This is a genomic window from Neobacillus bataviensis (assembly GCF_019969725.1).
In genome coordinates, this window is the sequence record NZ_JAHXYW010000015.1 from 1 (window position 1) to 57,671 (window position 57,671).

54 protein-coding genes and 2 pseudogenes (1 of these 56 running past the window's edge) are annotated in these 57,671 nt (G+C 37.0%); 31 read left to right on the plus strand and 25 right to left on the minus strand.

The annotated features are described in order from the left end of the window. The 3 genes from LC455_RS26125 to odhB all read left to right on the plus strand — a co-directional run. Window positions 1–347, plus strand: a 347-nt coding sequence (locus LC455_RS26125) for an IS3 family transposase (protein WP_223595419.1), incomplete at its 5' end; no start/stop codon positions are given. Window positions 348–522: 175 nt separating this feature from the next. After that, complete coding sequence (locus LC455_RS26130; RefSeq protein WP_440446430.1) at window positions 523–3,375, plus strand: 2-oxoglutarate dehydrogenase E1 component; 2,853 nt, start codon at window positions 523–525, stop codon at window positions 3,373–3,375. After that, a complete protein-coding gene (gene odhB, locus LC455_RS26135) occupies window positions 3,368–4,612 on the plus strand; it encodes a 2-oxoglutarate dehydrogenase complex dihydrolipoyllysine-residue succinyltransferase (protein ID WP_223595421.1) in 1,245 nt (414 codons plus the stop codon). Before LC455_RS26130 ends, odhB begins: the two co-directional genes overlap by 8 nt. A 57-nt stretch (window positions 4,613–4,669) precedes the next feature. Here the strand turns inward: odhB and sda are convergent, their stop codons facing one another. After that, a complete protein-coding gene (sda, locus tag LC455_RS26140; RefSeq protein ID WP_420491584.1) occupies window positions 4,670–4,795 on the minus strand; it encodes a sporulation histidine kinase inhibitor Sda in 126 nt (41 codons plus the stop codon). Window positions 4,796–5,036: 241 nt separating this feature from the next. On the opposite strand from sda, the gene LC455_RS26145 reads away from it, so the two are divergent. Continuing rightward, window positions 5,037–6,674 (plus strand): AMP-binding protein, encoded by a 1,638-nt coding sequence (locus tag LC455_RS26145; RefSeq protein ID WP_223595423.1) that lies wholly within the window; start codon window positions 5,037–5,039, stop codon window positions 6,672–6,674. Window positions 6,675–6,764: 90 nt separating this feature from the next. Further along, window positions 6,765–6,968, plus strand: coding sequence for a DUF6501 family protein (locus tag LC455_RS26150; protein WP_223595424.1), 204 nt, complete (start codon window positions 6,765–6,767; stop codon window positions 6,966–6,968). Window positions 6,969–7,010: 42 nt separating this feature from the next. On the opposite strand, the gene LC455_RS26155 is transcribed toward LC455_RS26150, so the two are convergent. The 3 genes from LC455_RS26155 to LC455_RS26165 all read right to left on the minus strand — a co-directional run bounded on the left by LC455_RS26155 (window position 7,011) and on the right by LC455_RS26165 (window position 8,835). After that, on the minus strand, window positions 7,011–7,598 hold the full coding sequence (locus LC455_RS26155) for a YhcN/YlaJ family sporulation lipoprotein (RefSeq protein ID WP_223595425.1): 588 nt from the start codon (window positions 7,596–7,598) through the stop codon (window positions 7,011–7,013). Window positions 7,599–7,723: 125 nt separating this feature from the next. Beyond that, window positions 7,724–8,515 carry a membrane protein insertase YidC gene (gene yidC, locus LC455_RS26160; RefSeq protein ID WP_223595427.1) on the minus strand — a complete coding sequence of 264 codons (792 nt, stop codon included), beginning with the start codon at window positions 8,513–8,515 and terminating at the stop codon, window positions 7,724–7,726. 29 nt (window positions 8,516–8,544) lie between these two features. Further along, complete coding sequence (locus LC455_RS26165; RefSeq protein WP_223595429.1) at window positions 8,545–8,835, minus strand: hypothetical protein; 291 nt, start codon at window positions 8,833–8,835, stop codon at window positions 8,545–8,547. Between the two features lie 159 nt (window positions 8,836–8,994). Between LC455_RS26165 and LC455_RS26170 the strand changes: the two genes are divergently transcribed. Next, window positions 8,995–10,230 carry a cation:proton antiporter gene (locus tag LC455_RS26170; protein ID WP_223595431.1) on the plus strand — a complete coding sequence of 412 codons (1,236 nt, stop codon included), beginning with the start codon at window positions 8,995–8,997 and terminating at the stop codon, window positions 10,228–10,230. Window positions 10,231–10,256: 26 nt separating this feature from the next. Here LC455_RS26170 and pflA read toward each other — a convergent pair whose 3' ends face one another. The 3 genes from pflA to LC455_RS26185 all read right to left on the minus strand — a co-directional run bounded on the left by pflA (window position 10,257) and on the right by LC455_RS26185 (window position 14,033). Then, entirely contained in the window at window positions 10,257–10,991 is a 735-nt protein-coding gene (pflA, locus tag LC455_RS26175) for a pyruvate formate-lyase-activating protein (RefSeq protein ID WP_223595433.1), read from the minus strand. A gap of 63 nt (window positions 10,992–11,054) precedes the next feature. Beyond that, complete coding sequence (pflB, locus tag LC455_RS26180; RefSeq protein WP_223595434.1) at window positions 11,055–13,280, minus strand: formate C-acetyltransferase; 2,226 nt, start codon at window positions 13,278–13,280, stop codon at window positions 11,055–11,057. Window positions 13,281–13,580: 300 nt separating this feature from the next. Further along, window positions 13,581–14,033: a cupredoxin domain-containing protein gene (locus LC455_RS26185; RefSeq protein ID WP_223595436.1), complete on the minus strand. Its 453-nt coding sequence runs from the start codon at window positions 14,031–14,033 to the stop codon at window positions 13,581–13,583. Window positions 14,034–14,245: 212 nt separating this feature from the next. On the opposite strand from LC455_RS26185, the gene mprF reads away from it, so the two are divergent. Beyond that, window positions 14,246–16,774 carry a bifunctional lysylphosphatidylglycerol flippase/synthetase MprF gene (gene mprF, locus LC455_RS26190; RefSeq protein WP_223595437.1) on the plus strand — a complete coding sequence of 843 codons (2,529 nt, stop codon included), beginning with the start codon at window positions 14,246–14,248 and terminating at the stop codon, window positions 16,772–16,774. Between the two features lie 125 nt (window positions 16,775–16,899). Further along, on the plus strand, window positions 16,900–18,081 hold the full coding sequence (locus tag LC455_RS26195; RefSeq protein WP_223595438.1) for a D-alanyl-D-alanine carboxypeptidase family protein: 1,182 nt from the start codon (window positions 16,900–16,902) through the stop codon (window positions 18,079–18,081). 29 nt (window positions 18,082–18,110) lie between these two features. On the opposite strand, the gene modB is transcribed toward LC455_RS26195, so the two are convergent. The 3 genes from modB to LC455_RS26210 form a co-directional block, all read right to left on the minus strand. After that, window positions 18,111–18,767 (minus strand): molybdate ABC transporter permease subunit, encoded by a 657-nt coding sequence (gene modB / locus LC455_RS26200; RefSeq protein ID WP_223595592.1) that lies wholly within the window; start codon window positions 18,765–18,767, stop codon window positions 18,111–18,113. Window positions 18,768–18,846: 79 nt separating this feature from the next. Next, window positions 18,847–19,080 carry a hypothetical protein gene (locus LC455_RS26205; RefSeq protein ID WP_223595439.1) on the minus strand — a complete coding sequence of 78 codons (234 nt, stop codon included), beginning with the start codon at window positions 19,078–19,080 and terminating at the stop codon, window positions 18,847–18,849. Between the two features lie 6 nt (window positions 19,081–19,086). Next, a complete protein-coding gene (locus LC455_RS26210) occupies window positions 19,087–19,344 on the minus strand; it encodes a hypothetical protein (protein WP_223595441.1) in 258 nt (85 codons plus the stop codon). Between the two features lie 132 nt (window positions 19,345–19,476). Between LC455_RS26210 and LC455_RS26215 the strand changes: the two genes are divergently transcribed. Then, on the plus strand, window positions 19,477–19,965 hold the full coding sequence (locus LC455_RS26215) for an Hsp20/alpha crystallin family protein (protein ID WP_223595442.1): 489 nt from the start codon (window positions 19,477–19,479) through the stop codon (window positions 19,963–19,965). Here LC455_RS26215 and LC455_RS26220 read toward each other — a convergent pair. After that, on the minus strand, window positions 19,962–20,186 hold the full coding sequence (locus tag LC455_RS26220; protein ID WP_223595443.1) for a hypothetical protein: 225 nt from the start codon (window positions 20,184–20,186) through the stop codon (window positions 19,962–19,964). The two genes, LC455_RS26215 and LC455_RS26220, sit on opposite strands and share 4 nt — an antisense overlap. A 91-nt stretch (window positions 20,187–20,277) precedes the next feature. Between LC455_RS26220 and LC455_RS26225 the strand changes: the two genes are divergently transcribed. Beyond that, window positions 20,278–20,685, plus strand: a complete 408-nt coding sequence (locus LC455_RS26225) for a hypothetical protein (RefSeq protein ID WP_223595444.1) — start codon at window positions 20,278–20,280, stop codon at window positions 20,683–20,685. Between the two features lie 41 nt (window positions 20,686–20,726). Here the strand turns inward: LC455_RS26225 and LC455_RS26230 are convergent, their stop codons facing one another. After that, window positions 20,727–20,969: a YkuS family protein gene (locus LC455_RS26230; protein ID WP_223595446.1), complete on the minus strand. Its 243-nt coding sequence runs from the start codon at window positions 20,967–20,969 to the stop codon at window positions 20,727–20,729. Between the two features lie 101 nt (window positions 20,970–21,070). Between LC455_RS26230 and LC455_RS26235 the strand changes: the two genes are divergently transcribed. Then, complete coding sequence (locus LC455_RS26235) at window positions 21,071–21,211, plus strand: YuzL family protein (RefSeq protein ID WP_223595448.1); 141 nt, start codon at window positions 21,071–21,073, stop codon at window positions 21,209–21,211. 38 nt (window positions 21,212–21,249) lie between these two features. Here LC455_RS26235 and LC455_RS26240 read toward each other — a convergent pair whose 3' ends face one another. Both LC455_RS26240 and LC455_RS26245 read right to left on the minus strand, forming a co-directional pair. Continuing rightward, window positions 21,250–22,869, minus strand: coding sequence for an ABC-F family ATP-binding cassette domain-containing protein (locus LC455_RS26240; RefSeq protein WP_223595450.1), 1,620 nt, complete (start codon window positions 22,867–22,869; stop codon window positions 21,250–21,252). 630 nt (window positions 22,870–23,499) lie between these two features. Beyond that, a complete protein-coding gene (locus LC455_RS26245; protein WP_223595452.1) occupies window positions 23,500–24,102 on the minus strand; it encodes an SCO family protein in 603 nt (200 codons plus the stop codon). A 457-nt stretch (window positions 24,103–24,559) separates the two neighbouring features. Between LC455_RS26245 and LC455_RS26250 the strand changes: the two genes are divergently transcribed. Together LC455_RS26250 and LC455_RS26255 are read left to right on the plus strand one after the other, a co-directional pair. Then, window positions 24,560–26,485 carry an endonuclease MutS2 gene (locus LC455_RS26250; protein WP_223595453.1) on the plus strand — a complete coding sequence of 642 codons (1,926 nt, stop codon included), beginning with the start codon at window positions 24,560–24,562 and terminating at the stop codon, window positions 26,483–26,485. A gap of 179 nt (window positions 26,486–26,664) precedes the next feature. Continuing rightward, on the plus strand, window positions 26,665–27,507 hold the full coding sequence (locus LC455_RS26255; protein ID WP_223595455.1) for a formate/nitrite transporter family protein: 843 nt from the start codon (window positions 26,665–26,667) through the stop codon (window positions 27,505–27,507). Window positions 27,508–27,534: 27 nt separating this feature from the next. On the opposite strand, the gene LC455_RS26260 is transcribed toward LC455_RS26255, so the two are convergent. Beyond that, window positions 27,535–27,687: a hypothetical protein gene (locus LC455_RS26260; RefSeq protein WP_223595457.1), complete on the minus strand. Its 153-nt coding sequence runs from the start codon at window positions 27,685–27,687 to the stop codon at window positions 27,535–27,537. Window positions 27,688–27,772: 85 nt separating this feature from the next. Here LC455_RS26260 and LC455_RS26265 point away from each other — a divergent pair, with 85 nt between their 5' ends. After that, the gene (locus LC455_RS26265; RefSeq protein ID WP_223595594.1) at window positions 27,773–27,958 is read left to right on the plus strand and encodes a cold-inducible protein YdjO-related protein; all 186 of its coding nucleotides are present in this window, start codon (window positions 27,773–27,775) and stop codon (window positions 27,956–27,958) included. 49 nt (window positions 27,959–28,007) lie between these two features. Here the strand turns inward: LC455_RS26265 and LC455_RS26270 are convergent, their stop codons facing one another. The 3 genes from LC455_RS26270 to yhfH (LC455_RS26280) all read right to left on the minus strand — a co-directional run bounded on the left by LC455_RS26270 (window position 28,008) and on the right by yhfH (LC455_RS26280) (window position 28,655). Then, window positions 28,008–28,193 (minus strand): hypothetical protein, encoded by a 186-nt coding sequence (locus LC455_RS26270; protein ID WP_223595458.1) that lies wholly within the window; start codon window positions 28,191–28,193, stop codon window positions 28,008–28,010. 121 nt (window positions 28,194–28,314) lie between these two features. After that, the gene (gene yhfH, locus LC455_RS26275; protein WP_223595460.1) at window positions 28,315–28,449 is read right to left on the minus strand and encodes a protein YhfH; all 135 of its coding nucleotides are present in this window, start codon (window positions 28,447–28,449) and stop codon (window positions 28,315–28,317) included. Window positions 28,450–28,520: 71 nt separating this feature from the next. Continuing rightward, window positions 28,521–28,655, minus strand: coding sequence for a protein YhfH (yhfH, locus tag LC455_RS26280; RefSeq protein ID WP_090757656.1), 135 nt, complete (start codon window positions 28,653–28,655; stop codon window positions 28,521–28,523). Between the two features lie 291 nt (window positions 28,656–28,946). Here yhfH (LC455_RS26280) and LC455_RS26285 point away from each other — a divergent pair, with 291 nt between their 5' ends. The 4 genes and pseudogenes from LC455_RS26285 (at window position 28,947) to LC455_RS26300 (ending at window position 34,732) form a co-directional block, all read left to right on the plus strand. Further along, window positions 28,947–31,490, plus strand: coding sequence for a PAS domain S-box protein (locus tag LC455_RS26285; protein WP_223595462.1), 2,544 nt, complete (start codon window positions 28,947–28,949; stop codon window positions 31,488–31,490). A gap of 148 nt (window positions 31,491–31,638) precedes the next feature. After that, a pseudogene (locus tag LC455_RS31980) lies at window positions 31,639–31,797 on the plus strand (hypothetical protein); the annotation flags it as partial. 6 nt (window positions 31,798–31,803) lie between these two features. Further along, on the plus strand, window positions 31,804–33,699 hold the full coding sequence (gene fdhF / locus LC455_RS31985) for a formate dehydrogenase subunit alpha (protein WP_369075772.1): 1,896 nt from the start codon (window positions 31,804–31,806) through the stop codon (window positions 33,697–33,699). A 202-nt stretch (window positions 33,700–33,901) separates the two neighbouring features. Next, complete coding sequence (locus LC455_RS26300) at window positions 33,902–34,732, plus strand: LysM peptidoglycan-binding and 3D domain-containing protein (protein ID WP_223595464.1); 831 nt, start codon at window positions 33,902–33,904, stop codon at window positions 34,730–34,732. Window positions 34,733–34,777: 45 nt separating this feature from the next. On the opposite strand, the gene LC455_RS26305 is transcribed toward LC455_RS26300, so the two are convergent. From LC455_RS26305 to LC455_RS26310, 3 genes and pseudogenes are all read right to left on the minus strand, one after another. Continuing rightward, a complete protein-coding gene (locus LC455_RS26305) occupies window positions 34,778–36,079 on the minus strand; it encodes a NarK family nitrate/nitrite MFS transporter (protein ID WP_223595466.1) in 1,302 nt (433 codons plus the stop codon). Window positions 36,080–36,308: 229 nt separating this feature from the next. Continuing rightward, entirely contained in the window at window positions 36,309–36,665 is a 357-nt protein-coding gene (locus LC455_RS31575; RefSeq protein ID WP_317851484.1) for a PAS domain-containing protein, read from the minus strand. Next, window positions 36,642–37,813: pseudogene (locus LC455_RS26310) on the minus strand (nitrate/nitrite transporter); the annotation flags it as partial. The gene LC455_RS31575 and the pseudogene LC455_RS26310, both read right to left, overlap by 24 nt. A 222-nt stretch (window positions 37,814–38,035) precedes the next feature. Here LC455_RS26310 and LC455_RS26315 point away from each other — a divergent pair. The 3 genes from LC455_RS26315 to LC455_RS26325 all read left to right on the plus strand — a co-directional run bounded on the left by LC455_RS26315 (window position 38,036) and on the right by LC455_RS26325 (window position 41,386). Then, a complete protein-coding gene (locus tag LC455_RS26315) occupies window positions 38,036–39,373 on the plus strand; it encodes a TrkH family potassium uptake protein (RefSeq protein WP_223595468.1) in 1,338 nt (445 codons plus the stop codon). A gap of 27 nt (window positions 39,374–39,400) precedes the next feature. Further along, window positions 39,401–40,054, plus strand: a complete 654-nt coding sequence (locus tag LC455_RS26320) for a potassium channel family protein (RefSeq protein WP_223595469.1) — start codon at window positions 39,401–39,403, stop codon at window positions 40,052–40,054. 180 nt (window positions 40,055–40,234) lie between these two features. Continuing rightward, a complete protein-coding gene (locus tag LC455_RS26325; protein WP_223595471.1) occupies window positions 40,235–41,386 on the plus strand; it encodes an acyl-CoA dehydrogenase family protein in 1,152 nt (383 codons plus the stop codon). Between the two features lie 27 nt (window positions 41,387–41,413). Here the strand turns inward: LC455_RS26325 and LC455_RS26330 are convergent, their stop codons facing one another. After that, entirely contained in the window at window positions 41,414–42,097 is a 684-nt protein-coding gene (locus tag LC455_RS26330) for a putative bifunctional diguanylate cyclase/phosphodiesterase (RefSeq protein WP_223595596.1), read from the minus strand. Continuing rightward, window positions 42,097–43,092 carry a diguanylate cyclase domain-containing protein gene (locus tag LC455_RS26335; RefSeq protein WP_223595473.1) on the minus strand — a complete coding sequence of 332 codons (996 nt, stop codon included), beginning with the start codon at window positions 43,090–43,092 and terminating at the stop codon, window positions 42,097–42,099. Before LC455_RS26335 ends, LC455_RS26330 begins: the two co-directional genes overlap by 1 nt. Window positions 43,093–43,272: 180 nt before the next feature. Here LC455_RS26335 and LC455_RS26340 point away from each other — a divergent pair, with 180 nt between their 5' ends. Beyond that, complete coding sequence (locus tag LC455_RS26340) at window positions 43,273–43,434, plus strand: hypothetical protein (protein ID WP_223595474.1); 162 nt, start codon at window positions 43,273–43,275, stop codon at window positions 43,432–43,434. A 44-nt stretch (window positions 43,435–43,478) separates the two neighbouring features. Here LC455_RS26340 and LC455_RS26345 read toward each other — a convergent pair whose 3' ends face one another. Both LC455_RS26345 and LC455_RS26350 read right to left on the minus strand, forming a co-directional pair. Beyond that, entirely contained in the window at window positions 43,479–43,658 is a 180-nt protein-coding gene (locus LC455_RS26345) for an H-type small acid-soluble spore protein (RefSeq protein WP_223595475.1), read from the minus strand. A gap of 79 nt (window positions 43,659–43,737) precedes the next feature. Next, window positions 43,738–43,923 (minus strand): hypothetical protein, encoded by a 186-nt coding sequence (locus LC455_RS26350; RefSeq protein ID WP_223595476.1) that lies wholly within the window; start codon window positions 43,921–43,923, stop codon window positions 43,738–43,740. 473 nt (window positions 43,924–44,396) lie between these two features. Here LC455_RS26350 and LC455_RS26355 point away from each other — a divergent pair, with 473 nt between their 5' ends. The 9 genes from LC455_RS26355 to LC455_RS26390 all read left to right on the plus strand — a co-directional run. Further along, on the plus strand, window positions 44,397–46,355 hold the full coding sequence (locus LC455_RS26355; RefSeq protein ID WP_223595477.1) for an LTA synthase family protein: 1,959 nt from the start codon (window positions 44,397–44,399) through the stop codon (window positions 46,353–46,355). A 65-nt stretch (window positions 46,356–46,420) separates the two neighbouring features. Then, complete coding sequence (locus LC455_RS26360) at window positions 46,421–47,287, plus strand: thermonuclease family protein (RefSeq protein WP_223595478.1); 867 nt, start codon at window positions 46,421–46,423, stop codon at window positions 47,285–47,287. A 141-nt stretch (window positions 47,288–47,428) separates the two neighbouring features. Then, the gene (locus LC455_RS26365) at window positions 47,429–47,947 is read left to right on the plus strand and encodes an HD domain-containing protein (protein ID WP_223595479.1); all 519 of its coding nucleotides are present in this window, start codon (window positions 47,429–47,431) and stop codon (window positions 47,945–47,947) included. Window positions 47,948–48,106: 159 nt separating this feature from the next. Further along, window positions 48,107–48,346: a hypothetical protein gene (locus tag LC455_RS26370; protein WP_223595481.1), complete on the plus strand. Its 240-nt coding sequence runs from the start codon at window positions 48,107–48,109 to the stop codon at window positions 48,344–48,346. A gap of 97 nt (window positions 48,347–48,443) precedes the next feature. Next, window positions 48,444–51,515, plus strand: coding sequence for a hypothetical protein (locus tag LC455_RS26375; RefSeq protein WP_223595483.1), 3,072 nt, complete (start codon window positions 48,444–48,446; stop codon window positions 51,513–51,515). A gap of 199 nt (window positions 51,516–51,714) precedes the next feature. Beyond that, window positions 51,715–54,879, plus strand: a complete 3,165-nt coding sequence (locus tag LC455_RS26380; RefSeq protein WP_223595484.1) for an efflux RND transporter permease subunit — start codon at window positions 51,715–51,717, stop codon at window positions 54,877–54,879. Window positions 54,880–55,063: 184 nt separating this feature from the next. After that, window positions 55,064–56,224: a cation:proton antiporter gene (locus tag LC455_RS26385; RefSeq protein WP_223595486.1), complete on the plus strand. Its 1,161-nt coding sequence runs from the start codon at window positions 55,064–55,066 to the stop codon at window positions 56,222–56,224. Between the two features lie 206 nt (window positions 56,225–56,430). Next, a complete protein-coding gene (locus LC455_RS31580; protein WP_263297924.1) occupies window positions 56,431–56,559 on the plus strand; it encodes a hypothetical protein in 129 nt (42 codons plus the stop codon). Window positions 56,560–56,788: 229 nt separating this feature from the next. Further along, a protein-coding gene (locus LC455_RS26390; RefSeq protein WP_223595488.1) for an ABC transporter substrate-binding protein crosses the window boundary here: on the plus strand, window positions 56,789–57,671 show its 5' portion. 116 nt of this gene lie beyond the right edge of the window; 883 of the gene's 999 nt are visible here — the first part of the coding sequence; the start codon lies at window positions 56,789–56,791; the stop codon falls past the right edge of the window.

Sequence of the window (57,671 nt, forward strand, 5' to 3'; positions counted from 1 at the left end):
TAGTTTTGGATACTGTGGAGGACCTAAATAAAAAAAGAAACGTGCACGGAACCATCCTCCATTCGGATCAGGGATTCCAGTACACGTCTAAAAAATACAACAAACGATTAAACAAATATGGCATAAATGGCAGCCACTCTCGCAAAGGAAACTGCCTGGATAATGCCTGTGTTGAATCATTCTTTTCCCACTTCAAAACAGAAATGTTGTATCAAACTGATTGTAAAACAGAGGAAGAGTTAATACAAGCCATAGATACATATATGTATCACTACAATTATAAAAGATTCCAAAAACGACTAAACCATCGTGCTCCAGTTGAATATCGGATCACGATGGCTGCATAGTCTTTTTAGAGCTGTCTACTTGACGGGGTTAAGTCCACGGTTTCGGTCTTTTTTTTGTTGTGCATATGAAATTATTTGTTCAAAATTACACACACTAAACAAGGTCCATAACGTAAAAATATATAGATTCAATAAAAGTCCATTAGGATACATACGTTTTAAGGGGGAATTGATGATGACCAGACCAAATGCCAATATAAAAGCCTTCCTAAATAATTTTCTTGGTCCTAATCTTGGCTATTTAATGGAACAATTTGAAAAATATAAAGAGGATCCTTTATCAGTTGAACAGGATATGAGAGTGATCTTTGAACAATTAAATGAAGAGGATTTTATCGAAACAGGAATTAAGGTTCCAGTTTCAAATCTGAAGGCACCTATAGTTGAGAGTGAAAAGATCCTTGCTGCTGTAAAGCTTGCTGAAAATATCCGTACTTATGGCCACCTAGCAGCAAATATTTATCCATTAGGAAATCAAAAACCAGATGTATCCCACTTAGAATTAAAAAGCCATGGAATAAGTGAGGAGGATTTAAAAAATTTACCATCAGAAATTCTGACGAAAAATAACCCATCATCTTTTCAAAACGCACTAGAAGCGTTTGTATATTTAAAAGAGATTTATACAAAATCGATTGCATTTGAATTTGACCATGTCCATGACCTAAGAGAGAAAAATTGGTTAATGGAAAGAACTGAAGACAGCCGTTTTCGTACAGAGCTAACGAATGAAAAAAGAAAAGGTATTTTAAAGAGGCTTGTGGAAGTCGAAGAATTTGAAAAATTTCTCCATAAAACATTTGTGGGTCAAAAGCGTTTCTCTATTGAAGGGCTTGATGCAATGGTGCCACTCATTGATGAGGTTATTTCTGAGGCTGTTATCGATGGTGCTGAAAATATTAATATTGGTATGGCGCATCGCGGCAGATTAAATGTCCTAGCCCATGTCCTTAATAAACCATATGAAAAGATATTTGCAGAGTTTCAGCACGCCCCAAATAAAGAACTTGTCCCCTCGGAAGGATCTACAGGCATCAACTTTGGCTGGACTGGCGATGTCAAATATCACCTTGGGCTCAACAGAGAGCTGGACGGCGATCATTCTGTCAGGGCTAGAATATCGCTTGCCAATAATCCAAGCCACCTTGAATATGTTGGAGCGGTTGTAGAAGGATTTACAAGGGCGGCTCAGGACGATCGAACGAAGCCTGGTTATGCTGAAGATAATAGTAAATCTGCACTTGCTATCTTAATCCATGGTGATGCAGCATTTCCTGGTGAGGGGATTGTCGCGGAGACACTAAATTTAAGCAGGTTAAAGGGATATCGTACTGGAGGCACTATTCACATTATTGCGAATAACACAATTGGCTTTACCACAGAATCTGCGGATTCACGCTCGACCAGGTATGCAAGTGACCTTGCCAAAGGATTTGAAATTCCCATCCTGCATGTAAATGCGGATGATCCAGAGGCTTGTGTCGCTGCAGCCATTTTCGCAGCAGAATATCGCTATGTATTCCAAAAAGATTTTCTAATCGATTTAATCGGGTATAGGAGGTTTGGCCATAATGAAATGGATGAACCAATGACAACCAGCCCGCAAATGTATTCGTTGATAAATAAGCACCCTACCGTCAAAGAAATCTATGCGAAGAGTTTAATAGAACGAGGCGTCATAAAACAAGACGAGTTAGCTGAACTGGAAAAACAAATCCGGAATAGATTAGCAAATGCCAATGATAAAGTTTCAATGATTAAGAAAAATACGGAAATTAGTGTCCCAGAACCACCAAAATTTAAGAAGGAACATGAATCAATTATTACTAAGGTTCCTTTGAAAAAACTTCAAAGTCTGAACAGCGAATTGCTACAATGGCCAAAGGAATTTACTGTTTTCAACAAGTTGGAAAAAATATTACAAAGAAGATCAGATGCATTAGGTGAAAATGGGAAAATCGAATGGGCCTTAGCTGAAACCCTGGCATTTGCGACGATTTTGGCTGATGGAACCCCTATAAGGTTAACCGGACAAGATTCAGAGCGCGGTACCTTTGCCCATCGCCATCTTGTGCTCCATGATAGTCAAACAGGTGAAACCTATTCACCGCTTCATCATTTTTCGTCAGCAAAAGCATCATTTGCTGTTTATAATAGTCCCTTAACGGAAGCAGCTGTAGTTGGTTTTGAATATGGGTATAATGTCTTTTCACCGGAAACCTTAGTGATTTGGGAAGCTCAATACGGTGATTTTGCCAATGCCGCACAAGTTATATTTGACCAATTTATCGCTGCCGGAAGAGCAAAATGGGGACAAAAGTCTGGACTAATATTGTTGCTTCCGCATGGATATGAAGGGCAAGGTCCGGAACATTCAAGCGGAAGGGTAGAAAGATTTTTACAATCCGCTGCGGAAAAGAATTGGACCGTCGCTAACCTTTCAAGTGCAGCCCAGTATTTTCACCTGTTAAGAAGACAGGCTGCTATGCTATCAAAGGAAGAAATTAGGCCGCTTATCATTATGTCGCCGAAAAGCCTTTTACGAAACCCGCTTGTTTCATCGACGGCTGCTGAGTTAAGTGAAGGAGAATTTAAACCGGTAATAGAACATTTCCAAGCAGGTAGGGACGATAAAAAGGTAGAAAAAATTGTCCTCTGTACCGGAAAAATATCCATTGATATTGCAGAGCAGGTAAAAGAATCTGAGAGTTATGATTGGCTTCAGGTCATTAGACTTGAAGAAATATACCCATTTCCAGCAGATGAATTACGAGAAATTTTTACGAAGTACGAGAATGTCAAAGAAGTGGCATGGGTTCAAGAAGAGCCAAAAAATATGGGGGTATGGAATTTTGTGGAGCCGAGAATTAATGAAATTGTACCGGCTGGAATGAAGGTAGACTATATTGGCCGCCGCCGCCGGTCAAGTCCAGCGGAAGGGGAACCGAATGTTCACAAACTTGCCCAAACAAAAATTCTTCAAGCTGCCTTAACGAGGCTAGAAAAAGGAGGTATACACCATGGCTGAAATTAAAGTACCAGAATTAGCAGAATCGATTTCAGAAGGAACGATTGCGAAATGGCTAAAGAATATTGGGGAACATGTAGAGAAAGGCGATTATCTTGTCGAACTAGAAACAGATAAAGTCAATATAGAAATTATTTCAGATTTTTCAGGAACGCTTACTGAACAAAAATTTGCCGAAGGTGATACTGTTCACGTAGGGGAAACGATTGCTGCTGTTGATGAAAGCGGCCAAAGCAACACTGTCAATACTACAGAACAAAAACTTTCTGAGCCAATAGCACATACATCTATCCAACCTACAGCTGCTGCTGACGACACTAAAGAAAATAAGGAGGAATTAGCCAGCCGTCCGATTGCTTCTCCAGCAGCCAGACGGCTAGCTAGAGAAAAAGGGCTCAATCTAAATGATATTCCTACAGTGGATCCTCTAGGAAGAATAAGAAAGCAGGATGTTTCGTCATATCAGCAACCGGCACAAAATAATACTCCAAAAGTAGAAAAAGCTGGAGAACTGGTGCCGAGTCAAAATGATACTAAACCCATTTTATACGAGCGAATGTCTCGCCGGCGCCAAACTATTGCAAAAAGACTTGTAGAAGTACAACAAACCGCTGCTATGCTGACAACCTTTAACGAAATTGATATGACGGCGGTTATGGATCTTCGAAAAAGGAGAAAGGATAAATTTTTCGAGGAGCACGATGTCAGGCTCGGTTTTATGTCCTTTTTTACCAAAGCAGTTGTTGCAGCTCTAAAGAAATTTCCTTATTTAAATGCAGAAATTCAAGGTGACCAGCTGTTGGTTAAAAAGTTTTATGATATAGGCATTGCGGTTGCGGCAGAGGAAGGACTCGTGGTTCCTGTGGTCAGAGATGCCGATCGGAAAACTTTTGCGGAAATTGAAATGGATATCATGCAGCTTGCCGAAAAAGCAAGAACCAATAAACTTTCCTTAAATGATTTACAGGGTGGAACTTTCTCGATTACTAATGGCGGGGTGTTTGGCTCTTTACTGTCAACGCCGATATTAAACGGACCACAGGTTGGAATACTTGGAATGCACAAAATCCAACTAAGACCTGTAGCAATAGATAAAGAAAAAACAGAAAACCGTCCAATGATGTATGTGGCTCTTTCTTATGACCATCGTATTGTTGATGGAAAAGAGGCGGTAAGCTTCCTTAGTAAAATAAAAGAAATGCTCGAGGACCCAGAAAGTTTGCTGCTAGAAGGATAAGGGAATTTGAAAAACCGCTGAATAATGGTTCAGCGGTTTTTGGCATGTTACGATTCATTATCGATTCTTAAATGGTCTTAATCCACGGCGTTGAATTTCATCCTTTAATATTTTAATCCATTCCTTTTCCTTACCAGACTTTAAAGCGTCCCGATACGTTACAACCAGCTGCTCATTACTCATAATTTTCAATGTGAGAATGCCTCCTTGGAAAATGGATTGAATATTCAGTTTTTACTATTGTAATGGTTTTCTTTTATTTTGAGAACCCCTAATTCATAAAAATAAAAAGGTTCATAAATTGTTCATAGTTCGTTCACGGAAAAGAATTATATTTTAAAAATATTGAATATTCTTATAAATATGATAACATACTTTTGAAAGCGTTTTATTGTATGTTTATGTACATAAGGGGGATGGAAGAATGTCGGCATTATTAAATGTTACCATTGGTGAACTTTTAGAAGAAAAAGCAAACTTACAACCCGACAATCAAGCAGTAATCTACTCAGATCGAGATTTAAGATGGACTTATCGCGAATTTAATAATATTTGCCGGCTTGCAGCGAAGGGGTTGATGAAACTCGGAATAGATAAGGGTGAACAGCTTGCAGCCTGGTCAACCAATACTCCTGAATGGCTGATAACGCAATTTGCAACTGGGAAGATGGGAGCAGTTCTTGTGACCGTTAATACCAACTACCGTACAGCAGAACTCGAGTATCTTCTGCAACAATCAGATTCCACTACTATTATTCTAATGGATACATGGAAAGAATCCTCCTATATTGATATGCTCTATGAAATTGCACCAGAATTAAGGACTTCGGAACCAGGCAAGCTGAAAAGCAGCCGTTTGCCATATCTAAAAAATGTCATCGTCCTCGGGGACAAACGATATCCTGGAACCTATTCATGGAATGATATTATGAAGCTGGGCGAATTGGTCTCTGATGAAGAATTAAATCAGAGAATGGATTCGCTGGATTCGGATGACGTCATAAACATGCAGTATACTTCTGGGACAACCGGTTTCCCTAAAGGTGTAATGCTTACACATAATAATATCGTTAATAATGGCTTTAATATAGCCGGTTGTATGAAGCTGACTGCCCAGGATCGACTATGTATTCCAGTGCCATTTTTCCACTGCTTCGGTTGTGTTCTAGGGACTATGGCTTGTGTTTCAGTGGGTGCTGCAATGGTTCCTGTGCAGGAATTTAGCCCGAAACGGGTTTTGCAAACTGTACAGGATGAGAAGTGTACAGGACTTCACGGAGTCCCTACGATGTTTATTGCTGAATTGAATGACCCTGACTTTGAGAAATATGATTTATCAACATTAAGAACGGGAATAATGGCAGGCTCGAACTGCCCCATTGAGGTTATGAAGGCGGTTATTGAGAAAATGGGAGCAAAAGAAATAACGATTGCCTATGGACAAACAGAGTCATCACCTGTTATAACCCAAACTAGAACGGACGATCCGATTGACTTACGCGTAGAGACAGTAGGAAAAGCCCTTCCGAACGTCGAGGTTAAAGTAGTTGAACCAGGTACATCAAAAGAAGTTCCTTTTGGAGTGCAAGGAGAACTTTGTACTAGAGGCTATCATGTGATGAAGGGGTACTATAAAAACCAATCAGCTACTAATGAGGCGATTGATGCTGAGGGATGGCTTCATACAGGCGATTTGGCCGTGATGGGTGAAAACGGCTATTTGAAAATAACCGGCCGTTTAAAGGATATGATCATTAGAGGAGGAGAAAATATTTATCCACGTGAAATTGAAGAATTTCTCTATTCTAATCCGAAAATACTGGATGTTCAGGTGATCGGTGTCCCGGATGAAGTATATGGAGAAGAAGTAATGGCCTGGATCATTTTAAAAGAGGGTGAAGAGACAACAGCAGAAGAAATTAGAGAACATTGCAACGGGAAAATTTCGAAGCACAAAATCCCTCGCTACATTGAGTTTACCGATGCCTATCCTATGACAGCCTCAGGAAAAATACAAAAATACCGTTTAAAAGAAAAAGCTATCGAAGCCGTTAAAAATTAATTTCAATCTAATATAGTGAGTTGTTGCACTATACAATCCCTTTTGATTATACTAGAAAATGGACAATGACTAATAGGGACGGTGGCAGCAATGATCCATTTATCTTGGCGTGATCGTGAAACAGTAAAAAAAGTGAAGTGTGTTCATACGGATGCAAAAAAATACCTTGTTCATAACGCGTTAACTGCAGGGAAAATCTATGACGTAAAAAATGAAACAGAAGAGTTTTATTACATTATTGATAATTCCGGTAAAGTTGGCGGTTTTTACAAAGAGTATTTTCAAGATGTATAAGAAAAAGGACTGTAAGGCATTGCCTGCAGTCCTTTTCTTATATTATCGAGCATCAGGAAAAACACGGCGAATCGTATTGGAGAATTCATCGACTAATCCAGAAATGGGTCTTCCATTCCGAATATCATTGGCATAGTTGTTCATCCGATCATAAAAGTCAGGATTAACCGATACATAAACATTGTCAATATTCGGGTCAGCAGATTTTACTTTTCGCGATATTTTATTTTCTATAGAACCGGTTAACTTATTACGAGCTGATTTGTCTAGTTTAGCGGCAACAAAGGCATTATTATCTGTAACAATGATATTGGCACGGTCAACCTCAGACAGGCTGGTTACTTTATCAGCCGCTTTATCAGCAATCCTCATTTTCGAATGGTTATTCCCAACATTGTTACGGACATTTCGAATGTTGGTACGATTCATATTTCGGTCAAGTTCAGTGTCACTGGTATCCACACCAGTGATTGCTGGGCCGCCATGATTCGGATTATTATAATTAACCCGTGTTGGTTCAATCTGATTTCTGCTCCGGTTGGCAACATCGTCATTCACATTTTTGTTTGCACAACCAGTTAAATAAAGACTAAAAATTAAGGTAGATGTTAAGAATAAACCTTTTTTCATTAATTTTAGCACCCCTTTGTCTTAGTTGTACAAGAATAGCATTCCAAAATGGAAAGAAACTATCCTTAAGTACAAAAAAGGGTAAAAAAAGAAGCATCGGAAACCAATGCTTCTTTTTCGGATAATTATTTTTGTTTCACAGAAACTTCCGGCGTTTTTTTCGATTGATACAGATTACGGCTAATCATTGTTTGAACGATTAGGAATGTACCGCCTACCACCCAATAAAGGGGAAGTGCGGCCGGGGCACTAAAGGAAAACATAACGATCATTAACGGTGATAATAACCCCATGTACTTCATTTGCTCCTGCTGGGCAGAGGGCATATTGGATTGTGAAACTTTAAATTGGAAGTAATATATAAGCCCGGCGATGATAGTAATAACAATGTCAGGGTGTCCAAGACTAAACCATAAAAATTTATGGTGGGCAATTTCCTTTGAACCCCGGATTGCATAATAAAAGCCTGTCAAAATCGGCATTTGAATGAGGATTGGCAAGCATCCCATATTTAATGGATTAACGCCATGCTTTTGATAAAGCCCCATCATTTCAGCCTGCAGCTCTTGCTTTTTTTTTGGATCCTTTTCAGCCTTCATTTTCTTTTGAATGGCGTCCATTTCAGGCTTTAAGACATCCATTTTTTCCTTCATATGCATCTGATTTTTATATTGTCGCAACATTAATGGCATTAATGCAAGTCTGATAATTAGGGTAACAAGAATGATCGCTAAGCCATAATTCCCGCCAAAAAAATCTGCCACTGCGTGGATAATCGTCGAAAATGGATTTACAAAATAGGTGTGGAAAAATCCATTGTTATTACCACTTTGGGTTTGAGAAGAACAGGCAGATAAAATTAGCGTTGTTAAGGATAATAAAGCTATAAGAATAAGTGAAGAGCGTTTTATTTTCATATTTCCTCCTAAAAATGTGATTTAGTATTTTAAGTAAAAAGGAAGGAAATAGGTTCCTCGGAATCGTCCTTAGAACATTCTTTTCTACGAATATATTTAACAATTCTAATCAGAATAAAACTCCCATTTAAACGGCTTTTTTTCTTATATAAAAACCACGGGTGAATAATTTTTGTATTTGCAGGATTTGTCTGCGAGCCAATAAAGGAATATTCCACTCCCCAAGCCCATAGGTATTTCAGCATCATTCCTAAATAAATGCTGACATATAGAGCCGTTAAGGCATTTATATCTGAATGATCGATCAGTAATTGGAACAAAAACTTTCACCTCGCATAAACAGCCAATGATAAGAGTATAAAGGAGAATAGTTAAATAATCAATTTAATACTTGCTAAAATGCCAAAAGATGAAGAGATTGCTAATAGTTTATGAGAGAAAAGTGAACTATATAGAAATAACAACGAAGGTGGTGCATCTTGAAAAATCTTGATCCTCATTTTATTTTTGTCATGGCACTTATTCTTATCATGCTTGCTGCTGGGATTACAGCGATTGCAAAGAAACTTAAGCAACCATATCCGATTGCATTGGTCATAATTGGAGCGATTATTGGCATTGTAGATTTTCCGGTGTTGGATCCTTTAAAAAATTTTATTACAGAGGAGGAAGTTTTTCATTTTGTAATAGTTACAATCTTTCTCCCTGCACTTCTAGGGGAGGCATCGTTAAAGCTGCCATTTTCTGAGCTTCTGTTAAATAAATTTCCCATATTGTCCTTGTCATTGGCAGGGACGCTGATTTCCTATTTGATTGTAGGTTTTTCAAGTTATTATTTTTTAGGTTTGTCCATTCAGGCTGCATTTGTATTTGCTGCCTTGATGAGTGCAACTGACCCGGTTAGTGTATTATCTATTTTCAAAAGTGTTGGAGTTAATAAACGGCTGGCCATTGTTGTCGAAGGAGAAAGCTTGTTTAATGATGGCATGGCTGTTGTTTTATTTCAAATCTCAGCATTTTCCTTATTATCCTATTTAGACTTGGGCTGGGAAGGCTTGGGTTTAGGATTTTGGGTTTTAATAAAAGTTATTTTCCTTGGTCTGATCGTTGGCGGAGCCCTTGGTTATGGCTTTTCAATTCTAACAAAATTTTATGATGATTACCCGCTGGAAATTATTTTTAGCCTTATTTTATTCTATGGAGCCTATCTTTTAGCTGAAAGCATTCATGGATCCGGTGTGATTGCGGTTGTAACAGCAGCGATTATCTTAGGTAATTACGGTTCCCGTATCGGAATGACTCCTGTGACAAGACTAAATATCGGTACTTTTTGGGATGTAGCAGCTCTATTAGCTAATTCCATTGTCTTTCTGATGGTAGGACTTGAAATAACCCGAATTGGTATCGTCAATAAATGGGGTATCATTTTTTCTTCCATTATAATTGTTTTGATTGCCAGAAGCTTCGCTGTATATATTAGCCTTGCTTTTGAAAAAAATTTTCCCGGCCCCTGGAAACATATTATCAACTGGGGAGGTTTAAAAGGATCCCTCTCGATCGCACTGGCAATAAGCCTGCCAAGTGATTTTAAAGGCAGGGAAGTGATACTTGTACTTACATTTTTTATTGTACTTTTCTCTTTAGTCGTTCAAGGATTGACGGTCAAACCATTCATTTCACTTCTCGGTGTAAAGCCGAATGAAAAGGAGACATAAAAAAAAGCGGAAATGATCCGCTTTTTTTATGACCAATGGGCAGTAAGTTGTTGATACGCGAACTCAACTTTTTCCTCTGTTGGCGGTTCTACATGTTTTAATGGATATTCATGTCCCAGGGCTTCCCATTTGTAAACACCGAGTTTATGATAGGGGAGAATTTCAATTTTTTGGACATTTTCTAGTGTACCGATGAATTCTCCGAGCTTTTGTAAATCTTCCTCGTCATCCGTAACTGTTGGAACTAGGACATGTCTTACCCAAATTGGTACATTGCGGCTGGATAAAAATGTGGCAAATTCAAGAATGTGATCATTTGCCATTCCAGTTAATTGGATATGTTTTTTTCGGTTGATATGTTTTAAATCCAATAAAATGAGATCCGTATATTGTAATAACTCTTCAAGCTGTTCAATAAAAAGCTTAGAATGAGAGAAACAACCGCCAGAGGAATCGATGGTGGTGTGAATCCCTTTCTTTTTGCATTCCTTAAATAATTTGATAAGAAAAGGAATCTGTAACAGTGGTTCCCCGCCGCTAACTGTTATACCGCCTCCAGAGGCTTGAAGGAAGGGGAGATAACTCATCAAATCATCCATGATTTCGGAAATGGTCATTTGCTTACCGGTACCGATTTCCCAAGTATCAGCGTTATGACAAAACTGGCACCGCAAAAGGCAGCCTTGTGTAAAAACAACATAACGTATCCCTGGTCCGTCGACTGTTCCAAGTGTTTCGATAGAATGAATATTTCCAATCATGAAGATGTTCCCCTTTCGTTTGAAAGCAGGAGCTCCACTAAAAAGAGCCCCCAATTATTTTAATTATAAAGATTCGTGAAAAGTACGATTAATTACATCCAACTGCTGTTCTTTTGTCAATTTAATAAAGTTTACTGCATAACCAGACACACGGATGGTTAATTGCGGATAAAGCTCTGGATGTTCCATCGCATCTAAAAGTGTTTCTCTGTTAAAGACGTTCACGTTAAGATGGTGACCAGTTTTTATTGCATAGCCATCTAAAATGGAAACTAAATTACGAATCTGGTTATTTTCTTCTTTTCCTAATGCTTTTGGTACGATGGAGAAGGTATTAGATATCCCATCCATTGCATAGCTATATGGAAGTTTGGCAACGGAAGACAGGGAAGCCAATGTACCTTTTGTATCACGTCCATGCATTGGGTTTGCACCAGGTGCAAATGGTTCCCCCGCACGGCGGCCATCAGGCGTATTTCCCGTTTTCTTGCCGTAAACCACGTTAGATGTAATCGTCAAAATAGACATGGTATGAACAGAATTGCGATAAGTTTGATGTTTTTGAAGCTTTTTCATAAATCGCTCCACGATTTCGACCGCAATACTGTCTACCCGATCATCGTTGTTTCCGTATTTAGGAAAGTCACCGGAAGTTTCAAAATCAACAGCAATCCCCTTTTCATCCCGGATAACCTTTACTTCGCCATATTTTATGGCGCTGAGGGAATCCGCAACTACACTCAACCCAGCGATACCAGTTGCCATTGTCCTTATTATTTCTGTATCATGCAAGGCCATTTCTATTCTTTCATAGCTGTATTTATCATGCATATAGTGGATGACATTCAAAGTATTTATATAAAGTCCTGCAAGCCATTCCATCATTAAATCAAATTTTTTCATTACTTCGTCATAAAGTAAGACATCTGAGGTAATTGGCTGATACTCAGGCCCAACTTGAATTTTAAGCTTTTCATCGACACCGCCATTTATGGAGTAGAGAAGTGCTTTCGCTAGGTTTGCCCGTGCTCCGAAGAACTGCATTTGTTTTCCGATTCCCATCGCAGACACACAGCAGGCAATTCCGTAGTCATCACCGTATTCCGGACGCATTATATCGTCATTTTCGTATTGAATGGAGCTGGTCTTAATCGACATTTTCGCGCAATATTGTTTAAAGTTTTCAGGGAGCTGCGGTGACCATAAAACTGTTAAGTTTGGTTCTGGAGCTGGTCCTAAATTGTCCAAGGTATGAAGGAATCGGAAAGAATTTTTCGTTACTAATGAACGTCCGCCTTGAGCCATTCCCCCAATAGATTCGGTTACCCACGTTGGGTCACCGCTAAATAATTCATTATAATCCGGAGTCCGGGCAAATTTAACAAGTCGGAGCTTCATAACAAAATGGTCAACTAGTTCCTGGGCCTTTTCCTCTGTTAAGGTTTCATTTTGTAAATCTCTTTCAACATATATATCTAAGAAGGAAGAAACACGGCCAAGGCTCATTGCCGCACCATTTTGTTCCTTAATGGCAGCTAAATATCCTAAATATAACCATTGAAAGGCCTCTTGTGCATTTTGAGCAGGATTGGAAATATCAAATCCATAGGTAGTTCCAAGCTCTTTTAATTCTTTGAGAGCACGAATTTGTTCCGCGATTTCTTCACGCAGCCGGATATTTTCTTCTGTCATTACTTTGCTGGTATTCTGTTGATCCTTTTTCTTTTCCTCGATTAAGAAATCAACACCATATAAGGCGACACGGCGATAGTCACCAATAATGCGTCCTCGGCCATAAGCATCTGGCAGACCTGTGATAATGGCAGCTTTACGGGCAAGCATCATTTCATCTGTATAAGCATCAAATACACCTTGATTATGGGTTTTACGGAATTCTGTAAAAATTCTTTCTATTTCAGGATTTAATTGATATCCGTAAGCTTCGCAGGCTGCTCTTGCCATTCGAATCCCGCCAAAAGGCTGCATGGAACGATTGAATGGCTTATCTGTTTGAACACCAACTACCTTTTCAAGTTCTTCATCCAAGTAACCAGGGCCATGCGAGGTAATAGTAGAAACGGTTTCGGTATCCATCTCAAGAACGCCGCCGTTTTCCCGTTCCTGCTTAGTGAGTTCCATAACCTGGGCCCATAATTGCTTTGTTGATTCTGTTGCTCCAGCTAAAAAGGAATCATTTCCTTCATATTGAGTGTAGTTTTTCAAAATGAAATCCCGAACATTTACTTCTTTTGTCCAAACTCCTTTTGTGAATCCGTTCCATTGTTCCATTGTTTTTCACCTCTAAATTTAATTCGTAATTTTATATAACAGTTTGAATTGTTATTTATATCTTAAGTATAACAGCGTAAATTTGTGTAACAATGAGCATATGTTAAGAAATTGTGAAATCTATATTTTTAAGGGGTTTTCTGGACGGAATTTGAACAAATTTTGAACATCGGATGATTCTGTACTATAAAAAAATCCCATGTATATTAAACTGTTATATATGAGGAAGTCAATGTTACCAACATATTTATAGGGAAAATGAATAAAACAGCACAAAAAAACAGGAGAAAGACTCCTGTTCTAATCGACGACTATATAAGCTATCATCGGCCCATTATGTGACCGGTCCGAGTGGGTTTCACAAATTAGCCTATAAGTCCCTTCTTTTTTAAATTGAAGAGTGACCACTGTTTCCTCACCTTTTTTCACCGTTCCCTTGATTTTTGTTCCTTCAATATAAAAGGGATGTGATGCCCCGTTAATTCCACTGATATATAATTTAACCTTTTCACCTTTTTCTAAAGAAATGGTGCCGGGATCCCAACGGTAAGCCTCAATTTCCTTACCATTCTTCAACGTAGATTTAAATTCTGCCGTGACCATATGAATTTCTCGAATATCTTTATTCGCTTGTTGATTAAAAACAGTCACGTCGCCTGCTTTTAACATAAACCAAGCAGAGATGGTGGCTAGAACGACACCCACTGCTAGAAAAAATAAAAGTGTTTCTTTCTTTAGCACTAAAAATTTCATCTAAAAACCCCCTCGATAATTTGTCCTATTTAATACTTATGCCGAGGAGGTATGAAAACTTGTCTCTTTTTTGCAATATTAGATTGTTTTATTAACGATTGAACGCTAAATAAAATGTCAACAATGTAGGTAGTTAGAATTAATTTTCTTTTATTTTTCCTATCGAAAAGTTTATAGTTAACTTAGGAATGAAAAATTAGGTGGTTATTTTGTTGGGGATTAAAAAAGAAAAAATATTAAAAGTAGTAAAGTTTATTTTCCCGTTATTTTTGTTAATTTTTGCGATAGTTGAAATGAAAAAATTTACTGGGGATCTAAATTTACAATTATTAAAAAATGAACTTAATCAACTCAATATTTTCTCATTATTATTAATTTTAGCTGTTACTTTCTGTGCTGTTCTGCCGATGCTTTTGTATGATGTTGTCCTTGTAAGGATCTTACAAATAAAAGTTCCAAAAAGGGAGCTATTAGAACAATCCTTTATTGCCAATTCTTTTTCTAATTTAATAGGTTTTGGCGGATTGGTCGGAGCCATGTTAAGAACTTATTTTTTTCATAAGTTTGAGCATGATAAACGGCGGCTTTTAGGTGTTATCGCTACCGTTTCCCTTTTTTATTTAACGGGAATCTCGTTTCTTTCATGGATTGTAGCACTTGGATATCATCATTTTCCCTTGTTTATTGATACAAAATGGCTTTATTTTGCTGTATGGGGCGTTGGTTTATATCTACCGATTTTTTTATTCATACATATTTTAAAATCTAAAAAGGACCATCAATCCCAATTTACTAACAAAATAGCAGCTGAGCTTGTCATCATCTCGATTGTTGAATGGTTAGCTGTATTTATAGCGATATTTGTTTTATGTAATGTATTGGGGATAGCTATTTCCTTTGAACAGCTTTTTCCTGTTTATATTGTGGCGGCCTGTGCAGGAATCATAAGTATGATTCCTGGGGGACTTGGCTCGTTTGATTTGGTTTTTTTGTGGGGAATGCAAGAATTACATATCCCTGAAGAGAAAATCTTGGTTTTACTGCTTTTTTATCGAACTGGTTATTATTTCATCCCATTTTTCACCAGTTTGATCTTTTTTGTAAAATTATATTGGAAAAAGTGGAACAAATCCTGGAATTATTTGCCTAAGGCTATTATTCAAGGTCTAAGTCATATTATCCTGACAATTCTCGTATTTTTATCCGGGTTAATTTTGTTATTGTCAGCTAGTGTACCAGGCATTATGTCCCGGTTAAGAATTGCTCAGGAGCTGCTATCTTTTCCGATTATAAATGTATCTCATCAGCTTTCTGTTGCGGCAGGCTTTTTACTTTTAGGATTGTCTCGCGGGATCGAATACAGTGTAAAGCGAACTTACGATTTGACGATGTTTGCGTTGATTCTCGCGGCACTTTTCTCCATTTTTAAAGGTATTGATTATGAGGAAGCTATCTTTTTAATTATTGTAGCCCTGTTACTAAGATTCTCTAAAGATCAATTTTACCGTGAGAGTTATGTGCTGACTTGGGGAAAAACGATTTTTGATATGACCATCATTTTAATTATCACCTCAACGTATCTCATTATTGGTTATCTAAATTTACCTGAGGCGAAATTAGCCATTCCGACAAAATTTTTGCCGTATGTGATTCTCGATTACCGTGATTTATTTAAGAGTGCGAGTATCGGCCTTGTTATTGCGTTATTAATACTTATCTCTGGCTATTTCATTAGCTTGCCGAAGAAATGGAAATTGGATAGGTCATCTGATTTTGAAGATGAAATCAATCGCCATTTGACGAAGTATCATGGAAAAGTTTTAACTCACCTAATCTTCTTACATGATAAATACATCTTTTGGAATGAACATAGAAATGTTTTAATACCTTTTCAAAAATATGCTGATAAGTTAGTAGTACTAGGTGATCCAATAGGCGAAAAGAGTGAATTATCGAGTGCGATAGAGGAATTCCAGGAAATAGCGGATCTCCATGGATTTACGCCTGTTTTCTATCAAGTAAGTGACGAGATGCTCCCCTTTCTTCATGGCCACGGATTTGCCTTCTTTAAATTAGGGGAAGAAGCCTTTGTGGATTTGAAGAACTTCTCGCTTTCAGGGAGTAAAATGAAAGGGCTGCGCGCCCTTAGAAGTAAATACAATCACGGCCAATACTCCTTTGAATTATTGCAGCCACCCTTTTCGAATGAACTTTTTGCTGAATTAAGAGAGATTTCAAATGATTGGCTTCAAGGGAGAACAGAGAAGGGCTTTTCCCTAGGTTTCTTTGATGAAGATTATCTAAATAGGGCACCTATCGCGATTGTACGTGATGAATATAAACAAATTCTAGGCTTTACGAGTATCATGTATGTTTACGATGACAGTGAGACCATATCAATAGATTTAATGAGATTTAAGCCGGAGGTAGACCCTGAAATTATTGATTTTCTGTTTTTATCTTTAATAGATTGGGCTAAAGAACAGGGCTACCACCGCTTTAATATGGGAATGGCACCTCTAGCTAATGTTGGTTTATCCAAGTTTGCTTTTTTAAGTGAGAAAATAGCCGCCCAAATTTTCCTGCACGGCCACTTTATTTATCATTTCCAAGATTTAAGAAAGTTCAAAGAAAAGTATACGGATATTTGGGAGCCGAAATATTTAGCTTATCGAAGAAAAGCCTCTCTACCTTTAATCATGGCCCAAATTACTTTACTAATATCGAAAAAAAGAGCCTAACCATTTTTGACCTGTTCCAATTACGGACAGGTTTTTTTGTATAAATTTTTCGAAAATACTATTATTTTATAAAAAGATTCTGTTAAAATCAAATAGGGAAATAGTTTAAGTTAGGGTGTTTTGTTTTGAAAAAATTATTTACTTATTTCATAATTTTCCTTGTGGCACTATCTTGGCAAATGAAAGCCTTTGCAGCAGAGGAACCTTCATTAGAACTTAAAAGTGAGGCTGCCTGTCTGTTAGATTCTGAGACAGGTGCCGTTTTATATGCAAAAAATGCCGACCAAAAAATGTATCCTGCAAGCATTACTAAAATTGCAACAGCCATCTATGCGATTGAAAAAGGGGATTTAAACAGTATTGCAACGGTCAGCGCCAATGCAGTAAGACAAGATGGGACAAGGGTCTATCTGGTTGCAGGGGAGCAGGTCCCTTTAAAAAAGCTAATTCAAGGAATGCTGATTAACTCTGGAAATGATGCAGCTGTTGCCATTGCTGAACATTTAGATGGAAGTGTGGAACATTTTGCAAAAAATATGAATCAATATATATATTCCACTATCGGAGTAAAAAATACACATTTTACGAATCCCAATGGATTGTTTGACGAGAATCATTACACGACAGCAATGGATATGGCAATCATCACAAATTATGCGATGAAAAACCCAATATTTAGAGAAATATTTGGCACAAAAGAACTCATGTGGGTGGGACAATCTTGGAGCACCAAGCTCGTTACACATCACCGCATGCTAAAAGGGGAGCTTCCTTATCCAGGGATTACGGGCGGAAAAACAGGATTTACTACTGAATCCAGGCAGACCTTGTCCACAACAGCTGATAATGGAAAAATTAAATTAACGGCTGTCGTTATGAAATCAGAATATAAAAATGATAAATATAAAGATACTGCTGCTTTGTTTGATTATGGTTTTAGTCACTTTCAAAATGCTATTCTTAAACAAGGAGAAATCTATCAAAAAGATCAGAAACAATATTATCTGGATAAAGATACTGTCATCACAGAAGAGATAAATGGGGCATCAAAGGAAGTGGCTCCAAACGGAATTTTGTTGATAAAAAATACAAAGGGTCAAATGGTCCAGGAGATTCCCCTTCATTATAAGGAGTCAAAAACAGTTCCAAAGAAAACCGATCTTGCTGCACCGTCTACAAAAGCTCAAAATGCACACAATAAGCAACTAACGGAGCTTAACTCTATTATGGGGGTAATAATACTTGGAATTGCTGTACTATATATTGGCATGCGAAGAAAATCAAGAAAAATGATAAATCCAAAATAAAGCGATGGAGAGTATTCCTCTCCATCGCTTTATTTTGGATTAACGTTTGTGGCTAATAACATCAAAAAGGAGAGCAGCACCATTGCTATGACTAAAAACCAGGCTAATTTCATGTTTCCAGATTCCATGGCAACATATATAGCTGTAGGGGCGGTTTGTGTTTTACCAGGGATATTACCAGCAAACATTAAAGTTGCCCCAAATTCTCCAAGTGCTCTTGCAAAGCTTAATATGATGCCGGTAATGATTGATTTTATTGATAAAGGAAGGCTGACGAGTAAAAAGACATTCCATTCGTTCGCTCCATCAACCCGTGCGGCTTCTTCAATATCTTTGTCAACAGATTGAAAACCTGTTTTTACCGTTTGATACATTAGCGGAAAGGCGACAATCGTTGAGGCAATTACCGCAGCCCAAGGGGTAAACATGATGGTGTTTTTAAATAATTCTTCAATCAATATACCGGCAGGACTATTCCTGCCGAAGAAATAAATTAATAAAAAGCCAATAACGGTAGGAGGTAAAACAATAGGCAGTAACAGAAAAGTCTCTACAACTACTTTTCCTTTGAAATGAGTTTTAGTTAACAGTCTTCCAATAAGGGTACCGGAAATAAATACTAAAATAACAGAAAGGGAAGCCACTTTAAGGGACAATAAAATAGGAGGCCAAAATTCATTTTGTATCAAGTTTATCCATCCAATACTTTATGCTCTTAACCATTATAACAAAAAAACTGCCTGGAGGCAGTTTTTGATTCATGGTTTAAACGACACTGTTCTTTACAGAGGCACTATCAATGACATCCTGGTCTGTAACCGCCTGAATTGGGATATTGACCGGCGAAACGTCCCCGTTCAATTCCCCAAATCCCTGATTCCGTTTTGTTGAAACAAATAAATCAAACTGTTGATTGGGACCCATGATGACATTGGAACCCTGATCAATGACATTGACTTTGAAACCGAGTAAATTGACAACCATTGGAGCAAATAACAAGAACGATCACTCCTTTACACTATTGATTGGTTGAGAGTCGAAGGAGGTTGGGGAGTCAATTTGATCCTTATCATCCACAAAACTTCTTGTTGCCACAAAATCACTGCAATCACCAAAATTTTGTCCGAAGCCCTGATTTTTTTTATCAGAATTATGCCACTCGGCTAAAAGGTTTTGCCCAATATTTACAGCAGAAGCATTTTCAAAGGAATTAATTTTAATCATGAATATATTTATATTAATATACGGAACTGGAGCCGGCATTTTAATCCCCTCCTTTTACTTGCTTATAAATATATGCGGTTCCAAAATCTTTATGAGGTATAAAGAAAAGTTGGATTAATTTTCAAAGATAAATAGTATGATGAAAATAAGCATGAAGGGGGTGTGGATTAGATGGAAATGGATAAATTGAAACAATGGATGGAGCTTGCCAAGAATATGCATGGTGGAGATTTCTGGACCAATATTTTTGACCAGGAATTTACAAAACAGTTCATGATGAACGATCAGCAATTTAATTCCCCTAATGATGGAGTAAATAGGAAAACGGGACAGGAGGAAAAGCAGCGCACCTTTCCTATCATTGATATTTTAGAAGGTGAAAGTGAAGTTATTGTCTTGATCGAACTTCCTGGTGTCACGAAAGAGAATATTGAATTAGGGCTTAACGGAAATATATTAACTATAAAAGGAACCGCTTCACCACTTCATCCGCACTTGAAAAAGAGCTATACGGAAAGGTTTTATGGTGAATTTCTTAGGCAGATTACTTTGCCAGATACCATTGCCCCTAATCAACTAAGTGCTAAATTTTGGAATGGTTTATTATTCGTAAGTTATCAGCGAATCGTTGAAAAAGGTGAAATCATACCAATAGACTAGCCGTTAATGACAATGGCGTCTAGAAGATCAGCATCCTCAACTGTATGGATTGGTAAGGATATGGTTGAAAAGTCAGCTAATTGCTGCCCGAATCCTTGGTTTTTCTTGTTCGTATTCTTCCTCGATATTAATTGTGCACTTCCGATGGTAAAGGTTGAGCCTAGGCCAACCCCAGTGATTTTTATGATCCCAAGATTACCTACTGTTGGAATATAGAACATTTTTTGCATCCTCCTTTTTACTTTGGACATGTTAAGGTGATTTCCCCATATACTTGAGAGTAAGGCAGGAAGTAAGGGAGCGTTTGTGAGCATGTCATTAAAAGATTTATTCCATAAATTCGGTAAAAATGATTACAATAAGGAATTAAAGAAAAAATTGCTATTTTTAGAAATGAATTTGGAAGAATTGAAAAAATCGCTGCAAACAATTCAAGAACAAATTCCAGCTGAAGCAAAAGGAAAAAGCCAAGAAGCGCCTATTATTATTGAAAAAATAAATATAGAAAAAATCATTTTAGATAAATATGAGTTAAATAATAATTTTGGACAACTTGGAATCAAAGAGTTAAAAGGAAAACTGAATATTGGAGCTACCTATGGAAGTGAATTTACTCCAGCGTTAACCGACGAAGAAAGAGGAGAAAAGCAGGGAGAAATGAAACAAAAATCAACTGAAAAGAGCCCGCGGGTTAATATACAGGCGAAAAAAGAAGTGTAAGAAAAAAGACTAAAGTTGTACCCTTTAGTCTTTAAAAAAAATTATTGCAGTCTGCTTTCAACTTGCTGGCATACCTCATCAGCAGACAAGCCGTTCGCATCAATAACAGACGCTTTTGTTGTCGTATCCTGCATTCCCATAACGTTAGAATCAAGGCCGGAAACGACACAGCAATCACAGTTTTGAGCATCTGACTCCTGCTTTAAATCCACAACATCATATCCTTTTTCCCGAAGAGCTTGTGAAATATTTGTAAGAGATTGTTCAACTCCAACTTTTGCCATTCTAAACACCTCCTCCTGTAAATTATCATGTCTAAGTTTCAAAGAAATATTCCGCATAAGTTGCGATAATCTTCCAAAAGATAAAATGGGAGGTGTTTCAAGTGGGTAAGCGAAGTAAGAAGAAAGCAGATCCTTCTACAATTGGGCTTAATTCACCGCAGGTAGAAGGGCAAGGAACAACAATGACTGAAACTGGCTCAAGAGCAGAGCCTTCTTCTAGAAGAAAGCAGAAAAGAATGTAAATAAAAATAGAAGGCACCATGAAGGGTGCCTTCTATTTTTATTTATACATTTCAGCTACTTGTTTCTGGATTTCATCGTTTTCTAAGTATTCATCATAAGACATTTGCTTATCAACTAATCCATTTGGTGTTAATTCAAATATGCGATTTGCAATGGTTTGTATGAATTGGTGGTCATGGGATGCAAACAGCATGGACCCTTTAAAGTTGATCAATCCATTGTTAAGAGCTGTGATTGATTCCAAATCCAGATGGTTTGTCGGCTCATCTAATAGCAGCACATTGGCACCATTTAGCATCATTTTTGAAAGCATACAGCGAACTTTTTCTCCTCCAGAAAGGACACTTGCTTTTTTTAGTACTTCCTCACCAGAGAATAGCATTCTTCCTAAGAATCCACGTAAAAAGCTTTCACTGTCATCCTTTGGAGAGAATTGACGAAGCCAATCAACAAGGTTTAAATCACTGTTTTCAAAATACTCCGAGTTATCCTTCGGAAAATAAGCTTGTGATGTAGTGATTCCCCACTTAAAAGTGCCGCTGTCCGCTTCCATTTCACCCATTAATATTTTGAAAAGCGTCGTTTTCGCGATTTCGTTTGTGCCAACAAGCGCTATTTTATCCCCTTTATTCATAAAGAAACTGATATTATCAAGCACTTTTACACCATCGATGGTTTTGGTTAACCCTTCAACTCTTAATAAATCATTCCCAATTTCGCGATCTGGTGTAAACCCAACGAATGGGTAGCGGCGGGATGACGGCTTAATATCATCTAATGTAATCTTGTCTAAAAGTTTTTTACGGGATGTAGCCTGCTTTGATTTAGAGGCATTTGCACTAAATCGGGCAATAAAGCTTTGTAGTTCTTTAATTTTTTCTTCTTTTTTCTTATTGGCATCAGATGCCATTTTTGATGCTAACTGGCTTGATTCATACCAGAAGTCATAGTTCCCTACATAGATTTGAATTTTACTAAAGTCCAAATCCGCAATATGTGTACAAACTTTATTTAGAAAATGACGATCGTGGGAAACGACAATAACGGTGTTTTCAAAGTTAATTAAGAAATCTTCAAGCCATTGAATCGCTTTGATATCCAAATGGTTGGTCGGCTCGTCCAAAAGTAAGACATCAGGTCGGCCGAATAATGCCTGTGCAAGCAGGACTTTAACTTTTTCAGACCCTGTCAACTCGGCCATTTTTTTATAATGAAGATCTTCGCCGATACCTAGACCTTTTAAAAGAATAGCAGCCTCTGGTTCAGCTTCCCATCCGTTTAATTCAGCAAATTCCCCTTCAAGTTCAGCAGCTTTCATGCCGTCTTCATCGGTGAAGTTTTCTTTCATATAAATGGCATCTTTTTCCTGCATGACTTCGTAAAGTCTTGTATGCCCCATAATAACGGTCTTTAATACTTCAAATTCTTCGTATTCAAAATGGTTCTGTTTCAAAACGGCCATCCGTTCATTAGGGCCTAATGTAACAGTACCAGTTTGTGCCTCAATTTCACCAGATAAAATTTTTATAAAAGTTGATTTACCGGCACCATTTGCTCCGATTAAACCATAGCAATTTCCAGGCGTGAATTTAATATTCACATCTTCAAATAACTTCCGGTCTCCGTATCTCAAACTTACGTTACTTACAGTAATCATAATTAAAACATCCTCCAAAACAAAATATCTATTAATTATATCATTAAAATAAGGGAAGGGCGAATTCTATTGGAATGAAATGATGTGAAAGAAAAATTTTCTAAAAAATTTTTCCCGTTTTCACACTTTATTCATAAATTTGTTGTAGAATTGGTTTAAGAAGTATTAAAGAAGGTGATAAGTATGGCAAAAAAACAGCTTACTGATCTCGTTAACAAATTAAAAAAAGCAGGAATAAAAGTGAGTTTAACAAAACCAAAGTCCAATTACCTTTTATCTTTACAGCAACTTAAAAAATTTCCTTCATCCGTGAATTAAATAGGAAAATAGGTAATAAAAAGCGATTAATCCCTCCAGGATTAACCGCTTTTTTTATTATAAGACCGTGTTTAAATCTGGCTGTTGATTTGCGCTCCAGACGCTTCGCGCACCTTAGGGCGTTCCGTGGAGCCTACTCGGCGCTATAGCGCCTGCGGGGTCTCCCCAGCCCCGAACTCCCGCAGGACATTGAATTGCATCTCGAATCCGCCCACGCACGAAGGAAATGCGATAGCATTTTCGAGGAGTTTCGCGCTTTCCGCTCCAATCAACTTCGTTTCAAGGATAAATGGTGACATAGAACCCAGTCTATTATTTAATTTCATCCATTATTTTGTTGTAAACTTCTTTTTTATTAAATTCTTTTCCCATTGGAAATTTTTCTATAAATTTATTATTTTCATCTACTAAGTAGGTAAAGGTGGAATGAATGAATTGGCCATTTCCTGGGTCTTTATATTGAAATTGTAGTGCCCCTGTGACTTGCTTGATTTTTTGCTGTTCTTCTTTTATTTTTTGCTTGTCCCCAGTTAAGAACTGCCAGCTATCATTATTATTAATTTCAAAACCATTCATATAACTTTTTAAGACTTCTGGTGTGTCACGATATGGGTCTATTGTGATGGTGATAAATTCGATTTCCTTGCCAAATACACCGCTTTTTACTAAATCATTTTTTAAGCCAACCATTTTTTGCGTCGTAGTTGGGCAAATATCAGGACAATGGGTATAGATAAACTCAACAAGCTTTAATTTCGTTTTATCTTTACCAAAATTATAGTCTTCATTATTTTGGTTAATTAAGGTAACATTTGCTGGAATTTTAGCATTTGCATCACGTATAAAGAAAAACGATATTCCCGCAGAAATCCCAAGGAACAGCGCTAGACCGCAAATTAGATAAATCTTTTTCATTTCGAATCCCTCCTATTAAAAGGATAAAGAAGTTTGCAGAAAAATGATATGGATAATTTGTGAACAAAAACCCATTTTTCTGAATATTAGTTGACAATCTATTCCAAGTATCGTATTCTTTAGTTGAATTTAAATTTTTTTATTTGAAGGAGTATGTTTTATGTTAGGTGTCGTTCTTAACTAATCCAATCAATTGGATATTTTCATTTCACCGCGCTCATCTGTTTTTTTTATAAACAGAGAAGGCTTATTTAAGTATGGCTGGAATGAAGTTAAGAACAATGGGCAAACATACGCATACATCTTTTACCAATGATGCTGTGTACACTCGTGTAGACAGTTTTTATTTTGGATAAAATTTTGTATAAAGAAAATGAGTGTTTTTAACTCGTTTTTTTTTCAGCCGCAATGACATTGTTCATTGCGGCTTTTTTTTATTACAAAGGAGGCAAACAAATTGAATCAACACACTTTTCATATGTTAGAATTTCAACAAATAAAAGAAACAATTGCACAGTTTGCGTTAACAAAAGAAGGGAAAGAAAAGATTCTTAAGCTGGAACCATCGACTAATAAAAACCAAATTGAGGCCTGGCTAGATGAAGTTACTGAGGCAGTTCATATTTTAAAAAGGAGTGCCAGTGTGCCTATTTCTGGGATGGATGGAATGGAACAGCTTCAAAATAATCTGAATAAAGGAACAGCCTTAAGACCTGATCAACTTTCAAAGCTGTATGATTTTTTGGATTGCTGCGTCAAAATGAAAAGATACATGAAAGATAAGGAATTTTATGCACCAAGAGTTTCAGCTTATGTCGATGCAATTGATGAATTGCCAGACCTGGCAAGCGAAATTATTCGTTGCATCAGAAATGGAAGAGTTGATGACTATGCTACAAAAGAGCTGCTAAAAATTAGAAAACAAATGGCCATTCACGAGGAACGGCTTAAAGAAAAAAGCATGCAGTTGATTCGCTCAAATAAATACAAAACCTATTTGCAGGAAAATGTAATCAGTCAGCGAAATGGAAGATTTGTAATTCCAATAAAGAAGGAATACCGTAATAAAATAAAAGGCACCGTGCTTGATACATCGGCATCGGGTTCCACGCTTTTTATTGAACCTGAAGAAATAGCCGTTTTTCAGGATCAGCTGACATGGCTTCAAGCTGATGAGGAGATTGAAGTGCAAAAAGTATTGTATTTTTTAACTGGATTAGTCGAAGAAAAAGAGCAGCAAATCCGCCTTGCCGTCGAAATCATGGTGCATTATGATTTTTTATTTGCCAAGGCCAAGTATTGCCGTTCGATTAATGCGGTCAAAGTGGAAGTAAATGATTTAGGTGAGGTTGAAATCATTGATGCAAGGCATCCTTTACTAGGTGAAAAGGCAGTACCATTATCGTTTAGGTTAGCGCAAAATCAAAAAGCATTAGTGATTACAGGTCCGAATACCGGTGGAAAAACAGTTACCATTAAAACTGTAGGGCTCTTAACCTTAATGGTACAATGTGGTCTCCATATCCCAGCAGGGGAAGGAAGTAAATTATGTGTCTTTGAACGCATTTTAGTAGATATTGGGGACGGTCAGAGCATTACCGAAAATTTAAGCACCTTTAGTTCAAGAATCGTAAATATTATCGATATTCTTAAGGAGACCAATAGCCGAACCTTGGCACTGTTAGATGAACTTGGTTCAGGCACAGACCCTGGAGAAGGAATGGGCCTTGCGACAGCGATTTTGGAAACTCTTTATGAAAAAGGTGCTATCATCCTCGCAACCACTCATTATAGTGAAATTAAGGAATTTGCTGAAAATCACGATGGTTTTATTAATGGGTCAATGGAGTTTGACTTAAACACACTAAGTCCAACATATCGCTTAAATATTGGAAGGGGAGGGGAAAGCCAAGCGTTTGCGATTGCTTTAAAGCTGGGCATTCATCCGAAAATAATTGAAAAGGCACATAAAATTACCTATAAGGAAGAAAAAATTTATACAACTGCCATAACAGATCCATGGAAGCTTAAGGAAATTGAGAAGCAGATTATTATCAATAAATATCAGAATCGAAAAAAAGCCCCCAGAACGGAATTGCAAATCCCTCAATATCAACAGGGTGACAATGTCAAGGTTTCACCTGCAAATGAATTTGGTATCGTTTATCAGGGGCCGGATTCCCAGGGGAATTATATAGTTCAAATTAAAGGGGAGAAAGTGTCTGTAAACCACAAAAGGTTAACGCTTTATATTGCCGCAAATGAACTATATCCAGAGGATTATGACTTTGATATTATTTTTCAATCAAAAGAGAACAGGAAAAAAAGTAAAATCCTTTCGAAAAGGCACGAGGAAAATATCATTATCGATCATACCGAATAACGAAAAAAGCTAGGACTTTGTATAAGTTCTAGCTTTTTTCGTTTAGCATGTAATTTGAAATCGCTTTATAAACTGTCAAATATCGTTCAAGTTTACTTATGAACAAAAGGGTAATGGAGGTTTATGATGTTTATATAAATTATTTGTGAATTGATTCACAATAAGAAGGAGTCTTTCCCATGGAACTTCAACCAATGGAACAAGTGGTTAATCTGGCATTAAAAAAGAAAAAAATACTTGATGAATCATTCATTAAGTATTTAATAAGAGCAGCTTTGTCTGGTATTTATATTGGATTTGGAATTATGTTATCATTTCGCTTAGGGGAGGGATTTTTTGATATCCATTCACCGGTTGCATCATTGATGACTTCCATCTTTTTTGGAATTGCCTTGGTTTTAATTATATATGGCGGTTCAGAATTATTTACAGGTAATACAATGTATTTCACAGTGAGCACATTAAATAAACAAACCTCATGGAAAGATACACTTCAAAATTGGATTGCATGCTATACCGGTAATCTCATAGGTGCTGTTTTTTTCGCCCTGCTAGTACTGTATTCCGGGATTTTTTCATCGCTGGATAATAGTCAGCTTTTAATGGAAACAGCGGCGCATAAAATGGAATATCCAACTATGGAGTTATTTTTCCGAGCCATCCTTTGTAACTGGGTTGTTTGTTTAGCTGTTTGGATCCCTATGCACGTGAAAGGAGATGGAGGCAAAATTGCTGTTATGATGCTGTTAGTGTTTGCCTTTGTTGCTTCTGGCTTCGAGCATAGTGTGGCCAATATGGTGACGTTTTCACTTGCCTTAATATTACCGCACCCTGAAACCATAACTCTTGCAGGTGCTTTTCATAATTTAATTCCTGTTACAATTGGAAATATTATCGGCGGAGGGCTGTTTGTAGGCGGCACCTATGTGTTTTTATCTACAACGTCAAACCAAAAACATCAGCTAAAACTTACGAAAAAAGAAACGGCAAAACCTTCATATTTAAAAAAGGCAAAAGCATAGCCTTCCAGTTCAGGAAGGCTTCCTTTTTTAAATTCTTATTCCTTTATTGATATTCTTGATGTATTGTTCGGCCAATAATTGCTTTACTTCATTGTAGCTTAACCCTGACTGTGCATTTAACCTCTTTACTTCTTCAATATCTGTACCTGCAGCAGTAAATCTTTTTGAGTTCAAAGTCATGTTATTTTATACTCCTTTAGCAAAAAATTTTCTCGAAATGAAAGGTACTTTTTAGGACATACTATAAAAAAAGGAGGCGGTTCCAATTTTTTATGGTAAACGGGCAAAAGACGAAGAAATTGAAACAATCCTGGTGGATACCGAAGTCTATTCCTGCATGGACGACTCATGTATTGGCTGGATGAGAAAAGATTTTGTAACAGACGATTTACTTTGTCCAATGTGTGGTAATCAGATGGCACAGGAAATTCGTGAGCTTCCTAAAATATAATACATTTGTTTTTAAAAAGACTGTCTGTTATCGGACAGTCCTTTCTTTATTATAGATTTTCGTTTTGCTGCCCAATTTCACCTTCGGCAATAATGGTATTCGCTTCCTCAAGTGCCTCATGTTCGTCCACAGAGTCTCCAGGGACATTTTTTAAGTTAGGAAAAACCGCACCAGTATTAACAGTAATGAGTTTTTCTTTTGGTGCCGTTGTGAGGTAATCTTCTTTTTTCGCCATTCGAATCAACTCCTTATGAACAGGTTTTGCTTCAGAAAATCGAATTATGCTTATTTCTTGGTTTTTAAAAAGGAATTTTTTTGAAATAAAAAAAACTCTCCGCCAACGGAGAGTTTTCATTTTATTCTTCTTTTTTAGATAGACAGCGATCGCATTCCACTAAGTAAGATTCAGCTTGTTCCTCCATATGTTGACCGCATTCTGGACATTGTTTATTTGGCAAATTGCGAAAAAATTCAACCGGGCTCATTAACATATTAAACTCCTCCTTTAATAATACAGATATATTTAAAGGTTGCTTGTTATAGTACAGTGCGGGCAAAAAAATTATTCCTCTCTTTTTGACAAACAACGATCACATTCCATTAAGTAAGATTCAGCTTGCTCCTCCATATGCTGACCACATTCTGGACATTCCTTTTTAGGTAACGTACGAAAAAATTCTACTGGATTCATTAACATTTTAAAACTCCTCCTTTATTAATACAGTTTATTAATATTCCCTTTGTTATAGTACAGTATAAACAAAAAAACAGAAAATGTGTAGACCTTTTTTAAAAAAATTTGCACTATTTTAAAAATAAGACTTTTATCACGGTTTGGATTTCCTTTGATTTGTTCTAAATCATGATTAAGGTGAAAAAGGTTAAAATAAATTTTACTATCGTTTCTCCGAATTAGTCCTTCCATAACTAATTTAATTACATTACAATCATAGTAGAAATAGACTAGAATAAAGGGGGAGGCTAGTTAATGAGTGCAATGGCAGGAACGTTTCACCCTTATTTTTTTATAATTGCGATTGGCTTAACCATAATGGCTTCATATACAGCATTAGACATGTTTACCTTAATCCGTTCATCGAATCAAAATAAACGACTGTTGTTCCTTGGCGGGACAATTTCCATGGGCTTTGGAATATGGATTATGAATTTCGTGGTGCTGATTGCTTCTGATACAAATTTGTTATCCAATTATCACATCCCATTATCCATCCTTTCCATATTTATTGGTGTAGCTTTTACAGGGATGGCCTTTATCCCGTTTTTTAGTAGAAAAATCCAATATTACCATTTGATAATTGGGAGCTTTTTTTTAGCACTTGCTGTAATTGCAATCCATGTAATTGGGATTTATGCCATGAACATAACGATTAATTATAATGTAATTTTATTTATTTTTTCAGGCATATTTATTTTTGCTTCTTTTTTATTTTCTTTATCGATTCTTTTTTCTACAAAAAACAATACATTTGGAAACCTAGTCTGGTTAAAACCCATAAGTGCCATTATCATTTCTGGGGCCATTGCCGAAGGGAATATTTTGTTAAAAAAATCTTCCATTATTGCCACTGCAACTAAAGGTATTAATGTGTCCAGTACAGATAGCTCCTTTTTTATTTATTTGGTGATATTTGTATCCGTCCTTATAATCGGCGGTTTAATTGTTTCGAGTACCTTAATCAGTAAACAGCTTGCTGCTTCAGATACAAATTTAAATGACATAAAAGCAGCATTGGATGCTTCCACTATAGTAGCCATTACTGACCCATCTGGAATAATCATTTATGTTAATGATAAATTTGAAGAAATTTCTAAGTATACCAGGGATGAAATAATTGGTAAAAACCATCGGTTATTAAATTCAGGGTATCATTCAAAGGAATTTTTTACTGACTTATGGAAGACTATTCAAGCAGGAAAAGTTTGGCGCGGAGAAATAAGAAATAAAGCAAAGGATGGTTCCTTTTATTGGGTGGACACTACCATTGTTCCATTTTTAGACAGGCGGGGGAAGCCGGTTCAATATATCGCGATTCGTTCAGATATTACACAGCGCAAATTAGCGGAGAAGAGTCTTTTAGAATCTACGAAAGAAGTTCGAGATATCACCTTTGCTCTCGACCAATCATCCATCGTAGCCATTACGGATGAAAAAGGAAGAATTACCACAGTAAATGAGAAATTCTGTGAGATTTCCCAGTATAACCGCGAAGAACTAATTGGTGAGGACCATCGAATCCTCAATTCCGGATACCACTCAAAAGATTTCTTTAAGGAACTATGGAGAACCATCGGTCAAGGCAAAGTTTGGGAAGGTGAAATTTGCAATCGAGCTAAAGATGGCACACTTTACTGGGTCGATACTACGATTGTTCCATTTCTAAATAGCAAAGGAAAACCATATCAATATGTAGCCATACGAACGGATATTTCAGATCGTAAACGCGCTGAGGAGCACTTAAAAGAAACCATCAAAGAAAACAATGATATCAAATTTGCCCTTGACCAATCTTCTATTGTAGCGTTTACTGATTCTCGCGGGATCATTACTAGTGTCAACGATAAGTTCTGTGAGATTTCACAATATAGTCGTGAAGAGATTATCGGAAAAGATCATAGAATAATTAATTCGGGTCATCATACAAAGGAGTTTTTCAAAAACCTTTGGAAAACCATTGGTGAGGGAAAGGTCTGGAAAGGTGAAATTCGTAATAAGGCTAAGGATGGAACGTATTATTGGGTGGATACTACAATAGTTCCATTTTTAAATGAACAAGGAAAGCCATATCAATATTTAGCGATACGCAATGATATTACAGAAAGAAAGAAAACAGAAGAAGTTCTTCATCGCCAGGATAAACTGGCTGCCGTGGGACAATTAGCAGCGGGAGTAGCCCATGAAATTCGTAACCCACTGACTTCTATGAAGGGCTATGCGGAATTTTTGCAGTTAGATGAGAAGGATCCTGAACGGTTAGAGTTTTTAAGTATTATTCTTGATGAAATTGAAAGGGTAAATACCATTGTTGAGGATTTTATGGTCCTGGCAAAACCAAAGGCAGTCGAATTAGAAGAAAAAAATGTTGTCCAAGTTATTAAAAATGTGGTTTCCTTACTTGAATTTGAAGCAAGAAAGAAAAATGTCCGCCTGGATTTCGACTGTAATCAAGAGATTATTCAAATTGAATGTGATGAGAACCGTTTAAAGCAGGTATTTTTAAATTTCATTAAGAATGGAATTGAAGCAATGCCAAACGGCGGTGATTTGCATGTGAAAACGATGATACATGAAAATAATGTGCAGATTTCGATTCAGGATACGGGTGTAGGGATTCCAAAGGATAAGTTAAAAAAACTTGGAGAACCATTTTACACTACCAAAAAAACTGGCAATGGTTTAGGACTGATGGTAAGCTTCAAAATTATTGAAAGTCACAACGGCAAAGTATTTGTTGAGAGTGAACTAAACAAGGGAACAACCTTTAATATCTTATTACCAGCTAAAACAGCTTAAAAACGAGAGAACTATACTCTCGTTTTTTATTTTTATTTTCTACATTCATAAAATGTACAAAAAATTTATGAAAAAAAGAAATCTACAATCGTGATAAATAGACTAATATGTTTATATAGGTATTTATGTTTTTATGGGAGGGTATACGATGGGTGAACCGAATTTTGTAAAAACGATTTGTGGATACTGTGGTACTGGCTGTGGTTTAGTTCTCGAGGTTCAAGATAATAAAATTATGAAAATCCGCGGTGACAAGGAAGCACCAGTCAACAAAGGACAAACATGTGTTAAAGGCGCCTTTGCTTATGAATATGTGCACGCCAAAAATAGATTATCGTCTCCGCTCATTAAGAAAGCCGGTAAGCTTGTTGAAGCAACTTGGGATGAAGCATATCAATTTATAGCAGATAAATTATCAACAATTAAAACCAATTGGGGCCCTAATGCGATTAGTATGTTCGCTTGCGCGAGAAGTACAAATGAATCCAATTATATTACACAAAAATTCATGAGAACCGTCATAAATAGCAACAATATCGACGGATGTAACCGAACGTGACATGCACCGAGCGTTGCCGGTCTGGCAACTGTTTTTGGAAGCGGTTTCCCTACCAATACACTTGAAGACTTTGATCGCGCTGAAGTATTGCTGCTAATGGGATCCAACACGACTGAGGCTCACCCAATTATTGCTAATCGTATTAAAAAGGCAGCAAAATCAGGGCTAAAAGTAATCGTGATAGACCCAAGAAAAATCGACATGGTCAAAATCGCCCATCGTCATCTTCAAATCAATGTCGGCACAGATATTGCCTTAATCAATTCGTTTATTCATGTGATCTTAAAGGAAGGACTGTACGATCCACTATTTATCGAACAATTTACTTTAGATTTTGAAAAACTTGAAAAACGAGTAGAGCTATATACACCAGAGTATGCAGCATCCATAACAGGGCTTGAAGCTAAAGCTATCGTAGAAACTGCAAGAGAGTATGCTGGTTCCAGCGGATCTATGATCGCCTATACCCTTGGAATTACAGAGCATCACTGCGGTGTTAACAATGTATTTGATATTGCCAATCTTGCATTGTTAACAGGAAATATCGGGAAACAAGGTACTGGAATTATGCCCTTAAGGGGGCAAAATAATGTTCAAGGGGCAGGGGATATGGGCTGTTTGCCAAATCAACTTGCTGGTGCAATGAGCCTTACAAATGATGAGTTTCGCACGCGCTATGAAAAAGAATGGAATGTTGTGCTCAATCCTCAGGCTGGCGATACACAGACACGCACCTTTGACCGCTTAGAAATGGGGGAGTTAAAGGCATTATATATTATTGGCGAAAATCCGCTCCTTGCAGATGTTCATATGAATCATACAAAAACATTATTTGAAAAGCTTGATTTATTAATTGTTCAAGACATCTTCTTAACCGAAACTGCAAAAATGGCAGATGTGGTCTTACCAGCAAAGTCGTGGGGAGAGGTTGAGGGAACATATACGAATACAGACCGGAGAATCCAAAGGGTTCGTAAAGCTGTTGAGGCTCATCCAAATATAAAGGAAGACTGGGAAATACTTTGCGAGCTTTCTACGTTGATGGGTTATCCAATGCATTATAAAAACAGTGAGGAAATTTGGGATGAAGTCAGAAGGATTGCTTGGGAGATGTACGGCGGTATTTCTTATGAACGGCTTGAGAACGAATACAGCATCCATTACCCATGTCCTGATGAAAAACATCCAGGTACCTATATTATGCATGAAAGGTTCCATCAAACTGAACCACTTGATAAAAAATCACCATTTGTACCGGTGGATTATACGGCTCCTTTAGAATTGCCAGATGAGGAGTATCCGTTTATGTTAACAACCGGCAGACGATATGAGTCTTATAATACACATTCTCAGACCCGTCATTATGCCGCGGGCGTAAAAATTAAACAAACTGAAGAAACCGTGGATATTCATCCAGATGACGCGAAAGCTTTAGGAATATCTGATGGAGATATTGTACAGGTACGTTCGCGCAGAGGAGAATTAGAGGTTAAGGCAAAGATTACGGAACAAGTTGTCCCTGGCCTAGTGTTTATGAGCTTCCACTGGAGTGAAACCCCAACGAATGTATTAACATTAAATGAATATGACCCAATCTCTGGTACAGCCGAATATAAAGCATGCGCTGTATCGATTTCAAAAATTAGCTAGTCAGTTTTTAGGAGTAGTGCGGATAAATTCTGCACTACTCTTTTTTTTTTTAGATTTCAGACTATTCAGTTAATCAGAAATATTATCGTAATATAATTGCCATGCTTGTCATTTAATTAACATCTCCCTGTTCTTTGTTTCAGAAAATTTCATGTTATTATGAGTACAAGTTAGCAACGAAAGAACATGGGAGGAACAAACAATGATAAGTAAAATAAAAACATTCATCGCAGTTGCTGCACTCTCAGGAACTGTAGGCGCTAATGTACATGCGGCAGAATTAACTGTGAAAAAAGGAGATACCCTTTGGGATCTGTCAAAAGTACATAATACATCTGTAGAAAACATTCAAAAATGGAATCATCTTTCTACTGACCTGATTCATCCAGGAGATGTATTAACGATCGCAACAGAAAAGCAATATACGGTAATAAAGGACGATACATTATGGGATATTGCACAAAAATTCCAAGTATCTGTTTCTCAAATAAAAGAATGGAATAAATTGAACACAGATTTAATTCACCCAGGTTTAAATTTAGTAATCTATCAAGGATTAACCAATCAAAATATAAATAAGCCTGAGCCTGTTAAAAAAGCTGCAGCAAACAGCCAAACTGAAACTGCATCAGCTTCAGTAAGTAAACCTGCTGAAGCCAAAGCAGCTCCGGCGCCAGCTCCAGTTGCACCTACCCCTGCGCCTGCCCCTAAGTCAGAGGCTAAGGTAAGTGAACCGGAGAAGACAAAGGAAATTACTGTTAAGGCTACAGCATATACAGCTTCCTGTGAAGGATGTTCTGGTACAACAGCTACAGGTGTTGATTTAAACGCCAACCCTAATGCAAAGGTAATTGCAGTTGACCCATCTGTTATTCCATTGGGAAGTAAAGTGTATGTAGAAGGATATGGCGTCGCCACGGCTGCTGATACAGGAGGAGCAATAAAAGGAAATCGCATAGATGTGTTTATTCCTTCTGAACAAAAAGCGATTCAATGGGGTAAAAAGCAAATAACCATTAAAATATTAAATTAATAAAAAAAGAGTGTTAGGCACCATTTGCGGTGCCTGACACTTTTTTTATCCTACTTGTTTAGCAATCGTTTTGGCCACTGTTGCTTTTCTCTGATAGAAGAACCAGTTAAGACCAAAGGCGACTACATAAAAGCCAATGAAGAAATAGAAAGCTGTTACTGGAGTACCCGTTGCATTTACAGACCATCCAAAAAGTTTAGGGATAAAGAATGATCCATAGGCAGCGAAGGCCGCTGAAAAGCCAATTACTGGTGCTGCTTCTTTAGGAATGAAAATGCTTGGAATCATTTGGAATGTTGATCCAGAACCAATACCAGATGCAAGGAACAATACCAAGAAAGCCATTAAAAAACCTGCAAATTGTTTACCATTTAAGAAATAAATAACTCCTGCTGCGCCAATCCCCATGATTACTAATACATAGGCAGTGACTTTTGCCCCTCCAAGTTTGTCGGCTAGCCAGCCGCCAACAGGTCTTGCAGCAGCGGCTACAAGCGCACCAAGGAAGGCAAGTGAGATATGTTCAGGAAATTGAGATTTTAGTAAAAGCGGAAATGCCGCAGAATATCCAATAAATGAACCAAATGTAGCAACATATAGAGCGGTCATAATCCATGTATGCTTACGTTTTACGATGACAAATTGATCTGTAACAGATTGTTTAGCGCCTGGGACATTATCCATTTTAAATAAAGCAAGGAGTGTCATTATAACGATTGGGATTACCCAGATAAATGCTGCATTTTGTAACCATACTTCCTGACCGTTTGCTAATACTTGTTTGTCACCAACCAAAGCGAATGTTCCTGAAGTAATAATTAAAGGTGTTACGAATTGGACGACTGATACACCCATATTACCTAAACCGCCGTTAATACCAAGGGCTGTTCCTTTTTCTTTCTTAGGAAAGAAAAAGCTGATATTAGCAGAAGAAGAAGAGAAGTTACCTCCGCCAAGTCCGCAAAGTGCTGCAAGCAATAGCATGATAGAGAAAGGAGTATCTGGATTTTGGACGGCAAAACCAATTCCAATTGCCGGTATAGCTAAAATGGCAGTAGATATTACTGTCCAGTTTTTTCCACCCATTGAACCGGCTGCGAATGTGTAGACAAAGCGAAGGGTTGCACCGACTAGCCCTGGAATTGCAGCTAGTGTAAATAATTGTTCCTCAGTAAACTGGAAACCGATATCGTTAAGACGAACTGCAACAACTGACCAAATCTGCCAAACGATGAATGCAAGCATTAATGAAGGAACGGAGATCCAAAGGTTTCGCCGTGCATGTTTTTTTCCTTCTGCGTTCCAGAACTTTTCATCTTCTGGATTCCAATAATTAATTCGAGCCATTTTTTATTCCCCCTAAAATTCTTTTAAAATTTATCTTTGAAGTAGTTAATGTTGTTTATGTTCTTACTATAAATCAGATGGTAAAATGATTTTTGTGACGTACGTCACAAAAATGGTGAAGGAATTGTGAACTGAAGAGCAATGACAAAAAGTTGTAATATTTATCGCACTATCAACCAAAAACAAATGAGAAAGAGACCCTCAAGGGAGGGTCTCTTTCTCATTTGTTTTATTTTTTCGCGGGCTTAACCATATCTTCGTAAAACATGCCAACGTAGTTTTTTGTTTCGCCAATGTCGTCTTTGATAGCGGTTATGCTTAACCATTCCCGGTAAATCTCATTGTTTTTCCGTTTGTTCCAAATGTACCCTTCCCAAACGCCATTTGTTTTTAATTCAGACCACATATTTTTATAAAATTCATTGTCATGTTCACCAGATTGAAGGACACTTGGTGTTTTCCCAATCACTTCCTTTTGCGTATAACCTGTTATTTTAGTAAAGGCCGGATTGACCTTTTGAATGATCCCATTAATATCGGTTACACAGATTCCATCAACGGCATGGTTTACAATTTTGGAGGAAATATCGAGTTTTTCTTGATAATATAGCCAAACAACCATGACTAAGCTTGCTAATGAAAATTCTGATAAGGACATAAATCCAATTGCATAATGACCTGTAAAATTAAAGAGAATGGTTAGAATAATTGGGGGAAAGAAACCTCCCAAGCCTCCATTGCAGCGACAATCCCATTGACAATACCTGCCTGTTTTGAAAAATATAACGGGACAAGCTTAAAAATAGCCCCGTTACCGATGCCTGCAAAGAAGGCAACAAGTAAACATCCAAACGAATATATAGGTAAAGAAGGGGTAAAAGATAAAAGAAATCCAGCAAATGTCAGACTGAAAAATACTGCCATAAGAATAAGGAATGGATTGATTTTATCCCCCAGCCAGCCGCCAATTGGTCGGAATAATGTTGCTAAAGCAATAAAACCTGCTGTCCGCAGCCCGGCATCTACCTTATTCAATTCAAAATGATTGACTAAGAATGAAGGTAAATAAATGGTGAAGGCCACAAATGAACCAAATGTAATAAAATAAAACAAGCTTAAGAACCAAAGTTTCGGATTTTTATATACTTCTTTGACTTGCTCTGATAATGGATGAATGACTTTCTTTTCTTCTCGGTCCCCTAAGAGAAAATTAATTAGGGCAAAGACTAAAACGACAATGAGGTAAATCTTTATAGTCGTTCTCCAGCCAAATTGATTGGCTAAAACAGGAGCTAAAAAGGATGTAACGGCTGTTCCAATGTTCCCTGCTCCATAAATTCCATTGATGAAGCCATGTTTAGCTTTTTCATAATATTTAGGTAAAGAAGTGACACCGATTGAAAAAATTGCTCCGCCAACTCCAAGCAAAAAACCGCCTATTATTAACATGAATAACGAATCCGCATAACTGATGACAGCAATTGGTATAATTAGAATGATAAAACTGCTTGAGAACAATTTTCTTGCACCATAACGATTCGTCCAAAAACCTATCGGAACCCTAAGAATAGAGCCTAAGATAACAGGGACAGCAGTTGCCCATGCAATCTGATTTGAGGAAAGTTCAATATCTGCCTTGATAAAAGGCATAAGTGAAGAAATAAGTACCCAGGTCATAAAGCCGGCAACAAGACTTCCCGTTTGAATAAAAAGTTGTTTTGTTCCTTGGTTCATAAATAATCCCCCTCTTAGTGCACGTTATTCAATCAAATTCCACTAATTAATCATTCATTACGATAGAAGCATTATGTTTTCGGAAAATTTTCTTTGAGTATTATAAAATAATTTTCTAAAATTGACTGTGAGGTTAGACACAAATCTATTAAAATTACAAAATAATTAGGCATCAGGTTGGAAAAATTAAGATTGAATATGACACAGGATAGGGAGAATATTATGCAACGAAAAAAGAAATTTTTTGATCCACCCAAGATTCTCGTTCTTGGTTTTGCAATCATCATTTTAATAGGTGCTTTATTACTGACGTTACCTTCTTCAACTACGGATGGAAAGGGTCTTTCGTTTTTAAATGGATTGTTTACAGCTACCTCAGCTACTTGTGTAACCGGGCTTGTTGTTGTCGATACCGGGACAACTTTTACGATTTTTGGGCAATTAGTTATCTTATTTTTAATTCAGGTTGGCGGTCTCGGATTTATGACCTTTGCGACACTCTTTGCCTTCCTGCTTGGAAAAAGAATTTCCTTAAAGGAAAGAATATTACTTCAAGAATCGTTAAATAATTTATCTATGGAAGGAATTGTAAGGTTAGCAAGACGTATTTTAATCTTTACTGCCGTAATTGAATTTGTCGGTGCTTTAATATTAGCCATTCGTTTTTCCTTTGATATGCCATTAGGAAGAGCTATTTATTTTGGAATATTTCATTCAATTTCTAATTTTAATAATGCTGGTTTTGATTTAATGGGTGAATTTCATAGTTTAACAAGCTATGTTGATGATCCAACTGTAACATTAACGGTGTGTGCGTTAATCACCTTAGGCGGGATTGGCTTTATCGTTATGAATGAAGTATTTGAATTTAGAAAATCAAAACGATTATCTTTACATTCAAAGGTTGTCATCATGACTAGTTTATTTTTACTAGCAGTTGGAACAATCGGAATCTTTTTTTTAGAACTCACTAATGAAAAAACATTAAAACCATTGTCACTTAATGGAAAAGTTCTTGGTTCGTTATTTCAATCAGTTACAGCCAGAACTGCTGGGGCAAATACCTTAAATATCGGGGATTTAACACATACGTCTTTACTTCTAATCATTTTTTTAATGTTTATTGGTGCTTCGCCAGGGTCAACGGGAGGCGGAATTAAAACGACCACATTTACCACATTAATTGGCGCAGTTTGGTCACAAATTCGCGGAAAAGAGGATGTCATCTTTTATCGCCAGCGAATTGTTTATGAAACCATATATAAAGCATTGACAGTAACAGTCAGCGGGTTATTTCTAGTGATGATAACGACCTTTATTTTAACGATTACAGAGCAAGGGAAAGATTTTTTGATGATTCTATTTGAATCAACTTCAGCATTTGCAACTGTTGGACTCTCAATGGGATTGACCCCGGAGTTATCTTCGGTTGGTAGGGGCGTCATTATTTTTGCGATGTTTGCAGGCAGGGTTGGGCCATTGACGATTGCATTTGCAGTAACGATGCGGAGAAACCCTGATTTATTCAGATATCCAAAGGGCAAAATCATGATCGGGTAAATAATATCAAGGAGGATTTTTGACGATATGGCTGATCAATACGCAGTAATTGGATTAGGAAGGTTTGGGTTAAGTATTGCCAATAAATTATTTGAATCCGGCCAAGAAGTACTTGGTATTGATGTAAATGAAGAAAGGGTGGAGGACTCCCATCCGTATGTGACACATGCTGTCATTGCGGATTCTACCGATTCAGAGGCATTAAAATCAATTGGAATCCGTAACTTTGACAATGTGATAGTGGCCATTGGCAATGACATCCAAGCTAGCATTTTAAGTGTCTTGCTCTTAAAGGAACTGGGAGTTAAAAAGGTAATCGCAAAGGCTTTAAATAAGCTTCATGGTCAGGTCCTAAAAAAGGTTGGTGCAGACTGGGTCGTATTTCCTGAACGTGATATGGGAATTAGAGTGGCTCATCAGCTTTTATCTCCCAATGTGTTGAATTTTATCGAAATTTCAAAGGATTACAGTGTAGAGGAGGTTAAGATCCCTGATCGAATGGTAGAAAAAACATTAAGAGAAATAGACCTTAGGGCAGAGTATAATATTAGTGTAATTGCCATCCGCCATGACAATGAAATTAATATATCACCTTCACCAGATAAAAAAATCAGTTATGGTGATGTCTTAGTTGTCATTGGTGAAAATCGTGACCTTGAGCGGTTTGCTAATCTTCAATAAAGAGGCCCCCCAATTAATTTGGGGGGCTGTTTTGGTGCAATAAGCTTAAATTTTGTGCTTGTATTTTCTTTGCTCTCAATTTGCACCTTGTCTATTATTTTTGCTTTCATAATAAAAAATGATGGATGGATGCAGGCATGTTACTATAGAAATAACAAATGTAAATGGGAGCGATGTTCGATGAATTTTCAAGATATTAAATCTTTTGACGAACGATTAGCGTTTATGAAAAATCTATCAAAAAAATTTAAAAATAGAGCCCATCAAGTAGATATTGAAGGAAGCTTTCCGTTTGAAAATATTCAGGATTTAAAAAACACAGGCTATACCTCATTAACAGTCCCGAAAAAATACGGCGGGGAGGAAATTTCCCTATATGAGTTAATCCGCTTACAGGAAGTAATCGCAGAAGGTGATGGTGCAACTGCTCTTTCAATAGGCTGGCATATGGGAATCCTCCTTAATCTATGTGAAAAAGAACCATGGGATGAGGTTATTTTTAGAGTGCTATGTGAAAAGGTGAAACAAGGTGCTTTAATAAATAGTGCTCAATCTGAACCAATGACCGGTAGTCCAACGCGTGGGGGCAGGCCAGAGACCAGTGCACAAAAAAGTGGGAACAATTGGTTGATTCAAGGCAGGAAAACCTTTACGACAATGTCTCCTGTTCTTGATTATTTTATTGTCAATGCAGCAATAAAAGATTCAAATGAAATTGGCAACTTCCTCATCCCACGGTCTGCAAATGGGGTCAATATAGAAGAAACTTGGGACAGCATCGCTTTAAGAGGCACAGGTAGTCATGATTTAATTCTAAAAAACGTAATGATTCCTAATGAGAACTTCGTTGAACGAGTTCGCCCCGAAAGCAAAAGAGCTAACGGCTGGCTTCTTCATATCCCAGCTTGTTATCTTGGAATTGCAAAAGCCGCTAAAAGGTATGCCATACAATTTGCTGAGAACTATGCACCTAATAGTATTCAGGGAACTATAATCGATTTACCAAACGTACAGCAAAAAATAGGCGAAATAGAGTTGAAAATTATGCAGTCAGAATATTTTTTATATAGTGTTGCAAAACAATGGGATGTTTCGAATGAACAAGAAAGGAATAAGATGGGGCCAATATTGGGTGCTGCCAAGTTAACTGTTACCAATTCGGCTATTTCTATAGTAGACCTTGCCATGAGAATCGTTGGTGCAAAAAGTCTTTCCTTACAAAATCCCCTGCAGCGATATTATCGAGATGTACGAGCAGGCCTGCATAATCCTCCGATGGATGATATGACAATTCAACTACTTGCAAAGCATAGCATTCATAACTGCGAATAAAAACAACCAGCCACCCGGCTGGTTGTTTTATGAGACTGATTCAATAATTTGAATGTTCTTCCTTTTTTCTTCAAAAAGAAGATACAGTTCTTTTAATGGAAGAGGCTTCGAAAACAAATATCCTTGTGCCTGACTGCATTCGAGGGTTTTTAACAAAACCAATTGTTCACTTGTTTCAACACCTTCTGCAATTACATTAAAACCAAAACTTTTTGCTAATGAAATAACACTTTCAACCAATGCCCGATCCTTAGTATTGTTAAGCATATTTTGTACAAAGGACTTTTCAATTTTCAATGTATCAACAGGAAGGTACTTCAAATAACTAATCGATGAGTAACCTGTTCCAAAATCATCGATTGATATGCTGATGCCCATTTCTTTAAGGGCATTTAATTTCAATACTACTTTCTCTATTTTATGAAGTGAAACACTTTCTGTAATTTCCAATTCCAACTGGTAAGGTGGTAATTTTGTCTCAGCTAAAACCCTACTAACAATATTGACAAAATTATCATCCTCGAATTGTTTGGAGGAAATATTAACGGAAATCCGAAGAGGTTCTCTGCAAATTTTTGAAAATATTTTTGCTTTTGAACAGGCTTCTGTTAATACCCATTCTCCGATGCTGCTAATTATTCCAATTTCCTCAGCAAGCGGAATAAAATCCGTTGGATGTACAATTCCAAGGTCTGCATTTTTCCACCGGATTAAAGCTTCAAATCCACAATTTGTTCATTGTTAATATTTACTAATGGCTGATAATGGAGGGTAAATTCTTTTCGCTGGAGTGCTTTTCTCAAATGTGTTTCAATTTTAAGTACATCATGAATTTCCTGCTGCTTAGCATGGTTATACCACTGAAAACCATTACCGCCTTTTTCCTTTGCTGTATACATCGCTATGTCAGCTTGTTGGATTAGTTCTTCCCAGCCTAAGCCGTCAGATGGGTAAATACTAATTCCGATACTGGACGAGATGAAATATTCTTGAGTCTCAATTTTAAAAGGAGCTTGAATGGCATTATGAATTTCGGAAGCATATCTCTCGACATCTTTCCTCGATGTAATATCTGAAAAAAAGAGTATAAATTCATCGCCGCCCTGTCTGGCAAGACAATTATTTCCCTTTATTCTAACTTGAATACGTTTGGATACTTCTTTTAAGATTTTATCGCCAACAGCATGCCCCAGACTGTCATTAATTAGTTTAAAACGGTCTAAATCAAGAAATAGAACAGCTACGATTTTATTCATTTGTTTTGCATGTTCTAATGCTTCTTTTAACTTCATTTCAAAATGCCATCTATTCGGCAAGCCTGTTAAATAATCGTGGAATGCCATATATTCTACTTTTTCGATTACTTTTTTTAATGAATGCTGTTCGGATTTTAGTTGTTCGACAAGCCTTCCAATTGTGATCGCTATAGTAAAATTGACGACCGTTATGATGGTAATGAACCATATATCATTTAGATGATATACATCCTTTTTGAAAACGATTTCAATTATTTCGTTGGCTGCATAGATAAAGGTGCCTAAAATGGCTGCGATTAACCCGCCTTTCATTCCAAAATAAAAGGGTAGCCACACTGCAGGAAAAATATATATAAGCCAGATGAGCTCTTCAGAATAACCTGTTTGATCAAAAATCGGGGGGATTAGGTAGATGAGAATAAGAATATACCATTTCTTGATTACTGTCATTTTTTGTAATTACACTCCCATTAAATACCTTTAAAATTTATACTTCCATCATAAAACGAGTCAAATCAAAAAAACAATGATTCGACAAAAAGTTCATATAATATTAGAAAAGTTCTTTTCAATATCATTTTTATAATTTAGATTCTCAATGGATATGTTATAAAAAAGGAGTGAAGCATAATGCCCAGAGGGAAAGAATTAGAACAGTTGCCAATGGCAAATATTGCGCCTGGCGCTGGGAAGGATGCAGGTAAATATAATCGAGAAGTGCTTGGAAGTATTGTGCAGCAAGAACAGCCACATCCAGGGGACGTTGATAAGGAAAATGAGGACATGATTTAAGGCAGGCTCCCAAGCCTGCCTTTTACCTTCATAATATAAATGAATTATTCTTCGAAGAGTTCACCAATTTCCACTATTGTTCTTTCTTCAAGCGGTCCCCGCAAATGGACTGTTGCCGTTTTTCCATCTTCATTTAATTGGTCAATCCATACGGAAGCCCCGTTATATTTGACCTCAATATCAGCGGAAGAAGATAATATTTGTTTTACACGATTCACATTCATATTTTCACTCCTAATTATAATATTTGTAACCGCTTTCTAAAACTATATATTATAGAAGAAACTCGGTTTTACTTGATAATTATCGTTCATAAGGCTCAATTTGAACACCATTGATCGTACCGGGTTGATCAATCTCTTCAAGACTATTTAAATAATTAGTCAGTTCTACCTGCAAGTCCTTTGGAGCACCTGGTTTTAAATGCCAGTTACCGGGTTCATCAACGAAATATGGACTCTTCGTAAATTCAGGCCTTTTTCTCGGCATGGTAATTTCTCCTTTTTATAATAACTATATATTTAGACTAACCAGTAAGCATCGAAGTCATGCAAAATCCCCATCTTTAAAGATAAGTCAAAAATCATATTGCATCCGCATTTTTTCAAGTATAGAATAGATGGAAATCACTTTCATATTGGAGTTTCCACCATTTGGTTGAAATTAAATAAAGAAAAAGATGAAACTAATTATAAGTGTAATCGTCTTATATAATTGAGGATTGAAATTAGTCATGTCCAACATATAACCAACATAAGATTAAAGGGATATTTATTTGACACTTAAACAAGCCGTATGGGGAAATCGGTTTGTCGAATGGGCTAGAAAAAAGACGTAAGTTTTAGAGCGTATATTATTTGAAAAGGAATATTTTATGTTTTTCTTTTTTAAAAATCTGTGTTATAGTAATTGAGGTTCGTTTACCGGAGCTTATTTTGGTAAGTGAGAGGAGAATTATAGAGATGAATAAAATTAGACTACCTAAAAAATTCAGCAATAGTCATATTACATTCTTCGCCATTGCCGTCGTATTATTCTGGATCAAAACATATGCGGCATATCAAATTGAATTTAACTTAGGCATTGATAATAGCCTGCAGAAATTTTTGTTATTGATTAACCCATTAAGCTCAGCGCTTTTCTTTTTTGGAATTGCACTTCTATTTAAGAAGCGTACAAAGCTTGTCATGATTATTACTAACTTCTTTTTATCATTCTTGTTGTACGCAAATATTGCCTATTATCGCTTTTTTAATGATTTTATTACCGTGCCAGTTTTAATGCAGACTAAGACAAACGCGGGACAGCTTGGGGACAGTGCCCTATCATTAATGTCACCTTTAGATATTTTTTATTTTACCGATATGTTTATCTTAATTGCTTTAGCATTAACAGTATTTAAAAAAGTAACGGTAACGAACAGAAAATCCTTTAAAATTGTTTTGCTTTTTTCAATCACTACGTTTTTATTTAATCTTGGTCTAGCCGAAAAGGATCGTCCGCAGCTCTTAAGCCGTTCCTTTGACCGAAATTATTTAGTCAAGTATCTTGGTGCTTATAACTTTACGATCTATGATGTGATTCAAAATATTAAATCATCAAGTCAAAGAGCATTAGCTGATTCAAGTGATATTACAGATGTTGAGAACTATCGTAAAGCAAATTATGCGGCTCCAAACCCTGAATATTTTGGTAAAGCTAAAGGAATGAACGTCATTTATATTTCGATGGAATCCTTTCAAAGCTTTATGATTAATTATAAAATGCCTAATGGTCAGGAAGTAACACCATTTCTTAACTCGCTAACACATGACAAAAACACGTTTTATTTTGAAAACTTTTATCATCAGACAGGGCAGGGAAAAACGTCTGATGCTGAGTTCTTGATGGAAAACTCATTATATCCAATGGCCCAAGGTGCCGTCTTTGTTAACAAAGCACAAAACACTTATCAAGCAACTCCTTCTATCCTAAAGGGGTATGGATATAATTCAGCAGTATTCCACGGGAATTATAAAACGTTCTGGAATCGAAACGTAATGTATAAAGCTTTAGGTTATGATCAGTTTTTTGATGCTGAATACTATAGCATGAGCGATGAAAATACGAAGAACTATGGCATGAAGGATAAACCTTTCTTTAAAGAATCAATGCCTTTACTAACAAGCTTGAAACAACCTTTCTATACAAAGTTTATTTCTTTATCGAACCATTTCCCTTTTGAAATGGATCCAGAAGATACTGATTTTCCTGCAGGCGATACCGGTGATACAGTTGTTAACCAGTATTTTCAATCAGCACATTATATGGACCAAGCATTTGAGCAGTTCTTTAACGATTTAAAAGCTTCTGGTTTATATGATAATACTGTAATTGTTATGTACGGTGACCATTACGGAATTTCAGAAAATCATAATGAAGCTATGGCAAAGGTTCTTGGGGTTGATGAAATTACTCCAACAATCAATGCTAATTTACAGCGAGTTCCATTATTTATTCATGTTCCTGGTGTAAAAGGCGGTATTCAGAAGCAGTATGGCGGTGAAGTTGATGTACGTCCTACACTTCTGCACTTACTAGGAATCGATACTAAGGATTACATGGAGTTTGGATCAGATTTATTATCTAAGGACCACCGCAATTGGGCTCTATTTAGAAATGGAGATTTTGTCTCACCTGAAGTTATTCAGATTAAAGACAAATGCTATTCCACTCCTACTGGTGAAGTAACGGATAAAGCCAATGCTTGTAAGGATATTAGTGATAAGGTAAATACTGAGCTTCAAATGTCCGATGAGGTTGTTTATAAAGACTTATTACGATTCTATAAGCCGCAGGGATATACACCTATTAATCCGAACGATTATGAATATTTAGGACCAAAAGGGAATAAAGGAACCAAAACGACTGAAAATAATTAAACTTGAGAGAAGAAATTTTCTTCTCTCTTTTTTCTGTTGATAGGTAAGCAGGCAGGGGGGCACTGATGAAAAAAATATTTTTTGAACCTTTATTAGTTTTCTTTGTAATGATTACATTCATTCTTTCAGGATGTGCAGGTGGGGAAGTTGCAGAAAAGGTCAAGTCAGAAAAAAATTCAACACCACCAGTGGTTCATAACGAAAAAGAATCTTCTTCAACTGAAGAGGTAAGTAAAAAGAATTTACTAGCTGCCACAATCGTTAAAAATATAGATGGTGATACGGTGGAGGTCAACTTAAATGGAAAGGTCGAAAAGATCAGGATGCTTTGTGTGGATACACCGGAAACGCATCACCCTCGCCTTGGGGTACAGCCTTTTGGACCAGAGGCAGCTGCATACACGAAAAAAATCCTTTCCGTGGGAACGAAGATAGAAATAGAACCTGGCATTGGTAATGGCCGTGACAAGTATGGTCGTTTGTTAGCATATATTTATGTTAATGGAAAAATGTTTAATGAGATGCTTCTTGACCAAGGCTTTGCACGAGTTGCCTATATTTATGCGCCAAACACAAAATATGTGGATGAATTTTATGCGATTCAAAAAGAAGCTCAAAAAAAGGGTATTGGAATTTGGTCCATAGAAAATTATGCCCAGGAAGATGGTTATCATGCTTCGAACACTCAAGGGACCAAAGAAAAGGCCCCTGCTTCGCAATCCGGCACATCAACGGAAAGTAACTTTCAAAATAATCCTAATGATGATCAGGAATCAAATCTTGGTTGTAAAGGGAAAATTAAAGGAAATGCAAATTCTTATATTTATCATGTTCCAGGTGGTTCTTACTATGCTTCCACCAACGATAATATCGTTTGGTTTTGTACTGAAAAGGAAGCTCAGGATGCTGGCTACCATAAATCAAAACGGTAGGATAATAAATTTTATAAAGGAGCAGTGAGCAATGTTAGAAAAGCTCACTGTTTTTTTTGTTTTTTTATGATATTAAAATAGCTAAGATTTGATGATTATCATATAATATATGAAATATATGCAACGATAGGGGGAGAGCACATGCGAGACGTAAAATTAATAAATATCTTTGAACATCATATTGCACAAAAATATTTAAATCGCTCTGGACTTGCTCATGCGATTGCAGTCGCGTATCATGCATTTCACTTAGGGAGAGAGCAAAAGCTTGATGTGGATATTGCGTCTAAAGCAGGACTTCTTCACGATATGGGGCACTATACATGGTATAAAAACGGAAAATGGGATTATGAATTGTACAAGCAGAATGATATACACGCCATAAAAGGAGCAGAACGTGCCCATAAGCTGTTAATTCGTCTTGGTGAAAATCCAATTAAGGCAAAAACAATTGCTTTGGCCATTTTATTTCATACAGATTCATTTTTGCCTTCGAATGACATAGTACGGACACCTTTACAGCAAATCGTAAAATGGGCAGATGAAAAGGATGAAGAAGAAGGCGGGATGCATCATTACCGAACAATTGATTATGAGAGAGCAAAACAAAGTATCATTCGCCTTGATCAATGGATAGATGCGGAGATCTCTGAGAAATAAAGGATAACAGCTGTGTAATTACTTACACAGCTGTTATTTATTTTACAGTAAAATATTGAGATAATTACCAAAATCGTGTAAAATTTCACTATAGTGGCAAATGCGATTACATTAAACTATAAAAATACATACCCAGTATTGTTCGTTAGGGGGATAAAGATGGAGCCTAATAGCAGGGAAGAGAAAAGAAGAATCTTCAGGCAGGAGCTCTTCACTTTAAGGGAGGAAGGATACTTAACAAAGAATATCGTAGAAATTGTCGCGAAAGCACATAATCAGTTTCATTTGGATTTAATCGGGGAAGAGGCAATCCAAATGCCAACTGAAAAGAAAATACTGATAAATAAAAAAACGGATCCGCCTAAACCTCAAAAAGTAAAAAAGACACTTTCCTCCTGAAGAAATTCGTGAGAGGAATATTACGTGGTCCCTAAATATTGGGGTTATTTTCCTCTTAATAGGGGGCTTATTTGTAGCGACAAGTAATTGGGAATCAATGACAAGTGTGATGAAAAGCGGTTCTATTGCTATTGTTTCGTTATTATTTTACGGAATTGCCCTGCTTGCAGCTAAAGTGTTGAAAATTGATAAAACAGCGTTTGCCTTTACAGTGTTAGGCAGTTTGTTTTTACCTATTTTTATTTTGTCACTAGGATGGTTTGGTCTTTTAGGAACTTATTTATCGATTAGCGGTGAAGGAAAATATGTCCTAGGTATGCTGGGAAGTTTACTTCCGCTCATCGTTTATACAACATTTGCTAGTAAGTTGAAATCTAGATTATTTGTTTGGTTTTCTTATGTAACAGTCACTGCCGGGGCAGCTTTTTTAGCAGCTTCATTGAAGCTTAGTGTCGATTTCTTTTATCTCGGTATGATGCTTTTTAATGCCGTCATAATTATCATATACCAAAGATTAAAAGCTAATGAAGCATATAAATTATTTACAAAAGAATTTGTTCCATATGTACAAGTCAATCTCGTTCTTTGTACACTTTTTATGCTGTTTTTATATGATAATGAAGTATTATACAGCTTCAATCTTCTCCTAACAGCCATCATATATTTGTCTATGATGTTTGTCAGCGGGAGAAAAGAATATCATTTTATTTTTAGTATCATGATTGTATATGGGTCCTATCAGTTGATTGAGCATAGTTTCCTTGATTATTTTGGGTCGGTAATCTATGCAATGGTTGGCTTTGTAATCGTGTTTGTGCCAAAGGCACTTGGCGGGAAATTCGCTCTGGATAAAGTCTTTCAATATACAAGTGCAATTATCTCAGGTTTCACCTTTATCTACATTAGCCTTGAAGGAATCTTACTGCGTGCGGGCAATCCATCCATTGTGTTAATGCTGGCTTATATAGTTATAGCTGGTAATTTTCTCTATTTATCCCATACCAGTAATATGCATTTATTCCCTTATTTAAGTGCTGTTTTTACAGCATCAAGTCTCTATGAAGCGATCGCGATGCTCGCTAAACCTATTCAAATGAGTATTTCTTTATCAGTTTTTATAACAGGTTTTATTCTGTTTCTCGTTTTTGGAATTGTTGTTTCAAATAAAATTATTAAAATCATTCAGAACAGTTCAAAGGATATTGGATTGGGGCTTATGGCCTTGGCCATAGTGGCAGCCCTTGTTTTCTTCAAGTGGTGGGAGCTGGGAGTCATGCTTCTGCTTGTTACAGTCATTTCCTTTTTAGTCATTAAAAAGGAAAAAAGGCGCTACTATAAAGATGCAGCCTTTTGGGTTTTGCCCATATCATTTGGTCTTGCCGCGCTGGCATTTGGTGAAGAAATCAATTCAAACTCTCCAATTTACTATGCTGAATACGGATATGCTGTAAACTTTGCAGCTGGTGCTTTCCTTGTTTTAGTATCAAGCTTTGCTTGGAGAAGAGCTGCTGAAAAAGAGTTAGAACGAATATCTTTGTATATTTCGCAAGGATTTTACACTATTAGTATTGCCTGTGCCATTTTTTGCCCAATTAATGTTCTTTGGGTTCAGCCGTTTGTTTTCTTAATTGGTATTGGTATGTATTATTATTTGTATAAAAAAGTTGGAACAAAATGGGTTCCCTATCTTATTTGCTCTGTAACCTTTCTAACTTACTTTTCCATCGTAAATGCAGTTTCTCAAAAGATCCATTTAAATCAAACAGCTAATTCTTTAATGGCTGCAACAAGTGTAGTTATTCTCCTTTTAATCGCTTTAATCAGTCGTAAATCGGATAAGAAATTATTCAATGCTTTTGCTTGGACAGGACACGTCATATTTCCATTTGCTCTTGCCTTTACCTGGTTTTCCTATAACTTTGAATCCATTTATAGTTTTATCACGGCATTAGTAGTATACGGGCTAAGTACAAAATATGCTATTAAAGAATGGAAGATTAAGGTATTTCTATATGGAAGTTTTACAACACTTTTCGTTACGGTATCCTTGGCAATGGATGAAATCCTTGTCCAATATTTTGGAAATTACGAATTCCCGATCACCAGCTGTCTCATTATAATATTTTCACTGGTGGTTAATAAGGCGATGCAACGAAGAACATCCTATTATTTAGTGCTATTTTCGATCGTTGGAATAGGTTTGATGATCATGAATTATCCATTTACATGGGTTCCATATATTATTACATGCCTATATGCATATGGAACTGTATTTTATTTGCATAAAATTAAATGGAGTCTCATTGGGATCATTCCATTATTCTTGGCATTTTTAGTCACTGCAGAAATCTCTTATGTAAGTGACATGAATGAAGTTGAAAAAATGCTTTTAACTGGCGGAATGGGAATTGTATTGTCTATACTCGGCCAATTCAAGTACAAAATGCTGTTGGAAAGCGGAAAAAAACTGCAGGATATAAAAATTGATGATTTTACTATCATTTCTTTCTTGTATTTTTGGTTGATGTACTTTTTTGAAAATGAAGCTTTGTGGAGTCATGCGATTCCGGGTGTACTCATCGCAGCCTCAATATGGATGCAAAGGAAAAGAGTGCCCGAAAATATTTCTGTATTTATGTCGATCCTTGGTGAGGCCTATTTATTACAACCGTACTATTCGATCATTCATGAACTCAATATCCCAGCACTTTGGGAGCGGGAGGTAGAAGTTCTTTCATTTATTTTGCTGGTGATTTTCAGCCGTTTCCTTTTAAAAGGCAGATATTCGGAAATTACTAAAGCGATTCAATGGGGAGTCTTAATTATTGTTGCTCTCCTTTTAATTCAGGATGGGTTAGCAAGCAGTACGATATATGATGCGATAATTTTAGGTTCCCTTTCGTTATTATCGATGATATCAGGAATGTTCTTACAAATTAAGTCTTACTTTTTTACGGGTGCCGGAGTATTACTTTTAAATGTATTCCTGCAAACACGTCCTTACTGGGGCAATATGCCATGGTGGTTTTACCTATTAATTGCTGGCATAGTCTTAATTTCTATTGCAAGCTTTAATGAATGGCATAAACAAAAAGTATTAAAAGGGGAAAAAACGTTTATTTCGAGCTTAAAGGAGAAGGTAATTGATAGAATCAAACAATGGGACTAATAATCTAAATAGTCTTGTGGTAATTTATTAGCGGATAGGTTACATGCCTGTCTGCTATTATTTTGGTGTTTTTGACCAATCAGTCATAGCAATACCTATAATTTGTCGTTGACCTAATTACTCATTTCATATATAGTAGGAATTATAAATGACCAGTCAGTCATCAGTTGTTTCTCCCAAAATAGAAAGGACAAAAAAAATGAATCGAATTATTAATTTTTCGCTAAAAAACAAGTTTGCTATTTGGTTAATTACTTTAATTATTACGGCTGCGGGATTATATTCTGGATTAAATATGAAACTAGAGACATTACCGGATATTACAATTCCCGTTGTGACTGTTACTACCGTTTATCCGGGTGCAGCTCCTGAACAAGTGGCAGAAAAAATTTCGGAACCGATTGAACAGCGCCTTAAAAACCTAAATAGTGTAAAAACGGTCAGCTCCAACTCCTTCCAAAATGCTTCGGCGATCCAAATTGAATATGCCTACGAAAAGGATATGGAAGAAGCGAAACGAGAGGTAGAGGAAGCCTTGGCAGATGTTACCCTTCCAGAGGGAGCGGTGAAACCTGAAATCTCCCGGATTAGCTTTAATGCTTTTCCGATTCTCGCTTTAAGTGTCTCCAATGAGGATAAATCCTTGGATCAATTGACAAATGACGTGGAAAAGCAAATCCTCCCGGCCTTGGAAGGGTTAAATGGTGTTTCATCTGTAAAAATTGCCGGTCAGGAAGTCAAAGAAATTCAATTAACCTTTAAGGAAGATAAGCTAAAACAATATGGACTAAATAATGATACCGTTCAAAACGTAATCAAAGGGTCAGATGTCACCTTCCCATTAGGCTTATATACCTTTAAAGATACTGAAAAATCAGTAGTGGTGGAAGGAAACATTAAATCGCTGAATGATCTTAAGGAAATGAAAATCCCAGTTGTTCCCGCACAGTCTCAAGGTTCGACAACTAGTTTCCTAGGGCAGTCTGGGGCGGCACAGGGGACACAAAGCTCAGCAGGTCAGCAGTTTGGACAAGGTAATACAGGTTCATTCAAACAGGCACCACAATTACCGACCATCATGCTTAATGATATAGCAGATATTAAAGAGGTAGGACGTGCTGAGTCAATTTCTCGGACAAATGGCAAAGAAGCAATTGGAATTCAAATTATTAAGGCAGCGGATGCGAATACCGTTGAGGTTGCTAATGAGGTAAAAGCAGAAATTAAGAAATTCGAGAAAAAAATGAAGGGCTCCGAATTCGAGACAACTTTTGACCAAGGAAAACCGATCGAAGAGTCCGTTAGCACGATGCTTAATAAAGCATTGTTTGGAGCATTATTTGCTGTAGTCATTATCATGTTGTTTTTAAGAAGCTTTAAATCAACACTGATTTCGATCATTTCAATCCCGTTATCGCTTTTAATTGCCATTCTGTTATTAAACCAAATGGATATTACCTTGAATGTCATGACCTTAGGAGCCATGACAGTCGCGATTGGCCGTGTCATTGATGACTCCATCGTCGTGATTGAAAATATTTACCGGAGGATGTCATTAACGGGTGAGGAACTAAAAGGAAAAAATCTCATTCGCTCTGCGACGAAGGAAATGTTTATTCCAATTATGTCCTCTACAATTGTAACGATTGCTGTTTTCTTACCATTAGGATTAGTAAAGGGACAAATTGGAGAATTATTTCTTCCATTTGCGCTAACCATTGTGTTTGCATTATTGGCATCCCTGCTTGTAGCAATTACAATCGTTCCAATGATGGCACATACGATGTTCAAAAAGGGAATTGACCGAAAGCACCATCATGACGATGAGAAAACTGGAAAACTAGCTCAGGTATATAAACGGATATTAAACTGGTCCCTTAATCATAAAATCATTACTATTAGTTTGGCTATCCTTTTGTTAGCGGGAAGTTTTGCCTTAGTGCCATTAATTGGCGTAAGCTTTATTCCCTCTGACGAAGAAAAAATGGTTGTGGCTACCTATAAGCCTGACCCTGGCCAAACACAGGATGAAGTTACAAAGATTGCCAATGAGGCAGAGGATTATTTTCAGGACCGTAAGGGGGTAGAACTTGTCCAATATACAGTTGGCGGGGAAAACCCAATGAATCCAGGGGCATCAAATCAAGCGATGTTTTTCGTAAAATACGAAAAGGATACGGAAAACTTTGATAAAGAAAAGGATTTAGTTATTAAAGAACTGCAAAAAAACACTGGTAAAGGTGAATGGGGAACACAAGACTTTTCTGGCGGTGGTTCAAGCAATGGCCTAACCTACTTTGTATATGGTGAGAAGCTGTCAGATATCGAACCGACAGTTAGAAAAATCGAAAATATAATGAAGGATAATAAATCGCTTCGAAATGTAGATACAAGCATGTCCAAAACGTATGACGAATACACATTAACGGCTGATCAGGAGAAGCTGAGTAAGCTTGGATTAACAGCTGCACAGATAGGGATGGAGTTATCACAAAACCGTTCCCGCCCTGTTATTACAACCATTCAAAAAGACGGCAAAGAATTAAATGTTTATCTGGAAGTTCCGAAACAAGAATATACGACTGTGAATGATTTGACTAATAAAACGATAAAATCAGCCATAGGCCAAGAAGTACAGATTGCAGATTTGGTGCAGATAAACGAAGGTAAAACATCTGATACGGTTACAAGAAGAAATGGTGAAATTTATGTTTCTGTCAGCGGTGAAATTACTAAAAAGAATATCGCTAAAACTTCTGCTGCTATTCAAAAGAAAGTAGATAAAATATCTGTACCTGCAAATGTCACAGTGAAAACAGGTGGAGTAACTGAAGATATTAAAGAATCGTTTACACAATTAGGGATAGCGATGCTTGCTGCGATTGCGATTGTATACTTAATTTTGGTTATTACGTTCGGTGGAGCACTAGCACCATTTGCCATCCTGTTTTCGTTACCATTCAGCATAATCGGGGGCTTAGTTGGATTATTAATTGCGGGGGAAACCATCAGCATTTCAGCGATGATTGGAGCTTTGATGTTAATTGGTATTGTAGTTACAAATGCCATTGTCCTGATTGATCGTGTTTTAAACAATGAAAAAGAAGGATACAGCACAAGAGAAGCATTACTAGAAGCAGGGGCAACAAGACTTCGTCCAATTCTAATGACAGCAATCGCCACTATCGGCGCGCTTATTCCATTAGCTTTAGGAATTGAGGGCAGCGGCGTTATATCCCGGGGATTGGGGGTTACTGTAATTGGTGGTTTAACGAGTTCAACCCTTTTGACCCTTGTGATTGTGCCAATCGTATATGAGGGATTAAGAAAAAAGAAAAAAATGGGTGTTGAAGCGGAACAATAGGATTATATTGAAAAATAACTTAATGTTTGTTACAATAGTAATAACTTAATAATCGTTTTTTTGGAGGAGTCTGTCACCAAGGGGTTTTTATGTCCTTTGGTTGACAGGCTTTTTTGTATCAAATTAGGGTCTGTTATTCAATAACAGGCCCTTTTTATTTTTTATAGAAAGAAAGGTGATGGGGATGAATTTAATTTTTGAGTTGGCGATTATTTTACTTGCATCTAAGGTTGCTGGCGATATTAGTGTTAAACTAGGGCAGCCCTCGGTATTAGGGAAGCTTTTGATTGGAATAATACTCGGACCCGCAGTATTAGGTGTCGTTTCAGAAACGGCCACTCTAGAGGAACTAAGTCAAATTGGTGTAATTTTACTAATGTTTATTGCTGGAATGGAAACGGACCTAGACGAATTTAAACGAAGTGGCAAAGCTTCATCACTTGTAGGAATTAACGGAATTATTGTCCCTTTAGGAATAGGGTATCTAGCTGGTTACCTAATGAACATGTCAACCATCGAAGCTTTATTTTTAGGGTTATTGCTTTCGGCCACAAGCGTAAGTATTTCCGTTCAAGCACTTAAAGAACTAAATAAAATGCAGTCAAAAGAAGGAACTGCGATTTTAGGTGCAGCCGTAATAGACGATGTTCTTGTGATCCTTGCTTTAGCCTTTTTAATGAGTATGGCTGGCGGTGAGGTAAATCTAAGCATGATTGTTTTGAAAAAGGTCCTCTTTTTTGGAGGTGCTATTTTAATAGCTTGGAAGGTTGTACCTTGGGTTTTAAAAAAGTTTGCGCCACTAAAGGTGACGGAATCACTTATTTCAGCAGGGTTAATTATCTGCTTTCTTTATGCCTATGTGGCTGAATTAGCGGGAGTAGCGGCAATTATAGGAGCCTACATTGCTGGAACTGCTATTAGCTTAACAGATTACAAGCGGGAGATATTTGAAAAGGTTGAAACTATTGGTTATTCCATCTTTGTTCCTGTTTTCTTTACTTCTATTGGTGTGAAAGCAAGCTTTGAAGGTCTGTTAGAAAATTGGGGTCTGATTATTGGACTTAGTATTCTTGCAATCTTAACAAAATTAATTGGAGCGGCTCTAGGAGCTAGAATGGCCCGCTTTTCTTGGAAAAGCTCGCTGGGAATCGGCGCTGCCATGGTTTCCCGCGGTGAGGTTGCCCTAATTATTGCTTCAATTGGCTTAGAAACAAAGCTAATCACTGAAGCATTATTTTCTATTTTAGTTATAGTCGTCCTCATTACAACTATTGTTACTCCACCGATGATGAAATTCTTTTTTAAACAGGAACGGAATAAAAAAGCCATGAAAAGTACTGCTTAATGAAGAAGACATCCAGTCAGATGATAGACTGGATGCCTTTTCTTTTAAGCGGTAAAGAAATGTCCATCCGTCGGAAAAGTTAAAACCAATATCATACTTATCCTAAGATTCTTTTTTAGCCTTTTTTACATGCACCCCCAAAACCGGAAAAAAAAACACGAATAGTTTGGTAACTTGAAAAAACTAATTTACTTAGGAGGTTAGATATGGGAAACGTACTGATTGATATTGACAAATTACTAGAAGCTACTGCAGATCTAACATCTGGGAAGAATAGTCATAAAGGAAAACCGGTTGAGATTGATAAATTGCTTGATAACACACGTGATTGGTAAATCATATTTTGGTTCCCTGGCTCATAACTTAAAGATATACTATCAGAATGCCTTCTAATTAATTAGGAGGCATTTTCTTTTTATCATTTCTATTTATTGACGCGCTTTAAAGCACAAAAATATTTTAGTATTTTCTATTGCTTTTGTCCAAAAAAAATACTAGAATAATTTTTAATATAATAAATTTTTAGAAAATTATTTTTAAAAAGAATGTTAGGGGGATTTTTAAATGAAGAAGAAAGTAAGTGCGTTGTCCTTTGCGTTGGCAGGAATGCTGATGCTTGCAGGATGCGGCAGCAAAGAATCATCAGGCGATGCAGAAAAGGGCGGGAAAGATAAGGAATTCAAAGTTGGCATTAGCCAATTTGCTCCGCACCCATCATTAGATGCAGCTACCGAAGGTTTTAAAAAGGCGTTAGCGGACAAAGGTATAAAAGTAAAGTATGATGAACAAAATGCTCAGGCAGATATGAATAATGTCCAAACAATTGCGAATAACTTTGTCGGTGACAAAGTCGATTTGATTTTTGCCAATGCTACTCCTAGTGCAACGAGCGCGTTAAATGCAACGAAGGAAATTCCAATTATTTTTACATCCGTAACAGATCCTGTTGGAGCAGGACTTGTTGAAGCTTTTGACAAGCCAGGAAAGAACATTACAGGAACGACCGATAATCACCCTGATGCAACGAAAAAAACAATCAGCTTTATTACAGATGAAGTGAAAGCAAAAAATATTGGTGTAATTTATAACTCTGGTGAACAAAATTCAGTTGTTCAGGTTAAGGATGTTAAAAAGATCGCAGAGGAAAAAGGCGCTAAACTTGTAGAAGTATCGGTTGCAACGACAGCAGAGGTTAAGCAGGCAGCTGAATCCTTAGTTGGCCGCGTGGATGCCATCTACATTCCAACTGATAACACAGTAGTTACTGCCCTTGATTCTGTCATAGCTGTCTCAAACAGCAAAAAAATCCCACTTTTCGTTGGCGAACTTGATTCAATGAAAAAAGGGGCAGTTGCAGCGAGTGGCTTTAGCTATTTTGATCTTGGCTATCAATCTGGTGTAATGGCTGCTGATATTTTATCTGGTAAAAAGAAAGCGTCTGACATTC

Bases quoted from the DNA above. Each gene is read 5' to 3' on its own strand.
- LC455_RS26130 (WP_440446430.1), top strand. From the start codon at position 523: ATGACCAGACCAAATGCCAATATAAAAGCCTTCCTAAATAATTTTCTT.
- odhB (WP_223595421.1), top strand. From the start codon at position 3,368: ATGGCTGAAATTAAAGTACCAGAATTAGCAGAATCGATTTCAGAAGGA.
- sda (WP_420491584.1), bottom strand. From the start codon at position 4,795: ATGAGTAATGAGCAGCTGGTTGTAACGTATCGGGACGCTTTAAAGTCT.
- LC455_RS26145 (WP_223595423.1), top strand. From the start codon at position 5,037: ATGTCGGCATTATTAAATGTTACCATTGGTGAACTTTTAGAAGAAAAA.
- LC455_RS26150 (WP_223595424.1), top strand. From the start codon at position 6,765: ATGATCCATTTATCTTGGCGTGATCGTGAAACAGTAAAAAAAGTGAAG.
- LC455_RS26155 (WP_223595425.1), bottom strand. From the start codon at position 7,598: ATGAAAAAAGGTTTATTCTTAACATCTACCTTAATTTTTAGTCTTTAT.
- yidC (WP_223595427.1), bottom strand. From the start codon at position 8,515: ATGAAAATAAAACGCTCTTCACTTATTCTTATAGCTTTATTATCCTTA.
- pflA (WP_223595433.1), bottom strand. From the start codon at position 10,991: ATGATTGGAAATATTCATTCTATCGAAACACTTGGAACAGTCGACGGA.
- pflB (WP_223595434.1), bottom strand. From the start codon at position 13,280: ATGGAACAATGGAACGGATTCACAAAAGGAGTTTGGACAAAAGAAGTA.
- LC455_RS26185 (WP_223595436.1), bottom strand. From the start codon at position 14,033: ATGAAATTTTTAGTGCTAAAGAAAGAAACACTTTTATTTTTTCTAGCA.
- LC455_RS26210 (WP_223595441.1), bottom strand. From the start codon at position 19,344: ATGCCGGCTCCAGTTCCGTATATTAATATAAATATATTCATGATTAAA.
- LC455_RS26215 (WP_223595442.1), top strand. From the start codon at position 19,477: ATGGAAATGGATAAATTGAAACAATGGATGGAGCTTGCCAAGAATATG.
- LC455_RS26220 (WP_223595443.1), bottom strand. From the start codon at position 20,186: ATGTTCTATATTCCAACAGTAGGTAATCTTGGGATCATAAAAATCACT.
- LC455_RS26225 (WP_223595444.1), top strand. From the start codon at position 20,278: ATGTCATTAAAAGATTTATTCCATAAATTCGGTAAAAATGATTACAAT.
- LC455_RS26230 (WP_223595446.1), bottom strand. From the start codon at position 20,969: ATGGCAAAAGTTGGAGTTGAACAATCTCTTACAAATATTTCACAAGCT.
- LC455_RS26240 (WP_223595450.1), bottom strand. From the start codon at position 22,869: ATGATTACTGTAAGTAACGTAAGTTTGAGATACGGAGACCGGAAGTTA.
- LC455_RS26245 (WP_223595452.1), bottom strand. From the start codon at position 24,102: ATGAAAAAGATTTATCTAATTTGCGGTCTAGCGCTGTTCCTTGGGATT.
- LC455_RS26255 (WP_223595455.1), top strand. From the start codon at position 26,665: ATGGAACTTCAACCAATGGAACAAGTGGTTAATCTGGCATTAAAAAAG.
- LC455_RS26260 (WP_223595457.1), bottom strand. From the start codon at position 27,687: ATGACTTTGAACTCAAAAAGATTTACTGCTGCAGGTACAGATATTGAA.
- LC455_RS26270 (WP_223595458.1), bottom strand. From the start codon at position 28,193: ATGGCGAAAAAAGAAGATTACCTCACAACGGCACCAAAAGAAAAACTC.
- yhfH (WP_223595460.1), bottom strand. From the start codon at position 28,449: ATGTTAATGAGCCCGGTTGAATTTTTTCGCAATTTGCCAAATAAACAA.
- yhfH (WP_090757656.1), bottom strand. From the start codon at position 28,655: ATGTTAATGAATCCAGTAGAATTTTTTCGTACGTTACCTAAAAAGGAA.
- LC455_RS26285 (WP_223595462.1), top strand. From the start codon at position 28,947: ATGAGTGCAATGGCAGGAACGTTTCACCCTTATTTTTTTATAATTGCG.
- LC455_RS26300 (WP_223595464.1), top strand. From the start codon at position 33,902: ATGATAAGTAAAATAAAAACATTCATCGCAGTTGCTGCACTCTCAGGA.
- LC455_RS26305 (WP_223595466.1), bottom strand. From the start codon at position 36,079: ATGGCTCGAATTAATTATTGGAATCCAGAAGATGAAAAGTTCTGGAAC.
- LC455_RS26315 (WP_223595468.1), top strand. From the start codon at position 38,036: ATGCAACGAAAAAAGAAATTTTTTGATCCACCCAAGATTCTCGTTCTT.
- LC455_RS26320 (WP_223595469.1), top strand. From the start codon at position 39,401: ATGGCTGATCAATACGCAGTAATTGGATTAGGAAGGTTTGGGTTAAGT.
- LC455_RS26325 (WP_223595471.1), top strand. From the start codon at position 40,235: ATGAATTTTCAAGATATTAAATCTTTTGACGAACGATTAGCGTTTATG.
- LC455_RS26335 (WP_223595473.1), bottom strand. From the start codon at position 43,092: ATGACAGTAATCAAGAAATGGTATATTCTTATTCTCATCTACCTAATC.
- LC455_RS26340 (WP_223595474.1), top strand. From the start codon at position 43,273: ATGCCCAGAGGGAAAGAATTAGAACAGTTGCCAATGGCAAATATTGCG.
- LC455_RS26345 (WP_223595475.1), bottom strand. From the start codon at position 43,658: ATGAATGTGAATCGTGTAAAACAAATATTATCTTCTTCCGCTGATATT.
- LC455_RS26350 (WP_223595476.1), bottom strand. From the start codon at position 43,923: ATGCCGAGAAAAAGGCCTGAATTTACGAAGAGTCCATATTTCGTTGAT.
- LC455_RS26355 (WP_223595477.1), top strand. From the start codon at position 44,397: ATGAATAAAATTAGACTACCTAAAAAATTCAGCAATAGTCATATTACA.
- LC455_RS26360 (WP_223595478.1), top strand. From the start codon at position 46,421: ATGAAAAAAATATTTTTTGAACCTTTATTAGTTTTCTTTGTAATGATT.
- LC455_RS26365 (WP_223595479.1), top strand. From the start codon at position 47,429: ATGCGAGACGTAAAATTAATAAATATCTTTGAACATCATATTGCACAA.
- LC455_RS26370 (WP_223595481.1), top strand. From the start codon at position 48,107: ATGGAGCCTAATAGCAGGGAAGAGAAAAGAAGAATCTTCAGGCAGGAG.
- LC455_RS26375 (WP_223595483.1), top strand. From the start codon at position 48,444: ATGACAAGTGTGATGAAAAGCGGTTCTATTGCTATTGTTTCGTTATTA.
- LC455_RS26380 (WP_223595484.1), top strand. From the start codon at position 51,715: ATGAATCGAATTATTAATTTTTCGCTAAAAAACAAGTTTGCTATTTGG.
- LC455_RS26385 (WP_223595486.1), top strand. From the start codon at position 55,064: ATGAATTTAATTTTTGAGTTGGCGATTATTTTACTTGCATCTAAGGTT.
- LC455_RS31580 (WP_263297924.1), top strand. From the start codon at position 56,431: ATGGGAAACGTACTGATTGATATTGACAAATTACTAGAAGCTACTGCA.